The 56,235-nt window shown below is 70.9% G+C and carries 55 protein-coding genes and 1 pseudogene (2 of these 56 running past the window's edge); 26 read left to right on the top strand and 30 right to left on the bottom strand.

Annotated elements, in window-relative coordinates:
- The 5 genes in view from ACQPZW_RS35935 to ACQPZW_RS35955 are tightly spaced (at most 50 nt apart) and all read left to right on the top strand, a layout consistent with a single transcriptional unit that may run on beyond the window.
- Positions 1-576, top strand: the 3' end of a protein-coding gene (locus ACQPZW_RS35935; RefSeq protein WP_433790450.1) for an ABC transporter substrate-binding protein. Its footprint begins 723 nt before the window's first position; only the last 576 of its 1,299 coding nucleotides appear in the window; its start codon lies off the left edge, out of view; its stop codon occupies positions 574-576.
- A 5-nt stretch (positions 577-581) separates the two neighbouring features.
- The gene (locus tag ACQPZW_RS35940) at positions 582-1,559 is read left to right on the top strand and encodes a carbohydrate ABC transporter permease (RefSeq protein ID WP_433790451.1); all 978 of its coding nucleotides are present in this window, start codon (positions 582-584) and stop codon (positions 1,557-1,559) included.
- A complete protein-coding gene (locus ACQPZW_RS35945; RefSeq protein WP_433790452.1) occupies positions 1,559-2,395 on the top strand; it encodes a carbohydrate ABC transporter permease in 837 nt (278 codons plus the stop codon). Before ACQPZW_RS35940 ends, ACQPZW_RS35945 begins: the two co-directional genes overlap by 1 nt.
- Complete coding sequence (locus ACQPZW_RS35950) at positions 2,392-2,811, top strand: hypothetical protein (RefSeq protein WP_433790453.1); 420 nt, start codon at positions 2,392-2,394, stop codon at positions 2,809-2,811. Before ACQPZW_RS35945 ends, ACQPZW_RS35950 begins: the two co-directional genes overlap by 4 nt.
- Before the next feature lie 50 nt (positions 2,812-2,861).
- Positions 2,862-3,110 (top strand): hypothetical protein, encoded by a 249-nt coding sequence (locus tag ACQPZW_RS35955; protein WP_433790454.1) that lies wholly within the window; start codon positions 2,862-2,864, stop codon positions 3,108-3,110.
- A gap of 254 nt (positions 3,111-3,364) precedes the next feature.
- Here ACQPZW_RS35955 and ACQPZW_RS35960 read toward each other — a convergent pair whose 3' ends face one another.
- From ACQPZW_RS35960 to ACQPZW_RS35970, 3 genes are all read right to left on the bottom strand, one after another.
- On the bottom strand, positions 3,365-4,573 hold the full coding sequence (locus ACQPZW_RS35960; RefSeq protein ID WP_433790455.1) for a hypothetical protein: 1,209 nt from the start codon (positions 4,571-4,573) through the stop codon (positions 3,365-3,367).
- Positions 4,574-4,759: 186 nt separating this feature from the next.
- Positions 4,760-6,061 carry a hypothetical protein gene (locus ACQPZW_RS35965; protein ID WP_433790456.1) on the bottom strand — a complete coding sequence of 434 codons (1,302 nt, stop codon included), beginning with the start codon at positions 6,059-6,061 and terminating at the stop codon, positions 4,760-4,762.
- 98 nt (positions 6,062-6,159) lie between these two features.
- Positions 6,160-6,657, bottom strand: coding sequence for an Lrp/AsnC family transcriptional regulator (locus ACQPZW_RS35970; protein ID WP_433790457.1), 498 nt, complete (start codon positions 6,655-6,657; stop codon positions 6,160-6,162).
- Positions 6,658-6,784: 127 nt separating this feature from the next.
- Here ACQPZW_RS35970 and ald point away from each other — a divergent pair, with 127 nt between their 5' ends.
- A complete protein-coding gene (gene ald / locus ACQPZW_RS35975; RefSeq protein WP_433790458.1) occupies positions 6,785-7,900 on the top strand; it encodes an alanine dehydrogenase in 1,116 nt (371 codons plus the stop codon).
- Between the two features lie 151 nt (positions 7,901-8,051).
- The gene (locus tag ACQPZW_RS35980) at positions 8,052-8,744 is read left to right on the top strand and encodes a lytic polysaccharide monooxygenase (protein WP_433790459.1); all 693 of its coding nucleotides are present in this window, start codon (positions 8,052-8,054) and stop codon (positions 8,742-8,744) included.
- A gap of 45 nt (positions 8,745-8,789) precedes the next feature.
- Here the strand turns inward: ACQPZW_RS35980 and ACQPZW_RS35985 are convergent, their stop codons facing one another.
- From ACQPZW_RS35985 to ACQPZW_RS36015, 7 genes are all read right to left on the bottom strand, one after another.
- Positions 8,790-9,611 (bottom strand): MetQ/NlpA family ABC transporter substrate-binding protein, encoded by an 822-nt coding sequence (locus ACQPZW_RS35985; RefSeq protein WP_433790460.1) that lies wholly within the window; start codon positions 9,609-9,611, stop codon positions 8,790-8,792.
- Between the two features lie 71 nt (positions 9,612-9,682).
- Positions 9,683-10,330, bottom strand: coding sequence for a methionine ABC transporter permease (locus tag ACQPZW_RS35990; protein ID WP_433790461.1), 648 nt, complete (start codon positions 10,328-10,330; stop codon positions 9,683-9,685).
- The gene (locus tag ACQPZW_RS35995; protein WP_433790462.1) at positions 10,327-11,229 is read right to left on the bottom strand and encodes a methionine ABC transporter ATP-binding protein; all 903 of its coding nucleotides are present in this window, start codon (positions 11,227-11,229) and stop codon (positions 10,327-10,329) included. The genes ACQPZW_RS35990 and ACQPZW_RS35995 overlap by 4 nt, the downstream gene beginning before the upstream one ends.
- A gap of 603 nt (positions 11,230-11,832) precedes the next feature.
- On the bottom strand, positions 11,833-12,717 hold the full coding sequence (locus tag ACQPZW_RS36000) for a response regulator (RefSeq protein WP_433790463.1): 885 nt from the start codon (positions 12,715-12,717) through the stop codon (positions 11,833-11,835).
- The gene (locus ACQPZW_RS36005) at positions 12,693-13,964 is read right to left on the bottom strand and encodes a histidine kinase (RefSeq protein WP_433790464.1); all 1,272 of its coding nucleotides are present in this window, start codon (positions 13,962-13,964) and stop codon (positions 12,693-12,695) included. Before ACQPZW_RS36005 ends, ACQPZW_RS36000 begins: the two co-directional genes overlap by 25 nt.
- A gap of 359 nt (positions 13,965-14,323) precedes the next feature.
- The gene (locus tag ACQPZW_RS36010; protein ID WP_433790465.1) at positions 14,324-15,022 is read right to left on the bottom strand and encodes a YqeB family protein; all 699 of its coding nucleotides are present in this window, start codon (positions 15,020-15,022) and stop codon (positions 14,324-14,326) included.
- 107 nt (positions 15,023-15,129) lie between these two features.
- A complete protein-coding gene (locus ACQPZW_RS36015) occupies positions 15,130-16,332 on the bottom strand; it encodes a PucR family transcriptional regulator (RefSeq protein WP_433797724.1) in 1,203 nt (400 codons plus the stop codon).
- Between the two features lie 170 nt (positions 16,333-16,502).
- Here ACQPZW_RS36015 and ACQPZW_RS36020 point away from each other — a divergent pair, with 170 nt between their 5' ends.
- Complete coding sequence (locus ACQPZW_RS36020) at positions 16,503-17,579, top strand: ferredoxin reductase (RefSeq protein ID WP_433790466.1); 1,077 nt, start codon at positions 16,503-16,505, stop codon at positions 17,577-17,579.
- Between the two features lie 100 nt (positions 17,580-17,679).
- On the top strand, positions 17,680-18,858 hold the full coding sequence (locus tag ACQPZW_RS36025; protein WP_433790467.1) for a fatty acid desaturase family protein: 1,179 nt from the start codon (positions 17,680-17,682) through the stop codon (positions 18,856-18,858).
- 334 nt (positions 18,859-19,192) lie between these two features.
- On the opposite strand, the gene ACQPZW_RS36030 is transcribed toward ACQPZW_RS36025, so the two are convergent.
- From ACQPZW_RS36030 to ACQPZW_RS36050, 5 genes are all read right to left on the bottom strand, one after another.
- A complete protein-coding gene (locus ACQPZW_RS36030) occupies positions 19,193-19,501 on the bottom strand; it encodes a putative quinol monooxygenase (protein WP_433790468.1) in 309 nt (102 codons plus the stop codon).
- A 105-nt stretch (positions 19,502-19,606) separates the two neighbouring features.
- Entirely contained in the window at positions 19,607-21,163 is a 1,557-nt protein-coding gene (locus tag ACQPZW_RS36035; protein ID WP_433790469.1) for a 6-phospho-beta-glucosidase, read from the bottom strand.
- A gap of 307 nt (positions 21,164-21,470) precedes the next feature.
- Positions 21,471-22,514, bottom strand: coding sequence for a carbohydrate kinase family protein (locus ACQPZW_RS36040; protein WP_433790470.1), 1,044 nt, complete (start codon positions 22,512-22,514; stop codon positions 21,471-21,473).
- A 43-nt stretch (positions 22,515-22,557) separates the two neighbouring features.
- On the bottom strand, positions 22,558-23,106 hold the full coding sequence (locus ACQPZW_RS36045) for a hypothetical protein (protein WP_433790471.1): 549 nt from the start codon (positions 23,104-23,106) through the stop codon (positions 22,558-22,560).
- A gap of 745 nt (positions 23,107-23,851) precedes the next feature.
- Positions 23,852-24,361, bottom strand: coding sequence for a GAF domain-containing protein (locus ACQPZW_RS36050; RefSeq protein ID WP_433790472.1), 510 nt, complete (start codon positions 24,359-24,361; stop codon positions 23,852-23,854).
- A gap of 265 nt (positions 24,362-24,626) precedes the next feature.
- Here ACQPZW_RS36050 and ACQPZW_RS36055 point away from each other — a divergent pair, with 265 nt between their 5' ends.
- Complete coding sequence (locus ACQPZW_RS36055) at positions 24,627-25,193, top strand: hemerythrin domain-containing protein (RefSeq protein WP_433790473.1); 567 nt, start codon at positions 24,627-24,629, stop codon at positions 25,191-25,193.
- Positions 25,194-25,206: 13 nt separating this feature from the next.
- Here ACQPZW_RS36055 and ACQPZW_RS36060 read toward each other — a convergent pair whose 3' ends face one another.
- Both ACQPZW_RS36060 and ACQPZW_RS36065 read right to left on the bottom strand, forming a co-directional pair.
- Positions 25,207-25,692: a hypothetical protein gene (locus ACQPZW_RS36060; protein ID WP_433790474.1), complete on the bottom strand. Its 486-nt coding sequence runs from the start codon at positions 25,690-25,692 to the stop codon at positions 25,207-25,209.
- Positions 25,693-25,856: 164 nt separating this feature from the next.
- The gene (locus tag ACQPZW_RS36065; protein ID WP_433790475.1) at positions 25,857-26,660 is read right to left on the bottom strand and encodes a TIGR02452 family protein; all 804 of its coding nucleotides are present in this window, start codon (positions 26,658-26,660) and stop codon (positions 25,857-25,859) included.
- Positions 26,661-26,769: 109 nt separating this feature from the next.
- Here ACQPZW_RS36065 and ACQPZW_RS36070 point away from each other — a divergent pair, with 109 nt between their 5' ends.
- The 6 genes from ACQPZW_RS36070 (at position 26,770) to ACQPZW_RS36095 (ending at position 32,365) form a co-directional block, all read left to right on the top strand.
- Complete coding sequence (locus tag ACQPZW_RS36070; protein WP_433790476.1) at positions 26,770-27,501, top strand: hypothetical protein; 732 nt, start codon at positions 26,770-26,772, stop codon at positions 27,499-27,501.
- A 70-nt stretch (positions 27,502-27,571) separates the two neighbouring features.
- Positions 27,572-28,537, top strand: a complete 966-nt coding sequence (locus ACQPZW_RS36075; RefSeq protein ID WP_433790477.1) for an ABC transporter ATP-binding protein — start codon at positions 27,572-27,574, stop codon at positions 28,535-28,537.
- On the top strand, positions 28,534-29,538 hold the full coding sequence (locus ACQPZW_RS36080; protein ID WP_433790478.1) for an aliphatic sulfonate ABC transporter substrate-binding protein: 1,005 nt from the start codon (positions 28,534-28,536) through the stop codon (positions 29,536-29,538). The genes ACQPZW_RS36075 and ACQPZW_RS36080 overlap by 4 nt, the downstream gene beginning before the upstream one ends.
- Positions 29,535-30,293: an ABC transporter permease gene (locus ACQPZW_RS36085; protein WP_433790479.1), complete on the top strand. Its 759-nt coding sequence runs from the start codon at positions 29,535-29,537 to the stop codon at positions 30,291-30,293. Before ACQPZW_RS36080 ends, ACQPZW_RS36085 begins: the two co-directional genes overlap by 4 nt.
- Before the next feature lie 105 nt (positions 30,294-30,398).
- Positions 30,399-31,712 (top strand): sensor histidine kinase, encoded by a 1,314-nt coding sequence (locus ACQPZW_RS36090; RefSeq protein ID WP_433790480.1) that lies wholly within the window; start codon positions 30,399-30,401, stop codon positions 31,710-31,712.
- Positions 31,709-32,365, top strand: a complete 657-nt coding sequence (locus tag ACQPZW_RS36095) for a response regulator (protein WP_433790481.1) — start codon at positions 31,709-31,711, stop codon at positions 32,363-32,365. The genes ACQPZW_RS36090 and ACQPZW_RS36095 overlap by 4 nt, the downstream gene beginning before the upstream one ends.
- Before the next feature lie 72 nt (positions 32,366-32,437).
- Here the strand turns inward: ACQPZW_RS36095 and ACQPZW_RS36100 are convergent, their stop codons facing one another.
- The 7 genes from ACQPZW_RS36100 to ACQPZW_RS36130 form a co-directional block, all read right to left on the bottom strand.
- Positions 32,438-33,748, bottom strand: coding sequence for a ferredoxin reductase family protein (locus ACQPZW_RS36100; protein WP_433790482.1), 1,311 nt, complete (start codon positions 33,746-33,748; stop codon positions 32,438-32,440).
- Positions 33,749-33,869: 121 nt separating this feature from the next.
- Entirely contained in the window at positions 33,870-34,085 is a 216-nt protein-coding gene (locus ACQPZW_RS36105) for a hypothetical protein (protein WP_433790483.1), read from the bottom strand.
- Positions 34,082-34,723, bottom strand: coding sequence for a hypothetical protein (locus ACQPZW_RS36110; protein WP_433790484.1), 642 nt, complete (start codon positions 34,721-34,723; stop codon positions 34,082-34,084). The genes ACQPZW_RS36105 and ACQPZW_RS36110 overlap by 4 nt, the downstream gene beginning before the upstream one ends.
- A 12-nt stretch (positions 34,724-34,735) precedes the next feature.
- Positions 34,736-35,230, bottom strand: a complete 495-nt coding sequence (locus tag ACQPZW_RS36115) for a SigE family RNA polymerase sigma factor (protein ID WP_433790485.1) — start codon at positions 35,228-35,230, stop codon at positions 34,736-34,738.
- Between the two features lie 198 nt (positions 35,231-35,428).
- On the bottom strand, positions 35,429-36,427 hold the full coding sequence (locus ACQPZW_RS36120; protein ID WP_433790486.1) for a TAXI family TRAP transporter solute-binding subunit: 999 nt from the start codon (positions 36,425-36,427) through the stop codon (positions 35,429-35,431).
- A gap of 40 nt (positions 36,428-36,467) precedes the next feature.
- Positions 36,468-38,474 carry a TRAP transporter permease gene (locus ACQPZW_RS36125; protein WP_433790487.1) on the bottom strand — a complete coding sequence of 669 codons (2,007 nt, stop codon included), beginning with the start codon at positions 38,472-38,474 and terminating at the stop codon, positions 36,468-36,470.
- Between the two features lie 171 nt (positions 38,475-38,645).
- Entirely contained in the window at positions 38,646-40,904 is a 2,259-nt protein-coding gene (locus ACQPZW_RS36130; protein WP_433790488.1) for a beta-galactosidase, read from the bottom strand.
- A 210-nt stretch (positions 40,905-41,114) separates the two neighbouring features.
- On the opposite strand from ACQPZW_RS36130, the gene ACQPZW_RS36135 reads away from it, so the two are divergent.
- The 8 genes and pseudogenes from ACQPZW_RS36135 (at position 41,115) to ACQPZW_RS36170 (ending at position 48,509) form a co-directional block, all read left to right on the top strand.
- Positions 41,115-42,428 (top strand): ABC transporter substrate-binding protein, encoded by a 1,314-nt coding sequence (locus ACQPZW_RS36135; protein ID WP_433790489.1) that lies wholly within the window; start codon positions 41,115-41,117, stop codon positions 42,426-42,428.
- 60 nt (positions 42,429-42,488) lie between these two features.
- A complete protein-coding gene (locus tag ACQPZW_RS36140) occupies positions 42,489-43,457 on the top strand; it encodes a carbohydrate ABC transporter permease (protein ID WP_433790490.1) in 969 nt (322 codons plus the stop codon).
- A 1-nt stretch (position 43,458) separates the two neighbouring features.
- Entirely contained in the window at positions 43,459-44,298 is an 840-nt protein-coding gene (locus tag ACQPZW_RS36145; protein WP_433790491.1) for a carbohydrate ABC transporter permease, read from the top strand.
- A 14-nt stretch (positions 44,299-44,312) separates the two neighbouring features.
- Positions 44,313-45,329: a LacI family DNA-binding transcriptional regulator gene (locus ACQPZW_RS36150; RefSeq protein WP_433790492.1), complete on the top strand. Its 1,017-nt coding sequence runs from the start codon at positions 44,313-44,315 to the stop codon at positions 45,327-45,329.
- Between the two features lie 78 nt (positions 45,330-45,407).
- Positions 45,408-46,505 carry a glycoside hydrolase family 53 protein gene (locus ACQPZW_RS36155; protein WP_433790493.1) on the top strand — a complete coding sequence of 366 codons (1,098 nt, stop codon included), beginning with the start codon at positions 45,408-45,410 and terminating at the stop codon, positions 46,503-46,505.
- A 24-nt stretch (positions 46,506-46,529) separates the two neighbouring features.
- Positions 46,530-47,633, top strand: a pseudogene (locus ACQPZW_RS36160) (glycoside hydrolase family 53 protein).
- Positions 47,634-47,802: 169 nt separating this feature from the next.
- Positions 47,803-48,195 (top strand): type II toxin-antitoxin system RelE/ParE family toxin, encoded by a 393-nt coding sequence (locus ACQPZW_RS36165; protein WP_433790494.1) that lies wholly within the window; start codon positions 47,803-47,805, stop codon positions 48,193-48,195.
- On the top strand, positions 48,192-48,509 hold the full coding sequence (locus ACQPZW_RS36170) for a helix-turn-helix domain-containing protein (RefSeq protein WP_433790495.1): 318 nt from the start codon (positions 48,192-48,194) through the stop codon (positions 48,507-48,509). The genes ACQPZW_RS36165 and ACQPZW_RS36170 overlap by 4 nt, the downstream gene beginning before the upstream one ends.
- Before the next feature lie 81 nt (positions 48,510-48,590).
- Here the strand turns inward: ACQPZW_RS36170 and ACQPZW_RS36175 are convergent, their stop codons facing one another.
- The 3 genes from ACQPZW_RS36175 to ACQPZW_RS36185 all read right to left on the bottom strand — a co-directional run bounded on the left by ACQPZW_RS36175 (position 48,591) and on the right by ACQPZW_RS36185 (position 51,417).
- Positions 48,591-49,394, bottom strand: a complete 804-nt coding sequence (locus ACQPZW_RS36175; RefSeq protein ID WP_433797725.1) for an MMPL family transporter — start codon at positions 49,392-49,394, stop codon at positions 48,591-48,593.
- The gene (locus ACQPZW_RS36180; protein WP_433790496.1) at positions 49,391-50,800 is read right to left on the bottom strand and encodes an MMPL family transporter; all 1,410 of its coding nucleotides are present in this window, start codon (positions 50,798-50,800) and stop codon (positions 49,391-49,393) included. The genes ACQPZW_RS36175 and ACQPZW_RS36180 overlap by 4 nt, the downstream gene beginning before the upstream one ends.
- A 68-nt stretch (positions 50,801-50,868) precedes the next feature.
- Complete coding sequence (locus tag ACQPZW_RS36185; RefSeq protein ID WP_433790497.1) at positions 50,869-51,417, bottom strand: TetR/AcrR family transcriptional regulator; 549 nt, start codon at positions 51,415-51,417, stop codon at positions 50,869-50,871.
- A gap of 187 nt (positions 51,418-51,604) precedes the next feature.
- On the opposite strand from ACQPZW_RS36185, the gene ACQPZW_RS36190 reads away from it, so the two are divergent.
- Positions 51,605-53,233, top strand: coding sequence for an amidohydrolase (locus ACQPZW_RS36190; RefSeq protein WP_433790498.1), 1,629 nt, complete (start codon positions 51,605-51,607; stop codon positions 53,231-53,233).
- 28 nt (positions 53,234-53,261) lie between these two features.
- Here the strand turns inward: ACQPZW_RS36190 and ACQPZW_RS36195 are convergent, their stop codons facing one another.
- On the bottom strand, positions 53,262-53,957 hold the full coding sequence (locus tag ACQPZW_RS36195) for a hypothetical protein (RefSeq protein WP_433790499.1): 696 nt from the start codon (positions 53,955-53,957) through the stop codon (positions 53,262-53,264).
- Between the two features lie 211 nt (positions 53,958-54,168).
- On the opposite strand from ACQPZW_RS36195, the gene ACQPZW_RS36200 reads away from it, so the two are divergent.
- Complete coding sequence (locus tag ACQPZW_RS36200) at positions 54,169-54,873, top strand: laminin G domain-containing protein (RefSeq protein ID WP_433790500.1); 705 nt, start codon at positions 54,169-54,171, stop codon at positions 54,871-54,873.
- Here the strand turns inward: ACQPZW_RS36200 and ACQPZW_RS36205 are convergent, their stop codons facing one another.
- Positions 54,874-55,608, bottom strand: coding sequence for a ZIP family metal transporter (locus ACQPZW_RS36205; RefSeq protein ID WP_433790501.1), 735 nt, complete (start codon positions 55,606-55,608; stop codon positions 54,874-54,876).
- Between the two features lie 60 nt (positions 55,609-55,668).
- On the bottom strand, positions 55,669-56,235 hold the final stretch of the coding sequence (gene araA, locus ACQPZW_RS36210) for an L-arabinose isomerase (RefSeq protein WP_433790502.1). It continues 918 nt past the right edge of the window; 567 of the gene's 1,485 nt are visible here — the last part of the coding sequence; the start codon falls outside the window, past its right edge; the stop codon is at positions 55,669-55,671.

The following is a 56,235-nucleotide window of genomic DNA, read 5'->3' on the forward strand; positions in this document are numbered from 1 at the left end:
AAGGGCGCCCGTGACGGCCAGTCCACCCCGACCCCGGACGTGATCCACGAGGGCAACGCCACCGACGTCACCAAGCAGCTGGTCGTGACGAACAAGGCGCTGACCTCCTGGGTGTGGGCCAACCAGCTTCCCGAGCTGCAGAAGAACACCAAGGACGACCTCGCCGTGATCGCCTACCCCGGTGACGCGACCAAGCAGTGGGCCCGCGCCTCGATGTACTTCTCGGTCTACCGCGGCAGCAAGCACAAGGACGTCGCCGCCGACGTGCTGAACTTCCTGGTCAACGACCCGGAGGCCGGCAAGATCCTCGGCACCGACCGTGGCCTGCCGTCGAACCTCGACATCCGTACCCAGGTCGCCGGGTCGACGGACAACGCGGCGATGAAGGAGACCATCCAGGTCATGGACGAGCTCGGCAAGAACTTCGGCCCGGCGCCGACGGTTCCGCCGAAGGGCCACAGCACGGTGCGCTCCGAGCTGATCAAGGCCGCCGAGGAAGCCCAGTACGGTCGCGCCACCCCCGCCCAGGCCGCCGAGCAGTTCTTCGCCGCCAGCCAGGCCGCGATCAAGCGGTGAGTCCGATGGCAACAACAACGGCCCGGCCCTCGTCGACCCGGCCGCCGGCCGGCCCCGCCGCTGCCCAGCGGCGGGGTCGCCCCGCCAAGCACCGGACCGACGGCGTCGCCGGCTACCTCTTCCTCTCCCCCTGGCTGCTCGGGCTGCTGACCATCACGGCCGTCCCGATGCTGATGTCGCTGTACCTCAGCTTCACCAACTACGACGTCCTCTCCGACTGGGAGTCGATGGAGTGGGTGGGGCTGGACAACTACCGCACGATGTTCACCGAGGACCCGTCGTTCTGGCACGCGGTCCAGACCACCCTGGTGTTCGCGCTGGTGGCCACGCCGCTCAAACTGGCGGCGGCCCTCGGCGTGGCGATGCTGCTGAACCGCCCGTTCAAGGGCGCCGGCCTGTTCCGTGGCCTGTTCTACCTGCCGTCGCTGCTCGGCGGCAGCGTGGCGCTGGCCATCGTCTGGGTCAACATGTTCAACCGGGACGGCGCGTTCAACTCGTTCCTGAGCTGGTTCGGCATCGAGGGCAAGGCCTGGGTCAACGACCCCGACTTCGCGCTCGGCACACTGATCCTGCTGGCCGTCTGGCAGTTCGGCGCTCCGATGGTGATCTTCCTGGCCGGTCTGAAGCAGGTGCCGGTCGAGCTCTACGAGGCGGCGTCGGTGGACGGCGCGAGCCCGTGGCGGAAGTTCTTCAACATCACGCTGCCGATGCTGTCCCCGGTCATCTTCTTCAACCTGGTGCTCGAGACGATCAACGGCTTCCAGGGCTTCACCTCGGCGTTCGTGCTCTCCAACGGCACCGGCGGGCCGGTCGACTCGACCCTCATGTACACGCTGCACCTCTACATCAAGGGCTGGAACGAATACCAGATGGGCTACGCCTCGGCGATGGCCTGGGTGTTCCTTCTCTTCATCGGCCTGGTCACCGCCGTCGTCTTCCGGACCGGCAGGTTCTGGGTGCACTACTCGGACGGAGAAGACTGATGACCCTCCAGCGCCTGGCCCGGCCTCTCACGCTGGTCCTGCTCTCGGCGGTGGTGCTCTACCCGCTGGTGTGGATGCTCGGCAGCTCCTTCAAGAGCCAGGAGGAGGTCCTCAACAACATGGGGATCCTCCCGAGCCTCTGGACACCCGGCAACTACGGGGCCGGCTGGAGCAACTTCGACGTCAGCTTCGGGCGGTTCTTCGTCAACAGCGCGATGGTCGCCGGCCTCACCGTGATCGCCAACTGCGTCTCCTGCCTGCTGGCGGCGTACGCCTTCGCGCGTCTCAAGTTCAAGCTGCGCGGCTTCTGGTTCGCCATCATGATCGGGACGCTGCTGCTGCCCGGGCACGTGCTGATCGTCCCGCAGTTCGTGATGTTCAAGACGTTCGGCTGGGTGGGCGGCGACTGGCCGTACGCTCCGCTGATCGTCCCGCAGCTGCTGGCCACCGAGGCGTTCTTCGTCTTCCTGATGGTCCAGTTCATGCGGGGTGTGCCCCGCGAGCTCGACGAGGCCGCCATCATCGACGGCTGCACCCCGTTCGGGGTGTTCCGGCACGTCATCCTGCCGCTGTCGCGGCCGGCGCTGGTGTCGACGGCGATCTTCTCGTTCATCTGGACCTGGAACGACTTCTTCCGCCAGCTGGTCTACCTCTCCGACCTGGAGAAGTACACCGCCCCGGTGGCGCTGACGCTCTTCATCGACTCCAGCGGCCAGTCCTCGGTGGGCCCGATGTTCGCCATGTCGGTGCTCTCGCTGGCCCCGGTCTTCCTGTTCTTCGTGGCCTTCCAGCGCCTGCTGGTCGAGGGCATCAACACGTCAGGGCTCAAGGGATGACACGCTTCTTCAGCCGCCCGCTCGCCGCTTCGGCGGCGGGCGGGCCGCCCCTCACGGTCTCCTCCTCCGCGGGTACGGGTGGAGCTGCGCCGGACTGGCCACGCGAGGACGAGCCGCAGTCCCGCCCCGACTGGCGGGAACGGTTCGCCCTCGGCACCGACCTGGCCCTGATCGGGGTGGTGGTGACCGCCGCGGCCCTGCCGGTGCTGACCCTCACGGCCGCGCTGGCCGCCGGGTCCACCGCCGTGCACCATCGTTACCGGGAGGGCCGGCTGCCCGCGTTCCGGCCGCTGCTGCGCCAGTACGGTCGCTCGATCCTGCCCGGCATCCCGTTCGTGCTGGTGGCCGTACTGCTGCTGATCGACCTGATGGCGCTGAGCCGGGGCCTGGTCCCCGCGGCACACCGGTCCTGCTGATCACCGGTGGGGTCGCCTGTCTGCTGGCCGGAGTCGCCACGCTCGCCCTGGTGGCCGTCGGCCGGGACCCGGGCACCCCGTGGAAGGCGGCCCTCTCCTGGGCGTGGAGCCGGACGTCGGCCCGGCCGTGGGCCGCGATCGCGCCCGCTCTCGCCGGGGTGCTGGCGTTCTTCCTGGCGCTGTCGGTGCCGGCGACGATCCCGTTGGTGATCGGCTTCCACCTGTTCGCCGCGCACATGATCAGCGACCGCCTGGCCCCACCGTCCTCGATCCGGGGCGGACATCACCCGTCGGCGTGACACCGGTCACAGTGGAGCAACTCCGGGGGCCGGGTACGACACTACGGGCCGATCGGCCCGACCACCCCGCCCCCGAGGAACGCGTGCACCGGAACTCCGCCTTGCGCCTCAGCCGTCCCGGCCCGTCACGGCCCCGGCGGCCACCACCTCCCCCGCGCCGTCCGGCCTCCCCGCAGTGCCCCTCCGGCTACCGCTAGAGGCCCGCTTCTCGCAGGGCTCTCGCGAGCCGCCACTGGGGGCCTGGTCCGCCCGGCTCAGCTGAGCTTGGAACCGCTCGTCACCGGATCGCCGCTGCCCAGGTAGAAGATGCCGGGCAGCCCGTCGGTCTCGAAGCCCTCGCTCACGTTCTTGCGCAACGTCGAGTTGCGGATGGTCAGCGTGCCGGTGCGGTCGTTGCTGACGAAGAAGATCGCGCCGCCGCCCTCGTTGGCCCGGTTCTTCTCCACCACGGTCCCGTTCAGCGTCAGCTTGTAGGTGTCGCCGTCCTGGTAGATCGCCCCGCCGCTGCCGCCGCCGGGTGTGCCGTCGCGGGCCGGGTTCGCGCCGTTGCCGACGGCCGAGTTGCCGGAGAAGACACTGTTCAGAATGGTCCACGAGACGTGGATGCTGCTCAGCGCGCCACCGTTGGAGCAGACGCCACCGGAGAACGTGCTGCCCACGACGTACACCGGCTGGTTGCCACCCTGCAGCCGGACCCGGATCGCGCCGCCACCGATGTCGGGTCCCGTACCCGCGCACCGGTTGTCGGTGAACCGCGAGTTGATCACCCGCAGGCCGCCGCCGTTGACGAAGATCGCCCCGCCGCCGCCCAGCTCGTCGGTCGGGTCGGTGGCGTTGCCCTTGGTGAAGGCCATGTTCTGCACGGTCAGCCGCGGGGTCACCTTGTCGTGGCAGTGCCCGCTCGCCGAGCTGACGCCCTGGGCGGTGTCACAGACGTTCATGTAGAGGATGCGCCGCTTCCCGCCGCCGCTCAGGGTCACCCGGCCGCCGCCGTCGAGCACCACCTTCGCCACCGGGTTGCGCACCTTCGCGGTCGCGGCCATCGTGATCGTCACCGGGGACGGGCCACAGTCGAAGGTGATGACACCGCCGGCCGCGACCGCCTTCACCACCGCGGCGGAGGTGCAGCCGGCCGGGGTGCCGTCGCCGATCGTACGGTCGGGCCTGCTCGTGTCGACCGCCTTCGCCGCCGCCGGGACCGCGGCCGAGCCGGACGCATTGCCGGGTCTCGGAAGGGTCTTGACCGTCACCTTCGACGGTGACGGGGACGGCGATCCGGACACCGGCGGCGACACGGACACCGACGGCGCCGACGCCGACGCGCCCGGCGCCGACGCCACACCACCCTCGGTCACCGGCGCGGGCGCCGCGGCGACCGGCTCGGCCGGCGGCGTCTCACCGGACTGGCAGGCGGCCAGGCTGCCGGCGACGAGCAGGGTCAGAGCGATCCGTCGAAATACCACCGGCAGATGCTACGGCGGACGGTGACCGGCCGCTGCCCGCCGTCCGGCCACTTCAGCGCCGCCGCCTCGCCGGGGCACCGTCCGCCGGGACCATCGGTCAGCGCCGCCGCCTCGCCGACGCACCGTCCGCCGGGACCATCGGTCAGCGCCGTCGCCTCGCCGGGGCTCCGTCCGTCGGGACCGTCGTCAGCGCCGTCGCCTCAGTGCGGCCGCCACCCGCCACGCTCCCAGGGTGAGCAGGATCATCAGGGACAGGGCGACGATGCCGAGGACGGTGACGAGGATCCCGTCCACGTCGAGCAGCGGCGGCGAGCCGGGGCGGATCTCGCCGCGGGCCAGGACGCCGTCGGCCACGTCGATCGACTCGACGTCCCCGGTCATGCCCCACTGGTCGCCGTCCATCAGCGTCACACCCGTGCCGAGGGTGATCAGCCGGGCCGCCGCGATGCTGTCTTGGCTGCTCAGGTCGTACTGCGGGCCGGGTTTGTCGAAGACCGTCGCGGTGGCGCCCTCGACGGCCGTGTACTCGACCGCCACCGGCTGCCCGGACGGCCACCAGCCCAGCACCCGCAACGCGTAGCTCCCGTCGCGGGTGTACGCCGTACCGGTCGCCGTGCCGTCGGCCACGGAGATCGGCGTGACCGTCCAGCGGATCGGGTGGGTGCCGCAGTCGCACTCGGCGCCGGTCACCACCAGCAGACTCCGGCTGTCAGTGGTCCACGCGCCCCTGCCGGCGAGCCGCGCCCCGGCCGGAGTCGGCACGTCCACCGTCGTCCCGTCGGCGCGGGTGAGGACGCTGATCCTGTCGCCGCTCTGGTAGGCGAGGCGGGTGCCGTCCGGGGAGAACGCCGCCGTCCAGCCGCTCATCGCCACGACCCGGTTGAGCTCGGCGACCTGCCGCGGGGTTCCCGTGGCCACGTCGTAGAGGAACAGCCTCGTCGTGTCGTCGGCCAGCCCCGGATCGAGGAAGTCCCCGGCCAGCACCGCGACCGTGCCACCGTCGGGCGACCAGGCCTCCGGCTCCACCGCGACGCCGTCGCCCCACTGCGGGCCCCAGCCGGTCACCTTGCCGGTGGCGAGGTCGACGATGCCGCCCGCGGTGGCGAGCCGGGCGCCGTCGGGGGACAGCACCGATCCCATCCCGGCCGTACCGGACCGGGTCGCCACGCGGTAGGTGTCGTCGCTGCGGCCGACCAGGCCCGAGAGCCCCTGCGACCCGTCCGGGTACCAGGTGTTCGAGCTGTAGAGGACCGAGGCCGCGCCGATCGGGGCATCCTCGAGATCCGGGGTCCACGGCGTCGGCGCCCCGATCCGGGCCGGCAGCGTTCCCGCGCCCTGCGCCTCCGGTGTGGACGAGCCGCCGATCGGATGCCACTCGAAGGCGAGGGCGCCGAACCCGCAGACGAACGCCATCACCGAGAACGCCGCGGTCAACGCCGCGCCCTTCGCCAGCCGGCTGGTCCACTCCGGCAGCTGTGCCGACCGCATCGTGCCCTCCCCCACCGCCGTGCCCCGTACACGGCGCGCCGAGCATAGGGGATCTTGCCAAGCCGGACGAGGTATCGATCATCGCCGAGCGGTACGCGCTACCCGCCGGGCCGCGCCGCCTCTCCGGCGGTGCCGCCCCGGCGGTGCTCGAAGATCAGGTAGGTCTCGGTGCCGGCGATCAGGCGGGTGCCGCTCAGTCTCTCGGTGATCACGGCCCGCAGGTCGTCGACGTCGGCGCAGGCCACGTGCAGCAGGAAGTCGTAGGAGCCGGAGACGAAGTAGACGTCACGGACGGCCGGGATGCCGGCCAGCGACTCGGCGAACCGGCCGATCGCCTCGCGGGCGTCCGAGCGCACCCGGACGGCGATCATCGCCTGGATGGGGCGCCCGATCCAGGCCGGGTCGACATCGGCGTGGAAGCCCCGGACGGCGCCCAGCTCGCGGAGCCGGCGGATCCGGGTGAGACACGTCGACGGGGCGATGCCGACCCGGTCGGCGAGGGCGTTGTTGGGCATCCGCCCGTCCGCCTGCAGCAGGCTCAGCAGCTCCAGATCGATGTGGTCGAGGCCTCGAACATCCTTCGGAAGATCAGTCACTTTCGGCCGTCGCCGCGAAGAATCTGCACCGACGGCATTACGGTCAGAATCTTCTTCGCTCCACTTGCCGGTCTGCTGCACATCGTTCCACCCTATCGCCATCACTTGGTGACGGAAGGAAAGTCCCATGCACATCGGCGTGCCGGCAGAGGTCAAGAACCACGAGTACCGGGTGGCGATCACCCCGGCCGGCGTGGTCGAGGCGGTGCGACACGGGCACACCGTGTCGGTGCAGGCCGGCGCCGGAGTGGGATCCGCGGTCACCGACGAGGACTATACGGCCGCGGGCGCCACGATCCTGCCGGACGCCGACGCCGTCTGGGGCACGGCCGACATGATCCTCAAGGTCAAGGAGCCGATCTCCTCCGAGTACCACCGGCTGCGCGCCGGGCAGGTGCTCTTCACCTACCTTCACCTCGCGGCCGACGCCGAGGGGACCAAAGCACTGCTCAACAGCGGGACGACGGCCATCGCGTACGAGACCGTGCAGCTCGCCGACGGATCGCTGCCGCTACTCGCCCCGATGTCGGAGGTGGCCGGCCGGCTCGCTCCGCAGGTCGGCGCGTACAGCCTGATGCGCAACAGCGGCGGGCGCGGCGTGCTTCCCGGCGGCGTGCCGGGGGTCGCGCCGGCGCGGGTGACCGTCATCGGCGGCGGCGTCTCCGGGGTGAACGCGGCGACCATCGCGCTCGGCCTCGGCGCCGACGTCACCATCCTCGACCTGAGCCTCCCGAGGCTGCGGCAGATCGACGCGCAGTTCGGCGGGCGGGTCAAGACGCTGGTGTCGAACGCGTACACGATCGAGCAGTCGGTGCTCGCCGCCGACATGGTGATCGGCGCGGTGCTGGTGCCCGGCGCGAAGGCCCCGACCCTGGTCGGCAACGATCTGGTCAAGCGGATGAAGGCGGGCTCGGTGCTCGTCGACATCGCGATCGACCAGGGCGGCTGCTTCGAGGACTCGCGGCCCACGACCCACCAGGACCCGGTCTACCGGGTGCACGAGTCGGTCTTCTACTGCGTGGCCAACATGCCCGGCGCGGTGCCCAACACCTCGACGTACGCGCTGACCAACGCCACCCTGCCGTACGTGCTGCGACTGGCCGACCTGGGCTGGCGCGACGCGCTGCGGGCCGACCCGGCGCTGGCCCTCGGCCTCAACGTGCACGCCGGCGTCCTCACGAACGAGCTGGTCGGATCGGCCCTCGGCCTCCCCACCGAGTCCGTCAGCTCGGTTCTGGCCTGATCCGGCCGGCCCCACGCGCCCTCCGTCATGTGACTTCTGTTCACATGGCGGAGGGCGCACCCGTTTCGGGGCGAGTGCGCTTTTCTATTAGGAAACCTTGCTTTATATTTCTGTCACATCCATCCATCGATGTTCATCTTTGGGGAGTGACATGCGCAGACTCATCACCCTCCTCGCGGTAGCCCTCGTGGGCGCCGCCGGATCGCTCATGGTCGTGTCGCCGGCCTCGGCTCACGGCTACGTCTCGTCACCGCCCAGCCGGCAGGCGCTCTGCGCTCAGGGCCGGGTCGCGTGTGGCCAGATCAAGTACGAGCCGCAGAGCGTCGAAGGCGCCAAGAACCTGCGGACCTGCCACGGCAACAACTCGGTGTTCGCCGAGCTCAACGACGACAGCAAGGGCTGGCCGGCCACCAACGTCGGCACCTCGCAGACGTTCACGTGGATCAACACGGCCCGCCACGCGACCGCGAGCTGGGAGTACTTCATCGGCGGCACGCGGGTCGGCTACTTCGCCGGCAACAGCCAGCAGCCGCCGGCCACGCTCTCGCACACGGTCAACCTGAGCGGGTTCTCCGGCCGGCAGAAGGTCCTCGCCGTCTGGACCATCTCCGACACGGCGAACGCGTTCTACTCGTGCATCGACGTCAACATCGGCGGCACCGGTGGCGGCCCCACCACTCCCCCGCCGACCGGATCGTGCACGGCACCGGCGTGGAGCAGCGGCACCGTCTACGTCGGGGGCAACCTGGCGTCGCACAACAGCCGCACCTGGCGGGCCAAGTGGTGGACGCAGGGCGAGACGCCCGGTGCCGCCGACGTGTGGGCCGACCAGGGCGCCTGCTGAGAGTCCCGATGGCGAAGGGGAGCCTCACGGCTCCCCTTCAACGCGTCAGAACGCGGCGAGGACCGAACCCTGGTACTTGTCCTGGATGAACTTCTTCACCTCGGCCGAGTGCAGCAGCTTCTCCAGCTTCACCACGCGGGCGTCGGACTCGTCGCCGGTCCGGACCACGACCAGGTTCGCGTACGGGTTGTCGTCGCCCGTCTCCAGCGCGAGCGAGTCGGTGGCCGGCTTGAGACCGGTCTCGATCGCGTAGTTGCCGTTGATCACCGAGATCGCGGTGTCCTCCAGGCTCCGCGGGAGCTGGGCCGCCTCCAGAGCCTTGAACTGCAGGTTCTTCGGGTTCGCGGTGACGTCCTTCTCGGTCGCCTTCACACCGACGCCGTCCTTGAGCGTGATCAGGCCGTTCTTGGCGAGCAGGTTCAGCGCGCGGCCCGAGTTGGACGGGTCGTTCGGGATCCCGACGACCCCGCCGGCCGGCACGTCGGCGATCGCCTTGACGGTCTTGGAGTAGACGCCGAGCGGCTCGATGTGCACCGGCTCGAGCGCGGTGAACTTGTAGCCCTTCGCCGCGACCTCCTCCTCCAGGTACGGGATGTGCTGGAAGTAGTTGGCGTCCAGCTGCTTCTCGCTCAGCGCGACGTTCGGCTGGATGTAGTCGTTGAACTCGACGATCTCGATCTTCAGGCCCTCGGCGGCGGCGAAGTTCTCCGAGACGTACTTGAGGATCTCGCCGTGCGGGACGGGGCTGACGCCGACCTTCAGGGTGTCGGTCGACTTCGCCTCGCTGTCGTCCGACGAGCCGCAGGCGGCCAGGCCCAGGGTCAGGGTGGCGGCGGCCAGGACGGCGGCGAGAGAGCGGCGGCGCATTGTTTGGACCTTTCATTTCTATGGGCATTGCATGATTTCGGGCCGAGTCGACGACGACCCGGCCGTACCGCTCAGCGGTGCGACAGCCTGCGGACGAGCAGGTCACCGACCATCTGAACGAGCTGGACGAAAAGGACGAGCGCGATGACGGTCGCGATCATGACCTCGGTCTCGAAGCGCTGGTAGCCGTACCGGATCGCCAGGTCACCGAGACCGCCGCCACCGACCACACCGGCCATCGCCGAGTAGCCGACCAGAGCGATCACCGTGATCGTCAGGCCCGCGACCAGTCCCGGCAGCGCCTCCCGCAGCAGCACCTTCCCGACGATCTGCCGCCGGGTCGCGCCCATCGCGGTCGCCGCGGCCACCACGTCCGGCGGGACCTCGCGCAGCGCCGACTCGACGATCCGGGCGAAGAACGGGATCGCGCCGATGGTCAACGGCACGATGGCGGCGTCCGTGCCGATCGTGGTCCCGACGACGGCCCGGGTGAACGGGATCACCGCGACCAGCAGGATGATGAACGGCAGCGACCGTCCCACGTTCACGATCGCGCCGAGCACCACGTTGAGCGGCCGGAGCCGGCCCTTGTCGGTGAGCACCAGCAGCACCCCGACGAGCAGGCCGCCGACCGCGGTGAGCAGCGCGGACACCCCCACCATCCAGGCCGTCTCCCGCAGACCCCCGGCCAGCAGCTCGAAAACCTCGGACCAGGTCATGACACGACTCCGCGTTTGCGCAGGAACTCCAGGGCCTCACGGTTGTCCTCGGGGGCGCCCGGCAGAGCGATCCGCCACCGCCCGGCCCGCGTCGCGGCCAGCGTCTCCACAGACCCACCGAGGATGCGTACGTCCGAAGCGAACCGCCGGGCCAGCTCGGCGATGATCGGCTCCTCCGCCTCCGGACCGCTGACCGTGACGTCGACGACCGTCGCGCCGTCGACCTCGGCCGGCCCGTCCAGCGGGAACAGGCCGCGGGCCAGCTCCGACCCCGGCGCCCGCAGCAGATCGGTGATCGCGCCGGACTCGACGAACCGCCCGTCCCGCATCACCGCCGCCGACGTGCAGATCCGCTTCACCACGTTCATCTCGTGGGTGATCAGCAGGATGGTGAGGCCGAGCCGCCGGTTGAGGTCGTGCAGCAGCCGCAGGATCGACTCGGTGGTCTCCGGGTCCAGCGCCGAGGTGGCCTCGTCGGAGAGCAGCACCTTCGGCCGGGCGGCCAGCGCACGTGCGATACCGACCCGCTGCTTCTGGCCACCGGACAGCTGAGCGGGGTACGCGTCGGCGCGCCCGGTGAGCCCGACCAGCTCCAGCAACTCGGCGACCCGGGCCTTGCGCTCGGCCCGCGGGCTGCCGGTCACCTCCAGCGCGAACGCCACATTGCCGGCGACGGTCCGCGACGACAGGAGCGCGAAATGCTGGTGGATCATCCCGATCCCGTGCCGGGCCAGACGCAGCTGCTTACCGCGCAGCCTCGTCATCTCCAGGCCACCGACGCTCACCGTGCCGTCATCCGGCCGCTCCAGCATGTTGACGCAGCGCAGGAGGGTGCTCTTGCCGGCACCACTCTGCCCGAGAACCCCGAAGACCTCCCCGTCGCCGACACGGAGATCCACCCCGTCGACAGCGACGACAGACCCTCTCCTGGAGCGGTACGTCTTACGAAGACCGCTTATTTCAATCACGTAAACACCCTGGTCAGCAGTTGTGACGAGCGTCGCAATGCCTACTTGTTGAGTGGGCATTTGCGGCAGGGCCCACGCTAGCCCGTGTCACGCCTCCAGACCACTTCCTGTAACGACCCTCACGACTTCGGTCACTTTCACCGTCCCTTCCGGACTTCTGCCCCGACTGCTTCATGCCCGGCCCGCCCCCGGCACCGGCCCCACCTTCGACAGCTCTCCGGCTTGTTCATGACCGCGGCCGGTCCTGCTCGCCCGTGTCGCGGCCACAGGCATGTCGCGGGCCCACAGGCATGCCGACGCCGCCGCAGGCATGCCGACGCCGCCACAGCCATGCCGACGCCGCCACAGCCATGCCGACGCCGCCACAGCCATGCCGACGCCGCCACAGCCATGCCGACGCCGCCACAGCCATGCCGACGCCGCCACAGCCATGCCGACGCCGCGATAGGCAATTCGAGGCCACCATAGGCGTGCCGAACGCCGCCATTGGTCCACCTCTGCGCCCGGAGCGGGCGCTTCGCCCGGCGACGACTTTCAGCGGGCCTCGTGGATGAGGATCGCGATCTGAACCCGATTGGCGCAGCCCAGTTTGTCGAGGACCCGGGAGACGTAAGCCTTCACCGTCGGGACACTCATGTGCAGGTCGGCGCTGATCTCGGCGTTGGACCGGCCAGTGGCGACCGCCTCGGCGACGGTCCGCTCCCGCTCGGAGAGCCGCCGCAGTGTCGCCACAGCATGAGCGCGCCGAGCCGACTCGGCGATCGGCGCCCGGTTGCGACTGGAATCGGCTGCCGCGTCGTCACCGTGCCCCTCTCGCCCACCCCCGCCGCTACGGATGGCCCCGCCGGCCGGTGCGGCGCCGCCGTTACGGTCAGCCCCGTCGGCCGTTGCGGCGCCGCCGTTACGGTCGGCGCCGCCAGCCGGTGCGGCGCCGCCGTTATGGTCGGCGCCGCCGTTACGGTCGGCGCTGCCGGCCGGTGCGGCGCCGGTGCGGCCGACCGCGTAGTCGATCAGGCGGGGCACCACCGCGGGCGCCAGGATCGACTCGCCGGCCGCCGCGCGGCGCACCGCGCTGATGATCTCGGTCGGTGCGATGTCCTTGAGCAGGAAGCCGTTGGCGCCCAGCCGAAGCGCGCCGAGCAGATACTCGTCGGTGTCGAACGTGGTCAGCACGATGATCGCGGGCTGCGGCCCGTCACGGCGCAGCGCCTCGGTGGCGGCGAGGCCGTCCATCCGGGGCATCCGGACGTCCATCAGCACGACATCGGGCTTCAGGTCACGGGCCATCGCGATCGCCTCGGCGCCGTCACCGGCCTCACCGACGATCTCGACCTCCGCCGCGGCGCCCAGGACCAGTGACAACCCGACCCGGACCAGTGGGTCGTCGTCGGCGATCAGGACCCGGACGGAGTCGGCCATGGCACCCAGGCTTCCAGATCGAAGGTGAGCCCGGTTCGCGGGTCTCCGTGGACACCGTGCCGCAGACGGCCGTCCAGCAGCTCGACCCGCTCGGTCAGGCCCGGCAGCCCGCTACCCGCTCCGGGAATCGGCGTCCCGCCGCCCTCACCCGGGCCACCGTCGGCGGATGAAGCGGCCTGGCCGGCAGCAGCGTCACCGCCGAGTTCACCCGACACGGCGCCGCGAGCACCGCGGCGGAGTGGGCGGCCAGGCCCGGAGGGGAGGCGGTTGACGGGTGGGAGCGGATTGGAGACCTGGATGTACAGCTCGCCGTCGTCTGTGCGCTCCAGCAGAAGCGTCACGGGACTGCCGGGGGCGTGTTTGCCGGCATTGGTCAAGCCCTCCTGGACCAGGCGGTAGGCGGTGCGGCCCAGGGAGGGGCTGAGCGCAAGGTCGCCGAGACGGTTGGCCGCCGTCACCTCCATGCCCGCCGCCCGGGAATCGGCGATCAGACGATCCAGGTGGCGCACGTCGGGCTGGGGGCGCAGAGCGTCACCGGGGCCGGCCCGCAGGACGCCGAGGATCTCGCGCAGATCCTCGAGGGCGTGGTGGGCACTGTCCCGGATCGTCGCGGCCGCCACGGCCACCTCTTCCGGCGTCAGGTCGGGGCGGACCTGCAGCGCCCCGGCGTGCAGGCTGACCATGGAGATGCGGTGGGCGAGGGCGTCGTGCATCTCGCGGGCGATCCGCTCGCGTTCACGGGCGCGCGACTGCTCGGCTCGCAGTTGCGCCTCCGTCTCGGCGCGGACGGCCCGCTCGCGCAGCGACTCCACCAGCTCCCGTCTGGAGCGCGCGGCCAGCCCGAGCGCCACCGTGGCGGCGAGGACGGCGACGGTCAACATGAAGCCCACCACCGAGCCCACCGTGACCGGCATGGTCGGATCCGGGTAGACCAGCGTGTAGGCGATCCCGCCGGCCAGATTGAACAGGACCAGAGCGACGACCGATCGGCCGCGCCGCAACGACACCACGGTGTAGAGCCCGATCAACCCGGCGACCCCGGCGCCGTCGGCGAACACCGAGGCGGCCGTGAGGAAGACGGCCACCGGCATCGGATGGGTGCGCCGCCACCACAGTGCCGACGACAGGACGCACCCGGCCACGAAGTGCAGGAAGACGACGTTCTCGGAGAGCCCACGGGTGGTCTCGGCCTCGCCGACCAGCAGCAGGCCACCGAACCACGCGAACAGGATGGCCGCCACATCCATGGCACGCCCGCTCAGCCGCCGCCCCCGGCCGGACGCCGTGCCCGACGGTGCAGCGGACACGACTGGCCCGGCGGACACGACCGGCACAGCGACCGGCCTGGGGGACACGGCCGGCACGGCCGACACGGCGGACACGGCGGACACGGCCGGGGCGGCGGACACGAGCGGCGCGGCGGACGGAGAGGTGCGCCCGGCCGGGGCGGCAGGCGCGGGGAATGCGACGGCGGTCGGATCCGGCGGGCTCGCGGGCTCGGCGACGGACGCGGGCGGGAGCGTCTCCGAGGCACGCCTCGGCGACACCGTCTCGGATGCAGGCCCCAGCGAAAGCGCTTCGGGAACGGGGTGCCGGCCGGGTGTGCTCATGAGCGGACCAGCGGGCGCCAGAGCTGACGGTCCCCGTCGTCGCGGACCGCGTAGCCGAGCTTCTCCAGGGAGTCGCGAAGCTCGGCGGCCTCACGCGTGGCCTTCTTGCGCAGGGCCACGGCGCGGGCGGACAGGACCGCCTCGACGGCCACGGGGAGCTGCTCCCCGCCCGGGATCCACGGCTGGTAGAGGCCGGTGAAGGGGTCCTCGTCGTGCCAGGGGTAGCCGTACTCCATGAAGGTCTGCTCCAGCGGGCGACTCTCCGCCTGCGGCTCGCCGTGGAACAGCTGCCGGGACTCGCGGTCGAGGATGACCAGGAAGCTGCCGTCCATGAAGACGAAGTCGATCTGTGGGCGGGCGAAGGCGACCTCGCGGTCTCCGGTCTGCAGCCGCACCTCGCCCGGGCCGACGGTCACCCGGGTGCTGCGGCGCACGATCTCCACGCTGGCGAGCGCGCCGAGCACCGCCAGGATGACGGCCTGGACCGCCACTTTCCACCAGGTGTCGACGGACCCGACCAACCGCCACACGACGCCGAGCACCGGGAAGTGCGCGCTGACCAGCCAGCGCGCGAGGATCGGCGCCAGCACGGCCACGAGCACGCCGGCAGCGGCGGGGCCGAGCAGCACGAGCACCCGGCCGGCCGGGGAGAACGCGAGCACCGTCGGCTCCCGGCCCGATGTGTCGCCACCCATTCCCGCTCCCGTTCCGCCGTACCGATGCCCTCGACGCTATGCCCGGCGGCGGCGACCCGGCCAGTTGCCGAAAGTCGATCCTTCGAGACTTTGGTATATGTCTGCGCTCACGCCTCCGGGATGGCCAGGGCGATGGTCAGCGCGAGCACCCACTGCGGGTCGCGGAGCCGATCACCGTACAGCTCGCGCAGCCGCGCCATCCGGTAGCGGACCGTCTGCGGGTGCACGAACAGCTCGGCCGCGACGTCCTCGCGGCGGCCCTGATGCAGCAGCCAGCTGCGCAGCGTCTCGATCAGCTTGGCGGCGGCGGCCCCGCGCTCCCCGGCGAGTGGCGTCAGCGCCCACGCGCGCAGGTCCTCCAGGGCGCTCGGGTCGGCGGTCACCACCACGGCCGCGAGATGGTCCTCGGTGTCGGTCACCGCGCCGCCGTCCGGCGGGCTGAGCCGGTGCACCCGCACCGCCCGATCCAGCGAGCTGCGCGCCTCGGTCCACGGACGGGCCGGGCCGATCACCACATTGTGCCCGGTGAGCAGCCGGTTCAGCGTCGGGCGGGAGCAACCCTGCGGATCCGGCACGAACAGCACGGTCAACCCCGGCAGATCGGGTACGGCGTCCGCGAGCTGCAGCGTGCGCGGATCCAGCAGGTCGATCACCCAGCGTGCGGCGCGCTCCGGCAGCAGCAGCGCGGTGAGGGTCTGCGGCGGCGCCCACTCGGCCTGCTCCGCCAGACCCTGCAGGACGTGTGGGGGCTCCCCCGCTACCAGCGCCTGGGCCAGCTCCTGGAGCCGCCGCTGACGGATCCGGCCGGACGCCGCGAGCTCGTCGGCATGCCCGGCGACGCTCGCCGCGGACAACTCGTCGATGTACGCGAAGACCAGCTCGGCGAAGTCGGCGATGGTGGCTGCCGGCTGTCCCGCCTCGACGCTGATCGCCGCCAGTCCGCGCCACGCCACCCGGGCGCCCACCCGGTAGGCCGCGAGCAGCGCGTCCAGGCTACGGCCGGATCGCGCCTCGCCACGGCCCAGCGCGTACGCCGCCTCGATCGCCGACGACATCGGGGTGCCGGGGTCGGCGCCGGGCCGGGACACCAGGCTGAGGAAGGTGCCGAGGGCGGCCCGCACCGCGCGCGCGATCTTGTGCCCGAGCACGCCGGAGAACGGCTCCGCATATGCCGGCACCTCGCGGATGATGGCGGCTATGGTCTGGGAGGACACCTTCGGAAGGCCGTGCCGGAGCGGATCGATCACCTCAGTCGGCAGACGATACGACCGTACGTCACGTATCGGTTGTTTCACGCGGTCTGCCCGCATTTCGCCCGACATGCCTTCTCCTCTCCCGCAGGTTTGTTCACGATGCCCCGCAAACCCGCACTCTGGAAAGGTTTGAGCAGGCATCCTTGTCCCCGTCGAACAAGTATGCCGCCACGGATTCACTTCCCCTGGTCAGGACTTTGCTCTTGTCAGGCAGCAGGCTTGGTCATGTGGCAGTTACCCAGAAGTTGCGCGACGGCGCGTGGCGCGTAGTCGAGCTGATCACCACCCCGGTGGTGCCGGCCGACTACCTCGACGTGATCGCGCCCCTGCGCAACCCCACCGTCCTGCGCGCCCGGATCGACGCGGTGCGCCCCGAGACCGCCAAGGCGGTCACGCTGGTGCTGCGCCCCGGCCGTGGATGGCAGCCACACCGCCCCGGGCAGTATGTTCGGCTCGGCGTGGACGTCGACGGCGTGCGGCTGTGGCGCGCCTACTCGGTGAGCAGCGCGGCCGGCCGCGGCGACGGCAGGTTCACCGTCACGGTGAACGCCGTCGAGAACGGTGTGGTCAGCTCCTACCTGCTGAAGAACGCCCGCAAGGGCATGATCGTCCACCTGGACCTGCCGGACGGCGAGTTCCAGTTGCCCGAGCAGCGGCCCGCGAAGGCGCTCTTCGTGACGGCCGGCAGCGGCATCACCCCGGTGATGGGCATGCTGCGCAGCGCCCTGCACGAGCTGAGCGACGTCGTCGTGGTCCACTCGGCGCGGACCGCCGAGGACGTCGTCTTCGGCGCCGAGCTGCGTGACCTCGCCGCCCAGGGCCGGATCCGGCTGATCGAACGGCACACCCGCGCCGACGGACGACTCAAGCCGGACGCGCTCGCCGACCTGGTCCCCGACCTCTTCGAGCGGGAGACCTGGGCGTGCGGCCCCGGTGACCTCCTCGACGATCTGCAGGAGCACTGGGCCGACGCGGGCGCCGCCGACCGCCTGCACATCGAGCGCTTCCGGACGGTGGTGCTCGTCGCCGGAGACGGCGGGACGGTCACCTTCGAGAAGTCCGGTCTGGTCGTCGAGGCCTCCGGCGGCACCTCGATCCTGGAGGCCGGCGAGGCCGCCGGGCAGCTGATGAAGTCCGGCTGCCGGATGGGCATCTGCTACAAGTGCGTGCTCCCGATGCGCGAGGGCATCGTCCGTGACCTGCGTGACGGCACCATCACCACCGCCTCCGAGGTGGACGGCGACAAGCCCTTGATCCAGACCTGCATCTCGGCTGCCGCCGGCCCGTGCCGGATCGACGCCTGACCCTCCCTGACCTGATCCCCTCCGAGGCCGCAACCCTCTCCAGCCCCACCCGAGAGCCGCTCCCCGGCGAGCCGGCTCCCACGAAAGACGAGGAAGTTCCGTGACGACGCTGCAGCGCAAGGAAGTCAACCCGATCGCCCACCTGTCCCCCGAGGACATCGAGCAGATCGGCCGCGAACTCGACGCCATCCGGGACGAGGTGCTCGCCGTCCGCGGCGAGAAGGACGCGAAATACATCCGGCGGATGATCGCCATTCAGCGGCGCCTGGAGGTCGGCAGCCGGGCCGTGCTCCTCTTCTCCGTGCTCCCGCCGGCCTGGATCCTCGGCACCATCGGCCTCTCCATCTCCAAGATCCTGGAGAACATGGAGATCGGCCACAACATCCTGCACGGCCAGTACGACTTCATGCGCGACCCGAAGATCCACTCGACCACGTGGGAGTGGGACTTCGCAGCGCCCGCCGAGCAGTGGAAGCACTCGCACAACGAGCTGCATCACAAGTACACCAACGTGATCGGCCGCGACAACGACCTCGGCTACGGCATCATGCGCGTCGACGAGCAGCAGAAGTGGGCGCCCGCGCACCTCGGCCAGCCGCTCTACAACTTCATCAACGCCTGCCTCTTCGAGTACGGCATCGCCGCCTACGACCTGGAGCTCGGCCGCAACCTGTCGAGCAAGCGCCGCCGCAACAACCCCGACTTCCGGGCCCGGCTGCGTCAGGTCGGCCGCAAGATCCGCAACCAGGCGTTGAAGGACTACGTCGCCCACCCGGCCCTGGCCGTGCCGGTCGGCCTGGCCTTCGGCAACCCGTTCGGCGCGTTCTTCGGCACCTTGGCCGCCAACGTGGTCGCCAACGTGGCCCGCAACCTGTGGAGCCACTCGGTGATCATGTGCGGTCACTTCCCGAAGGGTGTGGAGACCTTCGAGCGGACCTCGATCACCGGCGAGACCCGCGGTGAGTGGTACCTGCGGCAGATGCTCGGGTCGGCCAACATCTCCGGCAGCAAGCTCATGCACATCATGACCGGCAACCTGTCCCACCAGATCGAACACCACCTCTTCCCCGACCTGCCGGCCAGCCGCTACGCGGAGATCGCGCCGAAGGTACGGGCCCTGTTCGAGAAGTACGAGCTCAAGTACGTCACCGGGCCGTTCGTCGTGCAGGTGGCCTCGGCGTGGGCCAAGGTCTTCCGCCTCGCCCTGCCGAACCGCAAGCCGGCCCGCGAGATCGACCACGCGGTCCCGCCGCGCCACCCGGCCGAAGCCACCGTCTGATCCACTCCGGCACGCTCCGCCGCTGCCCGGCCGCTCACCCGCGGCCGGGCAGCGGCGTTTCCGGCCCGGCCTGCCGCGCTCCACAACGGCGGCGCCCCACCACAGCGGCCATCACGGCAGCAACACCCGACAGCAGCTACGCCTCCCAACAGCGGCGTCCCCCAACAGCGGCGGGGAAACCCGCCGGAAACAGAGGCGCGGGTGGCGGAAGGGCCTCCGGAACGGAACCGCAGTGTGCCAACGGCTGCTGGATAGGGGCCACTTCCGAGGATCGGCCGCCGGAACGACCGTTGGAACAACAGCTGTGGAAGATCGACCGCTCGGGAGGGCGGCCCTACTCGGCTGGGAGGCCCAAGCCGCCGAGCACGGTGAACTCGCGGCTGGTGAACTCGCCGGTCAGCATGGGCATGGCCTCGGCGATGGCGGCACGGGTCTCCGGGAGCTGCAGCGAGGCGTCGTGATGCTCCTTGCTGTCCCACACCTCATGGACCCAGATCGTCTGATCATCATCGTCGGCGACACCGACCACGTAGAGATGACAACCGGCGGCACGCACACCGTCGGAGGCGCGCAGCAGGATCTTCGCCACCTGGTCACGGTGGCCGGGCTTCACCTTCATCGAACCGAAGTAGCCGTATTTCACGATCGTCTCCTCCTCGGTCGTCCCCGTCCTGCCTCACACCCTGCCAGCCGGGTACGACACTTTTCGCCCGACAGGTCTCCACCCGGCCCCCGGGCGTAAGCGGCGTCACACCCGGCTCGGCGCCTGGTCAGGACGCAGGTAGGCCAGTTCCGGGAACTCGGAGCGGTAGGCGTCGATCAGGCGGGCCGCCACCTCGGGCCCGACCAGCGGGTGTGCGGCCATCGCCCGTACCGCTGAGGTCCTCGAACCGGAAGCGACCGCCTCCAGAATGTGGCGCTCGGACGTCTTGACCGCTCTCACCAGCTCCGTGCCATGCTCCGGAAGCGGAGCGACGCGCTGGGGAACGGCTCCGGCCGCGGTGACCGTGCAGGGCACCTCGACCACCGCATCGCCGTCGAGAACGTCCAGCGTGCCTCTGTTGCGCACGTTGAGGATCAGGGTGGCCGGCTCGTCGTGGGCCAGGGCGCGCATGACCGCGAGAGCCACCCCCTCGTAGCCGGCCGGACGGGACTCGTCGTGCTCACGGTCACCGGCCCCGGTCAGCTCCCGGTTCTCGGCCATGTAGGTGGCCTCGCGCTCACGCCACGCCGCCAGCCAGGCGTCGAGGGGATCCCCGGCGGCGATCTCGGCGTAGCAGCGGTGCTGCTGGCCGAGCAGGAACTCACCACGCGTGCGTGCCGCACCCCGCACCGCGGCCAGGGTCCCGGCAGCGTCGTAATAATAGTGCAGATATTCATTGGGTACGGCGCGCAGCTCCCGTAGTAGGCCGGCGCCGAAGAGCCGCCCCTCCTCGATCGACTCGAGCCGTTTCGGATCGTCGAGCAGCACACCCAGCAGCCCTTCGCTGCTCTCGGCACCAGACGCCCCCGCCCGACCCGACCCGGACGCAGAGCCCAGCGGGCCAGCCCAACCGGGCCCGGACGGGAATAGGTCAGCCGAACCCGATGCGGACGTGGAAGCGAGCGGGTCGGCCTGACCTGATCCGGACGGGGAGGCGGACGGGTCGGCCCGACCTGATCCTGGCGTGGGGGTGGACGGCGGTTCGCCGAGGGGGTGGATGCCGTAGAGCCAGCCGAGATGGTTGAGCCCGGCGTAGTCGACGCGGACCGTGGCCGGATCAGCGCCGATCGCACGGACCACCCGGTCGGCCAGGCCGGACGGAGAGTCGCAGATGCCGATGACCCGGTCGCCGAGGTGGGTGGCCATCGCCTCGGTGACCAGGCCGGCCGGGTTGGTGAAGTTGATCGTCCAGGCGTCGGGGGCCAGGCGGGCGATGCGGGCGGCGATACGGTGGGCCTCGGGGACGGTGCGCAGACCGTAGGAGATGCCGCCCGCGCCCACGGTCTCCTGGCCCAGCACTCCCACATCCAGGGCGACCCGCTCGTCGACGACCCGGCCGCGGAGGCCACCGAGCCGGATCGCGCAGAACACGAACGCGGCGCCGGTCACGGCCTCGTCCAGGTCGGTCGTGGTGACGAGGGTGGGCGCGTCCGGCACGTCACGGGCCTGGGCGGCGAGCACCCGGCCAATCGCGTCGAGGCGCTCGCGGTCGACATCGTGCAGGACCAGCTCGGTGATGCCGGTCCGGCGGCGGTCGGCGAGCAGCGCCCGGTGCACCAGCGGCACCCGGAAACCGCCGCCGCCGAGAATCGTCAGTCGCATCTCATCACCGTAGTTCTCGTCTGCGGCACGGCTCTCGGACGGTCTGGCCTCACCGGGTATCGGTCCGGAACGTGTTTCCACCCTCCCCCATCTCGAGCGATCGACCCCCCGGAACCGTGGTGGACCGAACATCGACCAGATGCGGCTGGCAAGCCGCTTCCAGCGAGAGACGGCAGAGGCGGCCAGGGTGGGCCGGTAGGCAATGGCGTCGACATTGGGGCAGGCCGGTAAGCGAAGACGCCAACATTGAGGCAGGCCGGTGAGCGATGGGTGTCGAAGACGGCGGCAGGGCCGGGCCGGGCAGCGGTCAGTGGTCGGGCTGGGCGTCGGAGAGGCGGGCGATCGTGGCGGTCGCCCGGTGGACGGCGTTGCGGCTGCCCGGGGGGATCACGTCGTCGAGGAAGCCGAAACGGGTGGCCAGCTCCGCACTGGTGTCTCGGTGGCGGGTGGCCTGCCACCAGTCGGCGATGTCGCCCCAGCCGGGCGCCGAAAGGGAACCGCCGAAATGCTGGACCGACAGCGCGCCGACCAGAGTGGCGAAGGCGACCCGGTCAGGCAGCGGCCAGCCGCCCAGGGTGCCGGTGATGAACCCGGCGGTGAAGACGTCGCCGGCGCCCGTCGGGTCGAGGGCCTCCACCGGCACGCCCGGGACGGTCGCCACCTCACCGGTCGTGCCGTCGACCGCCAGCGCGCCGTCGCCGCCGCACGTCACGACCACCACCGGGACCAGGCCGGACAGCTTCTCCAACGCCTGACGCGGGTCGTCGGTGCGGGTGTAGCGCATGGCCTCGACCTGGTTCGGCAGGAAGGCGTGACAGTCGGACAGGTCGTCCAGCACGTCGAACGACCACTGCTCGGTCTCGTCCCACCCGACGTCGGCGAACACCATCGTGCCTGCGGCCCGGGCCCGCCGCACCCAGCCGGTCCCCTCCGGTGCCAGGCTCACCGCCGCGCTGCGGGCCGCCGGGAGACCATTGACCAGGCCGTCCTCGTCGGTCGGGAGCGGATGGCCGTGGGTGATCATGCTGCGGTCGCGGTCATAAGCCAGAGAGACGGTCACCGGCGAGTGCCAGTCGTCGACCCGGCGCGACGCGGACAGGTCGATGCCCTCCTGGCGACTGAGCACCCGATGGCAGAACTCACCATAGGCATCCGAGCTGAGCGCGGTGCCCAGGCCGGTGTGCAGGCCGAGCCGGCTCGCGGCGACCGCCAGGTTGGCCACCCCGCCGGGGCACGAGCCCATGCCGCTCGCCCGGACCTCCTCGCCGGGTGCGGGCAGGTCACGTAGCCCGGTGAAGATGACGTCGAGATAGACGACTCCCGGAACGAAGAGGTCGAGCGGTCGCGCCATCGTCCGATCTTAGCCCCGCTCCTATCGGCCAAGTCGTGATTGATCAGCCTGCCTTTCGTAGATCGGCGTGGGCGGCACGCAGTGTGTCGACGACCCGATCGGTGCCCCCCGGCCGGATGTCGTCGAGCAGGCGCCACGCCTCGTCCAACGCTTGGGACAACTCGCCTATCCGGTGGGCGTGCTGACGGCGAACGTCCTCCCGAACCTTCTCGATCCGCCGCATCCAGCCCTCGGCACCGGCGCTGGACGGGGTGCCGGACCGGCCCTCGGCACGGGTCTCCGGCCCGGACGGCGAGCGCGGCACGGAGGTGGACGGCGAACGCGGCGCGGAGGTGGACGGCGAACGCGGCGCGGAGGTGGACGGCGAGGCAGAGGGATCGACGGCCGGTGGGAAGGCGCCGCTCGGCGGGGCCGGCCCGTTGCCGAGGGCCTCGGACACCGGGACGATCGCGGCGATCGGCCGGCCCCCGTCGACCACGACGGTGACCTGGCCGGTCAGCCCGGTGACCCGGACGAGTTGCTGGAACCGCAGGCGAGCCTCAGCGACCGTGAGCTCGATCTGGCGGCGAATCGGCGTTGCTGGTTCTCCCATACCGCGATGATGCGCCGGGGGTATGACAAAAATGCGTGGGCGGCCGGTTACCCGTACGGATAGATTCCGCCCCATGACCACCGCCGATGATGTGCGCGCCGCCGTCTCTCTCGCCGCAGCCACCTTGCGGACAGCCGTCGGGCGGGACTGGCATGTGCCGGCCGCGGGCCTGACCTGGTCCTGCTGGGAGACTGTGGAGCATGTCGCTGACGACCTCTTCGCGTACGCCGGGCAGGTGGCCTCGGAGAACACGCCGCCGGAGTCGTATGTCCCGTTCGGATGGCGGCGCAGCCGTCCCGACGGGCCGGCTCTGACGATCTTCAGCGAGGACCCGAAGAACCAGGAGGGGCTGGTACAGGTCCTGGAGTCGTCGGGTGGGCTGCTCGCTGCCGTGGTCACGGTCGCGCCGCCGGAGCGCCGGGCGTTCCATCCCTACGGTGTTTCGGATCCGGCCGGGTTCGCGGCGATGGGCGTGGTGGAGACGCTGGTGCACCTGCACGACGTCGCGGTGGCTCTCGACCTGCCGTGGGCGCCGCCGGAAGACCTTTGCGACCGGGCGCTGCGCCGTCTCTTCCGAGAGGCCCGGAAACGGCCGACCGAAGGGAGACCCCGGAAACGGCCGGCCGAGGGGAGACCCCGGAAACGGCCGGCCGGTGGGAGACGCTGCTGTGGGCGACCGGCCGGGCCGAGTTGCCGGGCCGCCCCCGCCGTACCGAATGGAAGTGGGACGGCACACCGGCGACCGCTATCTGAGCCGGTAGGCGCAGAGCAGCTTCATCGCCTTCTCGGCGCCGTCGTTGAGCACGGCCAGGTCCACGTCGCTGAAGATCCGGGGCCGGGCGTCGATCACGCAGTGCGCCCCGAGCGAATGCCCGCCGCTGCCGGTGAGCGGCACCCCGAGGTAGCTGCGCAGCCCGGTCAGCTGCAGGAACGGGTTGCCGGCGTGTCGTGGGTCGGTCATGCCGTCGACCACGCAGTACGGTTCGCCGGCGAGCACGGTGTGGGCGCAGATGGCCCACTCCGCGGGGACGCCCCGGGTCTCGGCGACCCATCCGGCGATGCCGTGGGAGCCGATGATGAACTGGGACGTGTCGAGCACGACCGAGACCAGGGCGACGGGGGCTTCGAGGAGGCCGGCGCTGCGCTGGGCGAGAGCGTCGAGGCTGGTTCGCAGGTCGGGGTCGAAGAGGTCGTAGCCGGCGATCTCCCGGATGCGCTCCGGGAGACCGAGCCGGTCGAACAGGTCGGTCCTCACGACAGCTCCTTCGTCAGAAGTGACAGCCGGGTGTGCGCGGCTCGCGGGTCGTTGAACGTGGGCCGGGCTCAGGTCGGCCCAGATCCTTCGGCCTCAGCCGTACATCTCGCTCATCCTGTTCTCCCGATACGGATGGCCCTCGTTGCCCGCACCATTCAGGTCGGCAACCCGCGGCAACCTCTGAGCAACCATCCGGACCAGGCAAAACGTCAGTCCGGCACCGAGGGGCCGTTACGGGTGAGGCGGCGCGGGTAGTCGCCAGGACATGACCACGGTGCAGAAGGAACAGGATGTCATCGAGCTGCTGCTCAGCCAGCATCAGCAGATCAAGGCCCTCTTCACCCGGGTGAACCAGTCCACCGGGGAGACGAAGCGGGATGCCTTCCAGGAGCTGACCCGGCTGCTCGCGGTGCATGAGAGCGCCGAGGAGCAGGTGGTCCACCCGGCTGCCCGGGCCGACGCCGGCGACGCGGTCGTGGAGGCCCGCCTCGAAGAGGAGAACATGGCCAAGCGCGATCTGGCCGACCTCTACGAGCTGGGTGTCGAGTCGCCGGACTTCGACGCTCGGTTCGCCGAGTTCGAGGCCGCGGTGCTCAGCCACGCGCTGCACGAGGAGCAGGAGGAGTTCCCGCAGCTGCGGACGAAGACCGACCCGGACCGGCTGCTGCGGATGGCCGGGGCGGTCCGCGCCGCCGAGGCCGTCTCGCCGACCCGCCCGCACCCGGAGGCCGGTGAGAGCCCGGTGGCCAACCTGATCGCCGGTCCGCCGCTGGCGATCTTCGACAGGACGCGGGACGCCGTCCGGGACTGGCACCAGTCGCAGAAGGACTGAACGCGGTGGCCGGTCACGCCGCCCGGCGCGCCGGCGAGGGGCGGTGTGACCGCTTCTGATCAGGCTGGGCCGGTCGTCGGCCCGGGGTGATGTGCCGGACGGCGGGGGTGATCCGCAGCCGGCGCAGCAGCGGGGCGAACGGGTCGCCGAAGGTGCGGGCCGCCGTGTTGAGCAGCAGCGCGGCGGCCACCATGCCGACCGCGGGCATCCCGACGAGCAGGGCGATCACCGAGATGACCAGGCCACCCCAGACCATCACCCGCAGCCCGACGTCGGCGACCGGGATGCCGCTGGGCCGCTGCCTGGTCCAGACCGGCAGGAACGACGAGGCCAGGGCCAGCGTCACGGCGCCGAGCACGGCTGCCGCGGTCAGGAGCACCTGCGGCCAGTCGTAGTGGCGGCCGAGTGCGTAACCACCGGAGAGGACCACCCCGAACCACACCTTGGCCAGCGCCCAGCGCCCGAAACGGATCAACGGGTCCTCGGTAGGCGTCGTCATGCGGGCTCCAGCCTTAGGTGAGCAACACCCTACCTTCCGTGACCTCGGCGTGGACGGCTGCGCGCTCAGCTCCGGCCGAAGGCGGCACGGGACCCCGGTGTGGACGGCTGCGCGCTCAGCTCAGGCCGAAGGCGGCACGGACCCCGGCGTGGACGACTCAGCGCTCAGCTCAGGCCGAAGGCGGCGCGGAACTCGTCGCGGACGGTCTCGCGCCGGTCCAGGATCGCGAAGACCGCCCGGTCGAACCACGGCGCGCGGGCCAGCGCCGCGGCGAAGACGGCGGCCACCTGCGCCGGGTCGTTGCCGAACACCCCGCAGCCCCAGGCGCCCAGCACCAGCTCACGACAGCCGTGCGCGGCGGCCACCCGCAGCACCCGATCCGCCCTCCGGGCGAGGGCGCCGGGCACTTCCGGCAGGAGTCCGGGCTGGTCGCGGGCGATCATGGCACGGTTCGGGGCGGCCGCGGTCAGGAAGGAGACATGGTACGGCCGGGCGAGAAACCGCCCACGGTCGTCGCGGAACACCGGAACCCCGGGTGACCAGATGACCCGGTCGGTGTAGAGCAGCCCCCGATCCGCCCGATGGAAGGCGTAGAAGTCTCCGGCCGCCCGCAGCGACGGGTAGATCGCCGAGGCACGGGCGATGCTCTCCTCCTGCGCCTGGGCCCCGTTGAGGAACCCGCCTCCGGGGTTGCGTGCCGACGCGAAGTTGAGGCAGGCCACCCCGTCGCGCTCGGTGGCCACCCGGCGTGCGGCGTCGAGGCTGCTCTCCGCGGTGACCTCCACGGCGAGCGGACCGGCCGCGGCCGGCGGCGGGGCGAGCACGTCGTCGGGCAGGTGGAGCCGGGTGCCCCGGACCGCGCGGGCCACGGCATCGGCGATGTCGACGACACCGTCCGGGCCCTCGTAGGTCCCGCGCTCCACGATGGAGACCGTCTCCTGGGCGATCGCCCGCAGTCTGCCGCTCACACCCCTGATCATGACGCACCGGGCGGCCGCCCGTACGCCCCCGGTCGTATCCGGGGCTACGCCCGGGACATGACGACGCCGATCGTCCGTACGGCGCATGCTCGCCCTCATGAGAAAGCCGGTGGAGACCGCGGCGTACGCCATAGGCCTGGTCCTGATCGTGTCCGGGATCGTGCACCTCGGTGTGTTCGTCGCGGACGACGTGCCGTGGGCCGGGCCGGTGTCGTGGCGCAAGCCGGCCACCTTCGGGTTGTCCTTCGGCCTGACGCTGATCACGGTCGCCTGGGTGACGCGGTGGCTGGCCCTCGGGGACCGGGCGCGAGCCTGGCTGCTGGGTGTCTTCGCGGCCGATTGCGTGGTCGAGGTCGCCGGGATCACCGTGCAGGCGTGGCGTGGGGCGCCGTCGCACTTCAACACCGAGACGACGTTCGACCGCGGGGTGGCGATGATCCTCGCGGCGGGTGGGGCGGTGCTGGTGGCGACTCTCGGGGCGTACGCGGTGACGGCTCTGCGCGGGCGGATGCGCGGGCCCGCGGACATGCGGCTCGCGGTGCGGGCCGGGTTCGCGCTGATGCTGGTCAGTCTGGCGAGCGGGGTGGCCATGGTGGCGCGCGGGACGGTCCTCTTCCGGACGGTGAGCCCGCGGGCGGCGTACGAGATGGGCGGTTTCCTGAAGCCGGTGCACGGTGTCGCGCTGCACGCCGTGCTGGTGCTGCCGTTGCTGGCGGCCGTTCTGCTCCGGTTGGGCCGGGATGATCGGGAGCGGCTGTGGGTGGTCGGGGCCGCGGTCGTCGCCTATGTCGTGGCTGCCGTCGTGGCTCTCGCGCTGTCCTTCGGATGATCTCTGTTACACTCCCGGAACGCCCACACGCTCTAGTAATTCAATAGGAATAGTGGGTAGGCTGCGCGGCATGAGTGCTGTGCCCCTGGAGATCTCCGGTGTCGGTAAGGAGTTCACCGCGAGCGGGCGGCGGCGGGCCGTCCTGTCCGGGGTGGACCTCGCCGTCGCGGCCGGCGAGGTCGTCGCGCTCCTCGGCCCGTCCGGGTGCGGCAAGTCGACGCTGCTGCGCCTCGCCGGCGGGCTCGACACCCCCACGTCCGGTCGCGTCCTCGTCGACGGGCAGCCGGTGCGCGGCTTCGAGCCCCGGTGCGCCGTCGTCTTCCAGGAGCCGCGTCTGCTGCCGTGGCGCACCCTCGAACGCAACGTCGCCTACGGCCTGCCCCGAGGCTACGACCGGGCACGCGGCCGCGCGGAGGTCGCGCACTGGCTCGACGTCGTCGGGCTCGCCGACTTCGCCGGCCACCGGCCGCGGCAGGTCTCCGGCGGGATGGCCCAGCGGGCGGCGCTCGCCCGGGCGCTGGCCCGGCGGCCCGGCGTGCTGCTGCTCGACGAGCCGTTCGCGGCGCTGGACGCGCTGACCCGGCTGCGGATGCAGGACCTGCTGGCCGAGGTGCAGCGTGCGGCCGGGACCACGGTGCTGCTGGTCACCCATGACGTCGATGAGGCTCTGCACCTGGCCGATCGGATCGTGCTGCTCGGAAGCGGGCCGTCGGCGAGCGAGACAGCCGCGAGCGAGACAGCCGCAACCGCCGCAACCGCCAGCCCGCCCTCCCAGGGGGAGCCCCACAGGCCAGTGTGGTCGAGAACGGGGCCCCGCGTCGGGCGGCCTGTGGACAACCCGGCGATGTGGACGACGCCGCCTCGATCCGGCTCGTGCTCGACGTGCCCCACGCCCGGCCGCGGGACCGTGCCGACACCGGGCTCGCCGCACTCCGCTCCCTGTTGCTCAGCGAGCTCGGCGTCCGTACCCCCACTGCCGTCGCCTCCTGAACCACCACCCAACCGCAACAGATCCCCCTGGAAGGACCCCATATGAAGATCTTGCGCGCCGTTTTCGCGACGGCCGCCGCGACCGCTCTGCTGGCCGGCTGCGTGCAGGGCGAGGACGCGCCCGCCGCGAACGCCGACGGCACGAAGTCCGTCACGCTGCGGCTCGACTACGCCTACTACAACCCGGCGAGCCTGGTGCTGCGTGAGCAGAAGTGGCTGGAGACGGAGCTGGCGGGCAAGGGCGTGACGGTCAGCTGGCAGCTGTCGGCCGGCAGCAACAAGGCGAACGAGGCGCTGCGCGCGGACGCCGTCGACGTCGGTTCGACCGCGGGCGCGGCGGCCCTGGTGGCGCGGGCCAACGGGTCGCCGATCAAGACGATCGACGTGTTCAGCCAGCCCGAGTGGGCGGCGATCGTCGTGCCGAAGACCTCCACGGTCACGTCGGTGGCGCAGCTCAAGGGCAAGAAGATCGCGGCGACCAAGGGTACGGACCCCTACTTCTTCCTCCTGCAGGCGCTGGAGGAGGCCGGACTGAAGCCCGCCGACGTGACGGTGACGAACCTGCAGCACGCCGACGGCAAGACGGCGCTGGAGCGTGGTGACGTCGACGCGTGGGCCGGGCTGGACCCGCTGATGGCGACGTCCGAGGTGGACGCCGGGTCGAAGCTGATCTACCGGAACGTGGCGTTCAACTCCTACGGCGTGCTCAACGCGCGGGAGGCGTTCCTGGCCGAGCACCCCGACCTGGCGCAGTCGGTGGTGAACGCGTACGAGAAGGCCCGTCAGTGGATCACCGCGAACCCGGACCAGGCGGTCGCGTTGTACGCCAAGGAGGCGAAGATCTCCGAGCCGGTGGCGAAGGCGGTCCTCACCCAGCGGACGGTGCTCGACATCGACCCGGTTCCCGGCGCCGCGCAGAAGGCCGTCTTCGAGAAGATCCTGCCGGTCCTCGTGGCCGACGCCAACGTGAAGAGCGAGGCCGACGCGCGGACCGCGATCGACACGCTGTTCGAGCCGAAGTACGCCGCCGCCCGGACCGTTTCGTGACGCTGCCGCGTATCGGCCGGATCGCCGCCGGGGCCCTGCTCCCGGCGGCGATCCTGCTCACGTGGCACCTCGTCGCCTCGGCCGGGGTCTACTCGGCGGCACAGCTGCCGCCGCCCGGCGAGGTCCTGGCCGCCCTCGGTGAGCTGCTCCGGCGCGGCGAGCTCTGGCATCACGTGGCGATCAGCACACAACGGGTGCTGATCGGTTTCGCCGTCGGCTCGGCGCTCGGGCTCACGCTCGGCGGCCTGGTCGGGCTGTCCCGTGCGGCGAACGCCGTCCTCTCCCCCACGGTGCAGGCGATCCGGGCCGTACCGTCGCTGGCCTGGGTGCCGTTGCTGCTGCTCTGGCTGGGTATCGGGGAGACGCCGAAGATCGTGCTGGTGGCGATCGGCGCGTTCTTCCCGGTCTACACCACCGTGTCGGCGGCGCTGTCACACATCGACCCGCACCTGGTCGAGGTCGGGCGGGCGTACGGGCGGTCCGGGCTGCCACTGCTCGGCACCGTGCTGTTCCCGGCCGCGACCCCGGCGATCCTGTCGGGGTTGCGGCTCGGGCTGGCACAGGGCTGGCTGTTCCTGGTCGCGGCGGAGCTGATCGCCTCGTCGATGGGGCTCGGCTTCCTGCTGATCGACAGCCAGAACACCGGGCGTACCGATGTGATGCTGCTGGCCATCATCCTGCTGGCCCTGATCGGGAAGCTCAGCGACACGCTGCTCGGCCTGGCCGCCGTCACGCCGTCCGCAGCGCCCCGGTAGGGGCCGGTCCGGGCCGGGTGACCGGGCCGCGTCTGGCCACGGTATGACGGGAAGGTCGGACCGCGGGCTGACGGCAGCCGCGCCCGGCGGCTCTAAACTGGACGGATGTCCTGGAGGAAGGGCCTGTGGTGGCTGGCGGTCGACCTCACGGTGGCGCTCGTACTGACCGCCGCGTCGGTGGAGGAGCCGCGTGACGACGTCGACCGGTGGTCCACGTTCACCGTCGTCATGGTGGTCGGTCTGGTGCTGTGCCGGCATCGGCCGTCGGCCGCCGTCGTCCTCACCACGGTCGGCACGCTCGGCCATCACCTGCCCGAGCCGTCCGGGGTGGAGGCGCTCGACCTCACCGTGCTGATCGCGATCTTCGCGATGGCCGCCGCCGACGATCGGCCGCGCCGGATCGGGGCGATCACGTGCGGGGCGCTGATGGCGGGGGTCGCCGTGCTGAGCCTGACGCTGCCGTGGCCGGCCGGTGACGACGCCCGGATCCCGGTCGACACCCGGGTGATCGCGGTCCACGACCCGCGCGCCATGGTCCCGGTGCCGCAGCCTGAGGTGCCGGGCATCGGCGACCGGCTCCTGCAGAGCAGCGGCCTGATGCTCGCGATCGCCGCCGCCTTCCTGCTCGGCGACAACCTGCGCGGCCGCCGCATCCACCTGCGCACCCTCGAGCGGCGAGCCACCGATCTCGAACGGGAGGGGCGGCAGCGGGTCGCGCTGGCCACCGCCGCCGAGCGGGCCCGGATCACCCGCGAGTTGCACGACGTCGTCGCCCACGGGCTGTCCGTCATGGTGGTCCAGGCTCAGGGGGCGGCGGCGGCTTTGAAAAGACATCCCGAGCGTACGGAGACCGCGCTCCGTGACATCGTCACCACCGGCCGGTCGTCGCTGGCGGAGATGAGGCGCCTGCTGGCCATCGTCCGTGAGGAGCCGGACCTGGCGCCGCAGCCCGGCGTCGACGCCCTGCCCGCGTTGATCGACCGTGTCCGGGCCGCCGGCACCACCGTCACGTTCACCGTCGACGGTGATCCGGCCCCGCTGCCGGCCGGTGTCGACCTGTCCGCGTACCGGATCGCGCAGGAGGCGCTGACCAACACGCTGAAACACGCCGGTGAGGGCGCGACGGCCCGGGTCCGGCTCGGGTTCCACGCTGATCTGCTGGAGATCGAGGTGTCCGACGACGGCCGCCGCCCGTCGGCGCGTCTGCGCGACGCCCACGGCAACGGCCTGCGGGGCATCGCCGAGCGGGTGCGTCTCCTCGACGGCACCCTGGAGACCGGCCCGCTGGGCACGGGTGGGTTCCGGGTCCTGGCCCGCCTGCCGCTCGTGCCGGGCGCTCTGCCGCCGCCCGTCGCCGGCCCCGCGCCGGGGGGTGGCGCCGGGGAGGAGCTGCGGGTGCGGACGGTGGGGGACTCATGAGCATCCGGGTGGTGCTGGTGGATGATCAGGTGCTGGTGCGTACCGGGTTCCGGATGATCCTGGACGAGACCGGGGACATCGAGGTCGTCGGTGAGGCCGGCGACGGGGCCGCGGCTCTGGAGGTGACCGCCCGGACCCGGCCGGACGTGGTTCTCATGGACGTCCGGATGCCCGGGGTCGACGGGATCACCGCGACCGGGCGGATCCGGGCGCTGTCGCCGGCGCCGAAGGTGATCATCCTGACCACGTTCGACCTGGACGACTACCTGTTCGCCGGGCTGCGGGCGGGGGCCAGTGGCTTCCTGCTCAAGGACACCCTCGCCGACGATCTGATCGCCGCGGTCCGGGTGGTGGTCTCCGGGGAGGCGGTCACCGCGCCGAGCGCCACCCGGCGGCTGATCGCCCACTTCGTCGACGCTCCGGCCGTTCTGCCGTCCCGGCCGGACAGCCGTCTCACCTCACTGACCGCCCGCGAACGGGAGGTGCTCGTCCTGATCGCCCGCGGACTGTCCAATGCGGAGATCGCCGGCGACCTGACCGTCTCCGAGGGCACGGTGAAGACCCACATCAGCCGCATCCTGGCGAAACTTGGTCTCCGCGACCGGGTCCAGGCCGTGATCCTGGGTTACGAGTGCGGCCTGGTCCGGCCGTGATCCCGGGTTACGAGTGCGGCCTGGTCCGGCCGTGATCCCGGGTCATGAGTGCGGCCTGGTCCGGCCCTGCGGTCAGGGGGCCAGACGGAACAGCTCGGCGTGGATCTGCCCGGCCGGGACCTTCAGCCGGCGCAGGGTGGCCAGGACGGCGTTCGTGAGGGCGGCCGGGCCGCACACGTAGACGTCGCGGGACGTGATGTCGGGGACGAGGGCGTGCAGGCTCTGCGGGGCGAAGGGCTGGTTCGTGGCGGAGCTGCGGCCGGACAGCACGTGCAGACGGGCGCCCTTCTCGCGGGCCAGGTTACGGAGCTCACCGAGCAGGACGGCGTCAGCACCGGACCGGACCCGGTAGAGGACTGTCACGTCGCCGCTCAGGCCGGGATCCTCGAGTAGCGAGCGGATCGGGGTGATGCCTATTCCGCCGGCGATGAGCAGGGTGGCCGTACCCCGCCGGTTGTCGATCGTGAAGGAGCCGTAAGGGCCCTCGGCGAAGACCCGCGCGCCGATCGGGAGGTCCCGCAGGCCCGCGCTGGTCGTGCCGACGCCTTTGGCGGTGAGCCGCAGCGAGCGGCCGTTCGGGGCCGCCGAGAGGGAGAACGGGTTGACCTGCCACCAGCGGTTGTGGCCGGGGAACCGCCACAGGAAGAACTGGCCGGCCTTCGCGCCGAGCAGATGCAGGTCACGGCCGGTGACGTGGACCGAGACGACGTCGTCGGACTCGGGAACGACCGCGGCGACCCGCATCCGGTGGCGGTTGTTGCGGACCAGCGGGACGATCAGGCGGTACGTGATCAGCGCGCCGAGTGCGAACGCCCACAGCCCCCACCAGTAGATCTGCGTCAGCACGTTGAGGGTGAACGCGGTGCCCTCGTAGGCCTGGTGGACGATGCCGAGTACCAGCACCGCGTAGAGCAGCAGGTGCACGGTGTGCCACGCCTCGTAGGAGAGCCGGCGCCGGGCGATCCGGACGGACAGGGCCACGACCAGCACGATCAGCGCCACCGCGATCAGGCCGAGCAGCACCGGGAGCTGCCGGGACAGGGTGAGCGCGGTCTGCGGGAACGACACCCGGTCGTAGCGGGCGAAGCCGAGGATCACGAAGGTGGGGTGCAGGACGGCCAGCCAGAAGACGGCGAAGCCGGTCCAGCGGTGCCAGCCGGTCAGGCGGTCCATGCCGATCGCCCGGTCCAGCAGCGGCAGCCGGGCCACGAGCAGCGCCTGCACGGTCATCGCGAACGCCAGGTAGAGGCCGAGCAGCCGGCCCAGCTGGCCGAACAGGTTGTGGGCGGGCGGTCCGGCGATCAGGAACATCGCATGGATCACCGCGAGGTTGACGACGAGGAACGTCCCGATCGCGGCACGCGCGATGAACGGCTGAGTCACGGCGGTCTCTCCCCTGCTGATCCCCTATCTTCAGCGGTGTACCGCGATCATCGCCATCCGGTTCACGACAGAGACCGCCGCCTGCTCCCAGGTTCATTCCCCGGAAGCAGGCGGCGGGGGGTCAGCGGAAGCTCGCGTCGGTGGCGAGCGCGGCCAGTTCGGCGTCGGTCAGCGGCAGCGCGGCCAGCGGGGCGAGCCCGTTGGTGGCGGGGTCGGCGTAGCTCGGCGACTTCGACTGCATCACGTAGACGACCGTGCCGTCGGAGTGCCGGTATCCGGCCCAGGCGGTCCCGTCACCCTCGTGCACCACGCCGACCTGGGAGTCTCCGACGGTCACCTTCGTGCAGTCGCCGCCACGCCCCAGAACTGCTTCGCCACGGCGCAGGCGTCCGTGGGCAGGTCGTTGCCCGGCTCGCTGACCTCGACGAGAAGCTCGCCGACGCCGTCGCCCCTACCGATGGCGACCCCGGCCATGTTGCGCCAGAACTCACCCTCGATCGTGGACTGGTGGGAGCGGAACGGGATCCCGTCGGTGGTGTTGCCGGACTTGGCGTCGTACCCGTCCGGAACCGCCGCCAGCACCGCGGTGAGCAGTCTCTTCCCGTTCTGGTAGTGCGGTCCGCTGTCGGCGGTGGCGTCGCCGCCGTTCTCGGCCGGCCACGACGGCTTGCTCTCGGTGAGCCCGGACGGGGTCGCTTCGGCCGAGCTCGGCGTCTCGGTCGGGAACGGCTGGACCGCACCCGACGGCTCGGCGGCCACCTGCAGCCCCGGTCCCCCGCCGGGCTGACCCTGCCCCGGGATGACGGCGAGGGTGATGCCGAGGATCGCCGCGGCCGATCCGATGCCGGCCAGCAGGTTACGCCGGGTCTGTGTCCGGCGGGCCACGGCGATCGTGGTCTTCGACTCCATCGGCGGTGGCTCGGGGTGGAGCGTGATCGTCTCCCGGAGCGCGTCGCGCAGTTCGTTCTCGTTCATTCTCGGTTCCCCTCAGTCGGCCGTGACGGGATGGGCGACCAGGGTGCGCAGCGTCTCCAGACCCCGCGCCGCCTGGCTCTTGACGGTTCCCGCGGAGCAGCCGAGGGCTGCCGCGGTGTCCTCCACCGAGAGGTCCTGCCAGTAGCGCAGCACCAGCACGGCCCGCTGTCGGGGTGGCACCTGGGCGAGCGCCCGCATCAGCGTCACCCGGTCCTCGGTCGGCTCCGGGTCGGCCACCCGCTCGATCCGGGTGTCGTGCGGCCGCTCCCGCTTCCACCAGCCCCATCTGCCCTCGTCGATGAAGGACGAGATCAGGACCCTACGGAGGTACGGGTCGAGCGACTCGTGCCTCTGCACCCTGCTCCAGCGCAGGTAGAGCTTCGTGAAAGCGTTCTGTGTCAGGTCCTCGGCGCGATGCCAGTCCCCGCACAGAAGGAAAGCGGTCGCCCGCATAGCGGATGACCGTGCCGCGAAATACTCGGCGAACGCAATATCCCGCTCGCTCATGCCGCCGCCTCCGCTGCGCTCCGGCGTCGCCATGAGTTATGAACGTTGCCCGATGATTCGCTCGCGAGCTCGCTCATGCCGGTCCCCCATCCTGTCGGTCCGCGTAAACACGAGGTGACCATCCCGCAGGGTTGCACGGCCCGGACAGAAAAAAGCGGGGAGGCCGCCGGACCGGCCTCCCCGCTCGTGATCAGCGTGTCACTTCGGGGCGCCCAGGTCGTCGAGCGCCTTGGCCGCGCCGCGGTGGACGACGACCGGGCTGGTCTTACGGGCGGTGTCGACGCTGATCTCCTTGGCCGCCGCGTTGGCCTGCTCCAGCTTCGCCTTGCTGCCGAAGAGCGTCTTGGTCAGCACGCACGCCACGTTCGGGTCCAGGTTCTCCCGGACGAGCAGCACGTTCGGGACGATGATCGTCTTCACGTCGGCCGGGGTCTTGTAGGTGGCGGCCGGGATGACCCCCTCCTGGTAGACCTCGTTGATCTTCTGCATCTCCGGCAGCACCGACGTGATGTCCAGGAACTCGACCTTGTCCGCGCTGGTGGTGAACAGGTCGGTGATGCCCGGCGTGGGCAGGCCGCCGGAGAAGAACAGGGCGTCGATCGTGCCCTCCTTCATCCCGTCGACGGTCTTCGTCAGGTCCAGTTTCTGCGCCTGCACGTCGGTCTCGGCGAGGCCGGCGGCCTTCAGCACCCGGGTGGCGATGACCTCGGTGCCGGACTTCGGTGAGCCGGTCGAGACCCGCTTGCCCTTCATTCCGGCCACGTCCTTGATGCCCGCCTCCTTGCGGACGATCACCTGCGTGTAGTTGGTGTGGATACGGCTCAGCGCCTGCACCGGCTGCTTCGTGGTGAAGCTGCCGGTGCCGTTGACCGCGTCGGCGGCGGTGTCGGCCAGCGAGAACGCCACGTCGTAGGTGCCGGCGACCAACTGCTGGATGTTCTGCACCGAAGCGCCCGTCTCGGCCGCGGTGGCCTGGACGTTCTTGCCGGACGCGTTCACCTGTTCGGCGAACGCGTTGCCGACCGCGAAGTAGACGCCGATGGCGTTACCGGTGGCGATGCCGACACGGGTGGCCTGGGCCACCTCGCAGGTGACGGCGCCGCCGGTGTCGGTGCTGGCGGTGTCCTGCCGGCCGCCGCACGCCGCGGTGGCGGCCGCGAGCGTGCTGACCAGCGCGATTCCCACTATTCGTCTCATGCTTCTCCTTCAGGAGGGGTGATGCGGCAAGGGGCGAACTTCAAAGGGGGGTCTGTGTGCCGGCGCCTTCGGCTCGTCTTCGGTCGAAGACGCTCAGGAGTACGGCCACCAGCAGCGCGATCAGGCCGGCGACGATGCCGGCCGGCTCGAGGTAGAGCAGGAGGAGCCCGGCGAGCCCCGCCGCCATCCGGCTCACCCGTCCCGCCGGGCCCACACCCAGGACCCAGCCGCCGGTCGCGATCGCCAGCCCGAGCACGGCGAGCGCCGCGACCACGGTCGTCCACACGATGCCGGGCAACGAGCCGCGGGCCAGCAGATGCTCCCCGTTGGAGGTGAGGACGAAGGCGAGCGGCGCCAGGAACGCGGGCAGCGCGTACTTGAGGGCCTGCCACATGGTCGGGATGGTCCGGCCGCCGGTGATCGCGCTCGCGCCCACGGCGGCCAGTGCCGTCGGCGGGGTGACCTCGGACAGCACCGAGTAGTAGAAGACGAACATGGCCGCGGCCGGCGCCGGCACCCCGAGTGTCAGCAGCGCCGGCCCGATGATCACCCAGCCGATGATGAAACTCGCCGTGACCGGCACCGCCAGCCCGAGCAGGGCCAGCGCGAACGCCGCGAGCACCGCGGTCAGCGCCAGCACCACGGCCGGCTCGTCGGTGACCGCCTTCGCCCCGTTCACCAGCAGCGAGGCCAACTGGGCGCCGAGCCCGGTCTTCGTGGTGGTCGCGGTGATCACGCCGGCGGCGGCGCACACGGCCACGACCGGCAGCACCCCGCGGACCCCGGCCGCCAGCGCCGCGAAGATCCGTGGCGGGGTGAGGCGGGCACTGCGGTCGAGGAAGGACAGCACGCCGGCCAGGATCGTCGCGTACACCACCGAGCGGGTGGCGCTCTGCCCCAGCGCCAGCAGCACCACGATGACGATCAGCGACGAGAAGTGGTAGCCGAACCGGGTCAGCAGCCGCCACGCGCTGGTCTCCGGCGCGTCGACGGCCCGGACCGCGAACCGCCGTACGTCGATCTCCACGGCCAGCAGGATGCCCAGGTAGTAGAGGACCGTCGGGATCATCGCCCAGCCCAGGACGGTCAGGTAGGAGACGTTGAGGTACTCGGCGACGATGAACGCGGCGGCTCCCAGCGTCGGCGGCGAGAGGATCGCCCCGACCCCGGCCGCGGCCAGCATGCCACCGGCCTGCTCGGGCGGGTATCCGGCCCGGCGGAGCATCGGCCAGGTGACCGCGCCGACGCTGACGGCGGTGGCCGTACCCGATCCGGAGACCGTGCCCAGAAGGAACCCGGCGGCGACCGCGGTGCGTCCCGCCGCGCTGCGTGATCGCCGGAAGGCGGCGACCGAGAGGTCGACGAAGAACCGGCTCGCGCCGGACAGGTCGAGCACCGCGCCGTAGATGGTGAACAGCACGATGTAGGTGGCCGCGACATCGAGGGGGGTGCCGTAGAAACCGCTGCCGGAATTGTAGAGAGCGTCGATGATCTGCCCGAAATCGAGCCCGGCATGCGCGATCGGCCAGGTCTGCGGCAGCAGGCCCCCGTAGTAGGCGTAGGCGAGGAAGAGCAGGCAGACCACGGGCAGCGCCCAGCCGGTGGTGCGCCGGCACGCCTCGATCAGCAGGATCAGCAGAATCGCGCCGAGGACGACGTCGACCGGTTCGAGCAGCCCCTGCCGCGACAGGAAGCCGTTGTAGCCGCCGTCGAACGGATTCAGCGGATGCAGACAGACGAGCGAGGCGCCGGCGGCGAGGATCCAGTCGATCACCGAGGGCGATCGCCGGCCCTCACCCCATCCCGATTTGTACGCCAGGAAGACGAGCGGAAGAGTGCCGGCCAGAAAGATGATCAGGTAATACTGGCTGCCCTGGGCCAGCGGCCGGAACACCTGCCACAGCACGAGGCCCGCGACCACGAACGCCGCGATCGAGACGGCCGCCCCGACCCGCCCGCCGAGCTCCCGGGCGGGCCGCTCCTCGTCGTCGTAGTGCACCGCGGGCGCCCCGGCCTCCGCTTCGGCGAGCCGCTGCGCAGCCCCCATCGAAGATCGATCATCACCCATGAATCGGACAGTACTATGTGGCATCCCGTCCGGTGTGTGCCGCGCCCTCACGCCCCCTCAACGAGCGACGCCCGCCACCCGCCACCCACCGGGGCCGGCCGGGCGCGGGCAGCACCGCTTCCCGCGACCGCGCGCCGTGTCCGTGCCCTCTCAGGGGAGCTCGACGGTGTGGGTCGAGCGGGTGACCACCTCGACCGAGTCCAGGGCCAGCAGCTGGGTGTCGGTCGCGGCGAGCCGGGCCCGGGCCTCGACCGGAACCGACACCGGGGAGCCGGCGGCGAGCGGCAGCAGGTGCAGGGTCACCTGGGCGCCCGGGCGGTAGCCGGCGTCGGTCAGGTTGACCGCCCAGACGGCTCCGTCCCAGTAGCGGTCGGTGACCGGGCGGCCGTCGATGCGCAGCTCACCGATGTCGCCGGCCCAGGTGATGCGCAGCAGCGGGTCACCGGCCGGGTCGGCGGCGAGGTCCGGCAGGTGCAGGCGGTAGACGGCGGCCAGCTCGTCGAAGGCCTCCGGCGCGGGGGCGGACGGGCGGCCGTCGTGTTTGCCGTGGCTGACCGGGACCGTGGGGGCGGCGGGGCGCAGCTGCTCGACGGTCACCGGCTGGAGCGTCGGCGCGGGGGACCGGGGAACGGCCACCTCGGTGAACGCTCCGATCGTGGAGTCGTAAACGCGTACGTCCGCGGGTCGTGACGCCTTGACCGTGAGCGTTCCGGCGGCGTCCCACTGCAGCTCGTCGTCGGTGAGCAGGAGGCGGCGGCCGCCGTCCTCGGCGACCCATAGCGAACCGGCCGTCTCGGCCGGGAGCACGAGCACGTCGAGGCCGCCGAGCCGCACCGGGGTGAGCCCCGGCGTCACCGTCTGGACCCTGTCGGACACGGCGATCTCGACGTCGATGCCGGGCTCGGCCACGAGGACCAGCGTGGGGATGTCGCCGGGCAGCAGGGTGAGCGCCGACGCGGTGGCGTAGGTGACCGTGACGCCGCCGGCCGTGAGGTTGAGCGGCCAGCGGGCGAGGGTGCCCGGCGGCACGTCGATGGGCTTCGACGGGAACGCGAGGACCTCGTTCTCCAGGGACACCGTGAAACGGGCGCCGCGGTGGACCGGCAGCGGGAAGTGCGGCTGGTGCCAGGAGACGAACAGGAAGCCGCTCTTCCCGTCGCTGCGCAGCGCCCACCGCAGTGTCGTGGTGTCCTCGACGTCGGAGGGCCGGATGTCGGGCAGGCTGGACGGCATCTCCGCCAGGCGATGACCGAAAGCGGACAGGAAGGCGTGCTGGCGGCGTAGTTCGGCGTGGCTGGGGGCCAGGGTCCCGGCCTCACCGATCGGGGCGTGGAAGTCGTAGCCGAGCGGGGCGATGTCGTTGGGGTAGCCGGTGGCGTGCGATTCGTGCAGGTCGGGGCCGGGGTTGGTGCCGCCGGCATACATGTAGTAGCCCTGCCACGCCGACCCGTTGCCGATCTTGCAGTGTGCGATGGCGGCGACGTCGAGGGCCGCGGGACGGGGACGGCGGTGGTATGCGGTGGCCATGCCGCCGCCGAGCTCGCAGGTCGCGGGCGGGAACTCCTCGGACGGGGTGCGCGGGCCGCCGGAGGCCGCCTCGATCGCCTGCGCGCGCCGCACGTCGGCGCCGATGCCCGCGTCGTCCCAGACGTGCGAGAAGAAGTAGTGGTCGCGGAAGGTCGGGTCCCACGGGGCGTCGGCGTCGACCCAGAACCCGTCGCCGTAGCCGCCGTAGAGGGGCAGGACCTCGCCCTCGGGCAGGTCGGCGCCGCCCCACGCGGTGGCGGTCCAGAGCGGCGCGGACATCCCGGCCTCGCGGGCCAGGCGCTTGAGCGTCACCAGGTGCCGGGGCTGGTCGTAGAGCTCGTTCTCCAGCTGGATGCCGAGCACCTTGCCGAAGCGGTCACCGACGGCGGCGCTGATCTGCGCGAACCACTCGGTGACCAGCTCCAGGTAGGCCGGGTCGTCGGTGCGGTGCCGGACCGGCGCGTGCTGCACCCAGTCGGGGAAGCCGCCGTTGCGGCTCTCGCCGTGGCACCACGGGCCGATCCGCAGCACCACGTCCAAGCCGGTCTCGACGGCCAGGTCGACGAAGGCGCCGACGTCGAGGCCGCCGCCGAAACGCGCCTCTCCCCGCTGCGGCGAGTGGTGCAGCCAGAAGACGTAGGTGGCCACCACGGTGACGCCGCCGGCCTTCATCTGCCGTAGCCGCTCGGCCCAGCGCTCGCGGGGCACCCGGCTGTAGTGCAGCTCGCCGGAGACCGGGATGACCGGAACACCGTCGCGGGACAGATAGCGGTTGGTCAGCGAGACGCCGGGCCGCGCGTCCTCGTCGTTGCTCATCCGCGGCCGGCGCAGCGGAGTCGCCCAGGCTTGGTGGCGAACGGAGAGCGGCTCGAGCCACGACATGGGATCAGCTCCTTGCGATGTTGACTGTAACCGGTCACAGGCCGGCGAGCCCGAACGATACACAGGCGTAACGGGTGGGACGCAAGGGCTTGACACATGGCCGTAACACCAGCACTGTAACCGGTCACAGGGGCCGACCGGAGCACTCGCTTCCCGGCCGGTCCCCGTCACCGGCTTCCCTCTCCCGGCCAAGCCGATCAAGGAGGATCAATGAAGATTAAAATCGCCCCGCTCATGGCGGCTCTGACCGCAGCGGCCCTTTTCACCACCACAGCGTGCAGCAGCTCCGACTCCGGCGCGGAGAACCAGAGCGACCCGAACGAGAAGGTCGCGCTGACCTACTGGACCTGGGCGCCGAACATGGACAAGGTCGCCGCCGCCTGGAACGCCAAGAACCCGAACATCCAGGTGACCGTCAACAAGCAGGACGGCGGCGACCCGGCCGTCACCAAGCTGCTGACCGCGATCAAGGCCGGCTCCGGCGCGCCGGACATCATGCAGGCCGAGTACCAGAAGATCCCCACCCTGGTCTCCTCGGACGCGATCGCCGACATCTCAGCCGAGGTCGGCCCGGTCAAGGACAAGTTCCCGGCCGGCATCTGGAACGGGGTGACCCTGGGCTCCGAGGCCGTCTACGGCGTACCGCAGGACTCCGGCCCGCTGATGTTCTTCTACCGCTCCGACGTCTTCGAGAAGAACGGCCTCGCGGCCCCGAAGACCTGGGACGACTACGCCGCCGCCGCTGAGAAGATCCACAAGGCGGACCCGAAGCAGTACCTGGGCACCTTCTCGGCCAGCGACGCGGGCCTGTTCACCGGTCTCGCCCAGCAGGCCGGCGCCTCCTGGTGGGGTGTCAACGGCGACTCCTGGACCGTCAACATCAACGACGCCGCCACGCAGAAGGTCGCGGCGTACTGGGGTGGGCTGGTCGAGAAGGGCGTCGTCGACAACAAGCCGATGTACACCCCCGAATGGAACGCCGCCCTCAACGACGGCACCCAGGTCGGCTGGGTCAGCGCGGTCTGGGCGCCCGGCGTGCTCGACGGCTCGGCCAAGGACACCAAGGGCAAGTGGAAGGCCGCCCAGATGCCGCAGTGGGACGCCGCGGCTCCGGCGACCGGCGCCTGGGGCGGCTCGGCCACCAGCGTCACCACCCAGACCAAGCACAAGAAGCAGGCCGCCCAGTTCGTGTCGTGGCTCAACAGCGACCCCGAGGCCCTGAAGCTGCTGGCCACCGAGGCTTTCGTCTACCCGGCCGCGAACGACGCGACGAGCGTCCTGACCAGCCCGCCGGCCTTCTTCGCCGACCAGGCCGACTTCTACACCATCGCCGCCGACGCCTCGAAGGCGATGAAGCCGTTCACCTACGGCCCGAACGTGAACGTGGCCTACAGCGCGTTCAACGACGCCTTCGCCAAGGCCGCCGAGGCGAAGAAGGCCACCGCCTTCACCGAGTCGCTGGTGACCATGCAGAAGACGACCGTCGACGACATGAAGAACGCCGGGTTCACCGTCGCCGGATGAGCACGACTCCGGGCGGGCGGCCCCCTGGCCCGCCCGGAGCGTTCGGAAAGGAAAGCGGCGATGGCCCTGACCACCCTCCCGAGAAAGACCGCGGCGCCCACGCCCGCGGCACCCCGGCCGCGCGCCGGAAGGAAGGCCGGCACCCCCTACGCCTTCCTCGCTCCCGCGCTGTTCCTGTTCGCCGCGTTCCTGGCCGCGCCGATCGTCTACGCCGGTTACCTGAGCCTGCGCAAGGTCAAGGTCAGCGGCCTGGGCCTCGGCGCGAAGTCCCGGACCGAGATCTGGGCCGGCCTCGACAACTACGTCCGGTCGCTGACCGACCCGGACTTCCTGCCCAGCGTCTATCGGGTCGGGGCGTACGGCCTGATCGTCGTCCCCACCATGCTCGGCCTCGCCCTGCTGTTCGCGCTGCTGCTGGACGCGAACCGGACCAGGGAGACGATCGGCAAGTTCGCCCGGATCTCGATCTTCCTGCCGTACGCGGTGCCGGCCGTGGTCGCGTCGCTGCTCTGGGGCTTCCTGTACCTGCCCCGGGTCAGCCCGATCAACGACGCCATCGAGGCGCTCGGGATCGCCGCGCCGAACCTGCTCTCCAACGACCTGACCCTGTGGGCGGTCGCCAACATCGCGGTCTGGGGCGGCACCGGCTTCAACATGATCGTCATCTACACGGCGCTGCGGGCGGTGCCGACCAGCCTGTACGAGTCGGCGCGCATCGACGGCGCCTCGGAGCTGGCCATCGCCTGGCGCATCAAGATCCCGATCGTGATGCCGTCGCTGGTGATGACCTTCGTGTTCTCACTGATCGCGACGCTGCAGGTGTTCGCCGAGCCGATGACGCTGCGGCCACTGGCCAACACGATCTCGACGACCTGGACGCCGCTGATGAAGGTGTACCGGGACGCGTTCACCCGCAACGACCTCTACGCGGCCGCCGCCACCTCGGTGATCATCGCGCTCGCCACGTTCATCCTGTCCTTCGGCTTCCTCAAGCTCGTCGGGCGCCGGGCCTTCAACCAGGAGGACTGAGTTGACCACCACGTTGAAGCGCAGCCCGATCGCCACAACGCTGCTGCTCCTGGGCGCCGCGTACTGCCTGCTGCCGGTGCTGTGGGTGCTGATCGCGTCGTCGAAGAGCGCCGGCGAGCTGTTCTCCACCTTCACCCTGGCGCCGAGCACCCACCTGTGGGACAACCTGGTCGACCTGGCCGGCTACCGGGAGGGCCTGTACTGGCGCTGGATGGGCAACACGGTCGTCTACGCCGGCATCGGCGCGGCCGTCTCCACGCTGATCTCGGCGATGGCCGGGTACGCGCTGGCCAAGTTCGACTTCCGGGGCAAGGCCACGGTCTTCAACATCATCCTGGGCGGTGTCCTGGTGCCCGGCGTCATCCTGGCCATCCCGCAGTACCTCCTGCTGGCCAAGCTCGGGATGACCAACACCTACTGGGCGGTGCTGCTGCCCAGTTTCATCAGCCCGTACGGCATCTACCTGGCCCGGATCTTCGCGGCCGCGGCGGTGCCGACCGAGATCCTGGAGGCGTCGCGCATCGACGGCTCCGGGGAGTGGCGCACCTTCGGCACGGTGGTGCTGCCGATGATGCGGACCGGCCTCGTGACGGTGTTCCTCTTCCAGTTCGTGGCGATCTGGAACAACTTCATGCTGCCGTACATCATGCTGGGCGACGACCGGCTCTACCCGATCACGGTCGGTCTGAACGGGCTGCTCAACCAGGGCGCCAACCAGCCGTCCATGTACACCTCGGTGGTGACCGGCGCACTGGTGTCGATCATCCCGCTGATCGCCCTGTTCCTCACGTTGCAGCGCTACTGGCAGGTCGACCTGGCCGCCGGCGGTGTCAAGGCGTGACTATGATCCCGAACGTGTCGCGTAAACGGCCCACCATCCGCGACGTCGCACGAGAGGCCGGCGTGTCCTACGCGACGGTCTCCCGCGTGCTCAACGGCCGTGACTGGGTCAGCCCGGAAGCGGTCCGGGCCGTCCGTGACGCCATCTCCCGGACCGGCTACACGGCGAACCCGCACGCCCGCTCGCTGGCCACCGGCAAATCGGGGTCGATCGCGTTCCTGCTGACCGAGCCGCAGCACCTGCTCTTCGAGGACCCGAACTTCTCGGTGCTGCTGCGCGGGGTGGCGCAGGCCCTCTCCGACCGGGAGCTGACGCTGATCCTGATGATCGCGTCGACCCCGGACGAGCGGAGCCGGGCCATCGCGTACCTCTCCGGCGGGCACGTCGACGGGGTGCTGCTGGTGTCGCCGCACTCCGGTGACCCGCTGCTCCGGCAGCTGGTCGAGGCCGAGGTGCCGATCGTGGCGTGCGGTCAGGTGCTCGGCTTCGAGGACCGGATCAGCTCGGTGTCGGCCGACGACTGGGGTGGCGGCCGGTCCGCGGTCGAGCACCTGCTCGCCCAGGGTTGCCGGCGGATCGCCACGATCACCGGGCCGCAGGACACGTTCGGCGGGGTGTTCCGGCTGCGCGGCTACACCGACGCGCTGACGGCGGCCGGGATCACGGTCGACCCGGCCTACGTGGTGCACGGCGACTGGAGCCGGGCCAGCGGCGCGGCCGGGATGCGCACCCTGCTCGATCGGGTGCCGGACGTCGACGGCGTGTTCGCCGCGTCCGACGCGATGGCGGCGGCGGCCCTCCCGGTGCTGCGCGAGGCCGGGCGCGAGGTGCCCGGCGACGTGCGGGTGGTCGGCTTCGACGACTCGGGGCTGGCGGCCACCACCGAACCGCCGCTCACCACGGTCCGTCATCCGCTGGAACGGATCAGCGAAGAGATGGTCCGGCTGCTCACGGATGTGATCGCTGGGCGTACCCCACTCTCCATCACCGTGCCCACCAGCCTGGTGGTCCGGGCCTCGTCGCCCGCCTGAAGCCGGTCCTGACCGGGCCGAAGGCCGGCTCCATCGAATGAAACACCCCTTTTGTCACGGAAGATCATGAGGAGTGTCATGAGGAAGCTCCCCCTCGTCGTCGCCGCCGTCCTCGCGGCGACCCTTACCCCCGCCCCCGCCCAGGCCCATTCCCCAGGCCTGACCATGCGTGGCGCCGACGTCTCCACCCTCCAGCGCTCGATCGAGCTCGGGCAGAGGTTCTACGACGCCCGCGGCCGCCGCGGCAACCCGTACGAGATCCTCGAGGACGCCGGGGTCAACTACGTCCGGCTGCGCATCTGGAACGACCCGACCAGCGGCTACTCCAACAAGGCGAAGGTGCTCAAGCAGGCCCGTGCCGCCAAGGCCGCCGGGCACAAGCTGCTGATCGACTTCCACTACTCCGACACGTGGGCCGACCCGGGCAAGCAGTTCATCCCGGCGGCGTGGGAGGGCCACGACCTCGCTCAGCTGCAGCAGGACGTCTACGACTACACGTACGACATCTGCACCAGCCTGAAGCGGCAGGGCACCACCCCGGACAGCGTGCAGATCGGCAACGAGATCAACGTCGGCATGCTGTGGCCCACCGGCTACGTCAGCAACAGCGACTTCGCGCCGCTGGCCGGTCTGCTCAACGCCGGCCACGACGCCACCAAGGCGTGCAACCGGAAGACCCAGGTGCTGGTGCACACCGCGCTGGCCGGGAACATCGAAGCCGCGCACTGGTTCTACGACGGCATCACCGCGGCCGGCGCGAAGTGGGACATCACCGCGCTCTCCTACTACTGCATGTGGCACGGGTCCCTGGCGAACCTGTCGACGGTCATCGGTGACGTCAAGTCCCGCTACGGCAAGCCCGTGGTGATCGCGGAGACCGCCTACCCGTACACCACCGAGAACTTCGACCACCTCGAGAACATCATCCTGTCCCCCGCCCCCTGCGACGGAATCCCCGCCACCCCGCAGGGCCAGGCCCAGGAGTTCGCCGCCGTGCAGACCACCGCACGCGACGCCGGGGCGATCGGCGTCTTCTACTGGGAGCCCACCTGGACCGGCATCGCCGGCAACGGCTGGGACACCGAGGACATCGAACACTCCGGCAACGCCTGGGAGAACATGGCGACCTTCGACGACAGCGGGCGCATCAACCCCTATGTCCGCTGGCTCCGGTAAATCCCCGTTTAAAGGAGCAGCACCATGAAACCGTCCCTCCGAGCCGCCTTCTCGGCCGCGGTCCTCGCGGTCGCGCTGGTGGTGTCACCCGCCCCCGCATAAGCAGCATCCCTCACCATGCTCGGCGCCGACGTGTCGTCGCTGCAGCGCACGCTCGACCTCGGCGGCAAGTACTACAACGCCTCGGGTGCCCAGGCCAACCCCTACGACATCCTGAAGACGGCCGGCGTCAACTACGCCCGGCTGCGTGTCTGGAACAACCCGGCCAGCGGCTACAACAACAAGGCCAAGGTGCTCCAGCAGGCCGCGGCGATCAAGGCCAAGGGCCTGAAGCTGATGGTCGACTTCCACTACTCCGACACGTGGGCCGACCCGGGCAAGCAGTATCCCCCTGCCGCCTGGGCGTCCTACTCGCTCACCCAGTTGCAGACGGCCGTCTACAACTACACCTACGACGTCTGCACCAGCCTCAAGGCGGCCGGGCTCACCCCCGACAGCGTGCAGATCGGCAACGAGATCAACGTCGGCATGCTGTGGCCCAAGGGCCAGGTCGTCAACAGCAACTTCACCCCGCTGGCGTCGCTGCTGAAGCAGGGCTACAACGCGACGAAGGCCTGCAACAGCGGCACCCAGGTGATCGTCCACGTCGCTGACGCGGACAGCATGAGCAACATGCGCTGGTTCTACGACGGCATCAAGGCGGCCGGCGTGACCTGGGACATCACCGGCCTGTCGTACTACTGCATGTGGCACGGCACGCTCGCCAACCTGTACAACGTGATCGTCGACGCCCGGACCCGGTACGGCAAGCCGGTCGTGATCGTCGAGACGGCGTACCAGTTCACCAGCGCCGATGCCGACAGCGAGAAGAACTCCATCCCCGGCACCGTGCTCTGCGACAACATCCCGGCCACCTCGGCCGGCCAGGCCCAGCAGTTCACCTGGGTCCAGAACACGGCCCGCAACGCCGGCGCCGTCGGCGTCTTCTACTGGGAACCCACCTGGTACGCCATCAAGGGCAACGGCTGGGACCCGGCGAACATCAACGGCACCGGCGACGGCTGGGACAACATGGCCACCTTCGACTGGGGTGGCAAGGTCAACCCGTACATCAAATGGACCGCATGACCCACCGTTAGCGGCCCGGCCCGGGTCTTCCCGGGCCGGGCTTCCTTATCTCGTACGGGCCACGAGGAGTCCCGGGCCTACACCGCTACGCAGGCGGCCCGACACGGCCCGGCCGCGACCGCCGGCTTGCCGGCCCCTCACCGCCACGCCAGATACGTCAAGGCAGCCCATGTTTACCGATCGCTATACTAATCGAGGGGCTGCCGATGAGTGGGACATCTACATCGTCGATGAGGTTCGGGACTGGATCGACAACCTCGACCCAGCTGCCCATACCCGTGTCGTGCAAGCCCTTGATCTCCTGGCTGAGGTCGGGCCAGGACTTGGCCGACCCCTCGTCGATACGATTCACGGATCGTCGGTCGCCAACCTCAAAGAACTACGCCCGGGAACCGTACGGATTCTGTTCGCCTTCGACCCGTGGCGCAACAGCATTCTGCTCGTCGCCGGCGATAAGGCCGGGCGCTGGACCGAGTGGTACACCGAAGCCATCCCCCTGGCCGAGAAACGGTATGACGACTACCTCAAGGAACGCGGCGCGGAAGGGAGCGGCACGTCATGACCAGCTACTCGCGGTGGAGCGACATCCGCGGTGAATACGTCGAACGAGCCGGCGGCGAACAGGCGGTCGAGGCCGGCAAACAGGAACTGCTGGCCACCATGGTCGGGCACCGCCTCGCCGAGGTGCGCCGCGCTCGCGGGTTGACCCAGCAGCAGGTAGCCGATCACATGGGTGTCACCAAGGGCCGCGTCTCCCAGATCGAGCAGGGAAAGATCTCCGGGCAGGACGTACTGGCCCGCTACGCCGTGGCCCTCGGCGGGCGCCTGCACCAGGCGATCTACTTCGACGACGGGGACATCGCCGCGATCGCGTGACCGTTCACCACCTCGGCCCACCGGGCGCAGGCCGCCGCTGGAGAAAGGTCACTGAGCGACGGCCTGCGGGCTGGGGTGGGGTCAAACGTGGGCCGGGGCCTGGTCGGACGGGGTGGTGTTGTCGTCGACCACCGGCGGGTGGCGTTCGAGGGCCGCGCCCTCCACGTCGAGCTCCGGGAGCCGGCGCAGCCAGGACGGCAGCCACCACGCCGAGCCGCCGAGCAGGGCAAGCGCCGCCGGGACGGCGATCATCCGGACGATGAAGGCGTCGAAGGCGATGCCCACGGCCAGGGCGAAGGCGATCGGCTTGATGGTGTCGTTGCCCTCCGGGACGAACGCGGCGAAGACGGCGAACATGATGGTCGCGGCGGCGATGACCACCGGGGCGGCCTGCCGGAAACCGGTCACGATCGCGTTCCTCGGTGCGGCGCCGTGGGCGTGCGCCTCGTGCATGCGCGAGACCAGGAAGACCTGGTAGTCCATGGCCAGGCCGAACAGGATGCCGACGATGATGATCGGGGCGAGGCTCAGGATCGGTCCGGTGGAGCCCGCGTTCACGGCGTCGGCGGCCCAGCCCCACTGGAAGACGGCCACCGTGGCGCCGAACGCCGCGCCGATCGTCAGCAGGAAGCCGAGGACGCCGATCACCGGGACCAGCAGCGAGCGGAAGACCAGCACCAGGAGCACGAACGCCAGGCCGACGACCAGGGCGAGGTAGACGGGCAGCGCGTCGTTCAGCTTCTGGGAGACGTCGATGCTGACCGCGGTGCTGCCGGTGACGTAGAGGCGGGTGCCCTCCGCGGGGTTGATCGAGTCACGGATGCGGTGGACGACGTCGAGGGTGCGCTCGTCCTCGGGGCCGGTCGTCGGGATGACGGTGATCAGCGCGGCCGTGCCCGCACGGTCGGGCCGCGGGGCAGGACCAGGGTGCCCTCCGGCAGGACCGAGGTGAGGTGTTTCTGCACGGTCGGGGCGAAGTTCACCGCGTCCGGGCCGTCGATCAGGACGATCAGGGGGCTGGTGATGCCGGGGCCGAAGCGGCTGTCGATGATCGCCTGGGCGCGGGCCTGCGTGGTGCCCTCGGCGGCGCGCTGGGCGAGGGTCGTCTTCATCGAGAAGAACGGGACGGCGATGACGGCGAGGAGCGCGACCGCGGCGATCAGGCTCAGCCAGCTATGTTCGGTGACCAGTCGGGCCCAGCCGCGGATGAAACCACGCCCGGCCGGCAGCTCGTCGTCAGCGCCGGTGCCTGCGGCCGGGGCGAGGTCGCGCTGCTTGCGGGGCAGGGCCCGCTTGCCGATGTAACCGAGGATGGCCGGGACCAGGGTGATCGCGATCAGGACGGCGATCACGATGGTGGCCGCGGCGGCGATGCCCATCTCCGACAGGAAGGGGATGCCGACGACGAACAGGCCGGCCAGGGCGATCACCACGGTCAGTCCGGCGGTGACCACGGCAGAGCCGGCGGTGCCGACGCTCATCGCGGCGGCCCCCTCGACGGACAGGCCGCGGCGCAGCTCGTGCCGGAACCGGGTGACGATGAACAGGGCGTAGTCGATGCCGACGGCCAGGCCCAGCATGACGGCCAGGATCGGCGTGGTCGACTGCAGCTCGGTGAAGCCGGTGAGGGTGACGATGCCGGCCGCGCCGATGCCGACGCCGACGATCGCGGTCAGCAGGTTCATGCCGGCGGCGATCAGGGAGCCGTAGGTGAGGGCCAGGACGAGGAGGGCCACCACGACGCCGAGGATCTCGGAGGCGCCACCGATGTCGGCCGGGTTGCTCAGGGCCTCGCCGCGGGCCTCGACGGTCAGGCCCGTCGCGCGGGCCCCGGTGACGGCGGCGGTGATGGCCTCACGCTGCTCGTCGGTGACCTCGGACGGCTGGACCGGGTAGGTGACCGAGCTGTAGGCGGCCACCTGGTCGCGGGAGACGGTCGGCGCCTTCGGGTCGAGCGGGTTGCTGACGGCGGCCGCGCCGGGAAGCCTGCCGAGGGTGGCGACGATCTCGGCGACCTTCGCGGCGTTCGCCGGATCGGTGATCCTCTGACCGGCCGGTGCTTCGAGGACGACCTGGACGGTGGCGCCGGCCGACGTGTCGCCGAACCTCTCCTTCATCAGCGACAGGGCCGTGGTCGACTCCTGGCCGGGGATGCTGAAGCTGTTCGCGGTGGCGCCGGAGAGCGTCCCCGCGCCGACACCGACCGCGACGAGGGCGACGAGCCAGGCGAGGGTGACGAGTAACCGGTGCCGTACTGACGCCAGCCCGAGCCGGTGCAGCAGCGTTGCCATGAGAGGTCCTTTTCTAGCGATGAAACGGAGACGTCGGGCGAACGGGATCGCCGGATGAAAAGGCGGGGTCAGTGACCCAGGGCGTCGTAGCCGATCTCGGCCAGCCGGGCCGGGGCGTCGGAGGTGAGGTGGTCGCAGAGGGCCAGGCTGGCCACCGCGACGGCGCCGAGCGCGCCGGTGACGCGCAGCGCGCGGGTGGTGTCGGCGTGCAGGTCGTCACCGAAGGCGGCGGCCAGGGTCTGACCGATCACGGCCAGGGCCTGCCCGATCTCGCTCTCCGGCTCGGCCAGCATCGAGGAGAGCAGGAGGGCGACCATGCCGGGCTGGGCCACGGCCAGATGGGCCAGGCCGGTCAGCACCACCCGGTCGCGCTCGGGGCCGGCCGGGAGCGCCGCGACATCCGTGCCGGTGTCGCGGATCTGCTCGACGCAGCGGTCGATGACGGCTGTCTGCAGTGCCTCCTTGGTGGGGAAGCGGTGCAGCAGGCCGGTCTTGGAGTAGCCGACCGTGTCCGCGATCCGCTGGACCGAGGTCTCCTTGAACCCGTGCCGGGCGAACAGGTGCGCCGCGGCCTCGAGGATCTCGTCGTCGATCTGCTGCTTCGTGGGACGAGGCATGTGGACCACCGTAGACCGTTATGGACCGGACTGGTCCGTCAGGGACCGTGTTGGTCCCCACACTGCGTGACGTCACGAGCTGATTACCCCGCGCTATCCCGATAAACCGGGTCGTGCCCGTTGCCGTCCATCGAACGATGCGCGGTTGAATGGGTCGACGCCCCTGACGTACAGATCGGATGCGCTGATGCCCCACCCCTACGCCGACCTGCTCTTCACCGGAGGGCCGGTGTTCACCGCGGGCGGCGGGCCGGCCACCGCGGTGGCGGTCCGTGACGGCCGGATCATCGCCACCGGCCACGACCTGAGCGCCCTGACCGGCCCGTCCACCGAGGTGGTGGACCTGGCGGGCCGGCTGCTGCTGCCAGGTTTCCAGGACGCCCATGTGCACGCGGTGATGGGCGGTGTCGAGCTCAACCAGTGCGACCTGACCGAGACCACCGACCTCGACGAGTACCTGCGACGGGTCGCCGCCTACGCCGGGGATCATCCGGACGCGGCGTGGATCGTCGGCGGCGGCTGGTCGATGGAGACGTTCCCGGGCGGGGTGCCCTCCAGGGAGCTGCTGGACCGGGTGGTGCCGGACCGGCCGGTGTTCCTGGCCAACCGTGACCATCACGGCGCCTGGGTGAACAGCCGGGCTCTGGAGTTGGCCGGGATCACCGCGGACACCCCGGACCCGGCGCACGGGCGGATCGACCGCAATCCGGACGGCAGTCCGGCCGGCGGCCTGCAGGAGGGCGCCATGGAGCTGATCACCCCGTTGCTGCCGGAGGTGACCACGGCCGACCGGATCGCCGGACTGAAGCGGGCCCAGCGGCTGCTGCACTCGCTCGGCGTGACCGCCTGGCAGGACGCCATGGTGTGCGCGACGAACGGCTACCCGGAGGTGTCCGACGCCTATCTGGCCGCCGCGTCCGAGGGCTGGCTGACCGCGACCGTGGTCGGCGCGCTGTGGTGGGACCGGGATCGCGGACCCGAGCAGATCCCGGAGATCGTGGCCAACCGGGAACGGCTGACCGTGGGCCGGCTGCGCTGCGACAGCGTCAAGCTGATGCTGGACGGGGTGGCGGAGAACTTCACGGCGGCGATGACCGAGCCGTACCGGGACGGGTGCGGGTGCGCCACCGGCAACACGGGACTGTCGTTCATCGATCCGGCGGCGCTGCGCTCCTACGTCACCGAGCTGGACGCGCTCGGCTTACAGGTGCACTTCCACGCGCTCGGCGACCGGGCAGTGCGCGACGGGCTGGACGCGGTGGAGGCGGCGCGGGCCACGAACGGCTTCACCGACACCCGGCCGCATCTGGCGCACCTGCAGGTGGTGCATCCGGACGACGTGCCGCGGTTCCGGCGGCTGGGCGCGACGGCCAACCTTCAGGCCTACTGGGCGTCGCACGAACCGCAGATGGACGATCTGACGATCCCGTTCCTGGACCCGGCGCTGGCGCGGCGGCAGTATCCGTTCGGCGACCTGTGGCGCTCGGGGGCACATCTGGCGGCCGGCAGTGACTGGCCGGTCAGCACACCCGACCCGCTGCAGGCCATCCACGTCGCGGTGAACCGGGTGCACCGGGGCGAGGAGTACGAGCCGTTCCTGCCGGAGCAGCGGCTCGACCTGGCGACGGCGCTGGCGGCGTACACGGCCGGGTCGGCGTATGTGAACCGCCTCGACGACACCGGCACGATCCGCCCCGGCAACCGCGCCGACCTGGTGGTGCTCGACCGCGACCCGTTCGCCGCGCCGGCCTCGGAGATCGGCGCCGCTTCCGTGGCCGGCACGTGGGTCGACGGCCGGCAGGTCCACGCCGCATGAGAAAGGGGGCCCGTGGGCCCCCTTTCGCTCAGTCCTTCTCGTCCTCGTCAGCCTGCTCGTCGTCGTCGCTGTGCTCGGCGTCGTGGGCCGCCTGCGCGTGCCGCGCCGGGGCCGCCTCGATCACCTCGGGGACCGGCTCCTCCTCGACGTACTCGTTCATCTGCGGGGCGTCGACCCAGAGGGCGCGCAGCTGGCTCTGCATGAAGCCGGTGAGGCGTCCCCGGTACTCCCGGTCGAACTGCTCGAGCGCCTCGATCTGCTGCTGCAGGGCCTCGCGCTTGACGCCGAGGCTGCCCACCACGTCGTCGTAGCGCTGCTGCGCCTGGTGCTTGAGCTGCTCGGCGCCGGCGATCGCGTCGGCGCCGATGGTCTCGGCCCGGGAGCGGGCGTCGGCCACGATCTTCTCCGCGCTGCGCCGGGCCTCCTCGGCGCGCGACTGCGCGTCCCGGGCCATCTGCTCGGCGCCGGCGCGGGCCTCGGCCAGCACCCGGTCCGCCTCGCGGCGCACGTTGTTGGCATGGGCCTGCGCGTCGCGCGCGATCTGCTCGGCCGCGGCGAGCGCATCCGTACGGATCTTGTCCGCGTGGTGCTGCGCGCTCGCCACGTGCTCCTCGGCCGTGCGCTGCGCGAGCGCGAGAACCTGCAGCGCCTGGTTCGGCAGGCCGGGGTTGGGGGCGATCACCGCGTGCTCCGAGGTCTGACTGTCCGTCCCATTGAGCAGCACTTCCACACGATCCTTACTCGAGGGGTGGGGTCCGGCGACCGGCAGACTGGGGTGGGCCGGCGCATGGCCATGATCGGCGGATGCTACCAAGCTGAGCTGCCGATTTGCGAGGGTCCGCTGACGATCACATTTGTGCCACTAAAGCCCGTTTCCGACAAATCACGTATTACCCTGAATTGGATCTTGTGTCCGACCCACCGGAGGACGATCCATGCGAACCGCCCTTTTGACCTGCCTCTTCCTCGTCGCCGCCGGTTCGGAAGCGGGTGCCGCGACCGCCGCGAGCGCCGACGACGTCCGGATGGCGGTCTGGACGATGGACGAGTCGCCCGGCAGCGCATGGATGACCGACGTGAGCGGCCACGGGCATCACGGCCAGATCGGACCGGAGGTCGGCACAGGTCTGTCCACCGGGTACGGCCGGGGCTACCGGTTCGACCGACTGGAACCGGACACCCCGCCCGCCCGCCCCGGCCACCTGGTCGTCGTCGCCGACCACTCGGACCTCGACCCGGGCGACCGGAGCTTCGCCGTGACGGTCCGGCTCCGGACCACCCACAAGTTCGGCAACATCGTCCAGAAGGGCCAGGCCACGGTCGCCGGCGGGAGCTGGAAGATGCAGATCCCGAACGGGCGGCCCACCTGCACCTACCGTGGCGGCCGGGGCACGATCGAGCTGATCTCGCCGTACCGGATCAATGACGGCGACTGGCACGTGGTCCGCTGCGTCCGCCTGCGGGACGGGGTCGTCCTCGCCATCGACGGCCTCCGGGCGGCGTCACGGGAGGGCTGGACCGGCACGATCCGCAACGACTGGCCGGTCACGGTCGGTGGCAAGATCGACTGCGACCAGGTCGACGTCGGCTGTGACTACTACGCGGGCGACCTCGACTGGGTGAAGGTCGAGGCGGCGTGATCAGAGGTGTGACAGCCCGAACGAGAGCAGGAAGCCGGTCACCGTGATCAGGCCGATCAGCAGGTGGGCGTCGTCGAACGCCTCCGGGATCATGGTGTCGGCGACCATGGTGAGGATCGCCCCGCCGGCCAGCGCGGTGATCCAGCCGAGCAGGGTGGCCGGCGCGTCCGCGAGGATCGTGTAGCCGGCGATCGCGGAGAGCCCGCTGATCAGCGCGATCCCGGACCAGAGGCTGAAGACGTACGCCCGGCTGCGACCCGCCGCCCGCAGCCCGGCCGCGCTGGACAGCCCCTCCGGGACGTTGCTGACGAAGACCGCCGCCACGGTCGCCACGCTGACCCCGCCGCCGGCGAGCAGACCGGTGCCGATGACGATCGACTCGGGAATGCCGTCGAGGAGGGCGCCGAGCGCGAGCGCCAGCCCGGACCCGTCGTCCTTGCGGTCCTCCGACCGCTTCCGGTTGCGGGCTCCACGCCGGGCCAGCAGCACGTTGCAGCCGGTGTAGATCAGGGCGCCGGCGATCGCCCCGGAGGCGGCCCACTCCATGCCGGCCTGCTCGTACGCCTCGCCGACCAGCTCGAACGCGACCGCCGAGAGCAGCACTCCGGCACCGAACGCCATGATCGACGCGATGATCCGCCGCGGGATGTCGGCGAGGTAGCCGACCGCCGCGCCGAGCAGCAGCGCGGAACCGGCCAGCAGACCCCAGCCACCCGCCTCCAACCAACCGGGCATGCGGGTGAGCATGCCCGGTCACCCCGCCCGGTACACCACCCGGGCGGGGTGAGCGGCGGGCTAGCGGCCGAAACCGCGGGCGAGCCGGTGGTACGCCTGGTTCCAGCGCACCTCCTTGACGAACGACCGGGTGGTGGTCGCCTCGTCGATGACCAGCAGCTCGGTGCCGACCATCTCGGCCAGGTCGGCCAGCTCCTCCGCGCCGACGGCCGAGGACAGCACGGTGTGGTGCGGGCCGCCCGCGGTCAGCCAGCACTCGGCCGACGTGGACAGCGACGGCGCCGGCTTCCAGACCGCGCGGGCGACCGGCAGCTTCGGCAGCGGCGCGGTCGGCGGTACCACCTCGATCTCGTTGGCGACCAGGCGGAACCGCTCGCCCAGGTCGGCCAGGCCGAGCACGATCGCCTTGCCGGGGGCGGCGTCGAAGACCAGGCGGACCGGGTCCTCACGGCCGCCGATGCCGAGCGGGTGGATCTCCAGCTTCGGCTTGCCGGCGGCGATCGTCGGGCACACCTCGAGCATGTGGGCGCCGAGGATGACCTCGTTGCCCGGGGTCAGGTCGTAGGTGTAGTCCTCCATGAAGGAGGTGCCGCCGCCCGGGGCCATCGCCTTGAGAGTGTGCACCAG

This window comes from Actinoplanes sp. CA-252034, from assembly GCF_050956125.1.
Lineage (GTDB): Bacteria > Actinomycetota > Actinomycetes > Mycobacteriales > Micromonosporaceae > Actinoplanes.

Excerpts from the sequence above, each read along its gene's own strand:
- ACQPZW_RS36140 (WP_433790490.1), top strand. The coding sequence starts at position 42,489 with ATGGCCCTGACCACCCTCCCGAGAAAGACCGCGGCGCCCACGCCCGCG.
- ACQPZW_RS36200 (WP_433790500.1), top strand. The coding sequence starts at position 54,169 with ATGCGAACCGCCCTTTTGACCTGCCTCTTCCTCGTCGCCGCCGGTTCG.
- ACQPZW_RS36075 (WP_433790477.1), top strand. The coding sequence starts at position 27,572 with ATGAGTGCTGTGCCCCTGGAGATCTCCGGTGTCGGTAAGGAGTTCACC.
- ACQPZW_RS36205 (WP_433790501.1), bottom strand. The coding sequence starts at position 55,608 with ATGCCCGGTTGGTTGGAGGCGGGTGGCTGGGGTCTGCTGGCCGGTTCC.
- ACQPZW_RS36190 (WP_433790498.1), top strand. The coding sequence starts at position 51,605 with ATGCCCCACCCCTACGCCGACCTGCTCTTCACCGGAGGGCCGGTGTTC.
- ACQPZW_RS36010 (WP_433790465.1), bottom strand. The coding sequence starts at position 15,022 with ATGGGTGGCGACACATCGGGCCGGGAGCCGACGGTGCTCGCGTTCTCC.
- ACQPZW_RS35985 (WP_433790460.1), bottom strand. The coding sequence starts at position 9,611 with ATGCGCCGCCGCTCTCTCGCCGCCGTCCTGGCCGCCGCCACCCTGACC.
- ACQPZW_RS36115 (WP_433790485.1), bottom strand. The coding sequence starts at position 35,230 with ATGAGCGAGCGGGATATTGCGTTCGCCGAGTATTTCGCGGCACGGTCA.
- ACQPZW_RS36005 (WP_433790464.1), bottom strand. The coding sequence starts at position 13,964 with ATGGATGTGGCGGCCATCCTGTTCGCGTGGTTCGGTGGCCTGCTGCTG.
- ACQPZW_RS36045 (WP_433790471.1), bottom strand. The coding sequence starts at position 23,106 with ATGGGAGAACCAGCAACGCCGATTCGCCGCCAGATCGAGCTCACGGTC.
- ACQPZW_RS36120 (WP_433790486.1), bottom strand. The coding sequence starts at position 36,427 with ATGAGACGAATAGTGGGAATCGCGCTGGTCAGCACGCTCGCGGCCGCC.
- ACQPZW_RS35950 (WP_433790453.1), top strand. The coding sequence starts at position 2,392 with ATGACACGCTTCTTCAGCCGCCCGCTCGCCGCTTCGGCGGCGGGCGGG.
- ACQPZW_RS36040 (WP_433790470.1), bottom strand. The coding sequence starts at position 22,514 with ATGGCGCGACCGCTCGACCTCTTCGTTCCGGGAGTCGTCTATCTCGAC.
- ACQPZW_RS36155 (WP_433790493.1), top strand. The coding sequence starts at position 45,408 with ATGAGGAAGCTCCCCCTCGTCGTCGCCGCCGTCCTCGCGGCGACCCTT.
- ACQPZW_RS36185 (WP_433790497.1), bottom strand. The coding sequence starts at position 51,417 with ATGCCTCGTCCCACGAAGCAGCAGATCGACGACGAGATCCTCGAGGCC.
- ACQPZW_RS35990 (WP_433790461.1), bottom strand. The coding sequence starts at position 10,330 with ATGACCTGGTCCGAGGTTTTCGAGCTGCTGGCCGGGGGTCTGCGGGAG.
- ACQPZW_RS35980 (WP_433790459.1), top strand. The coding sequence starts at position 8,052 with ATGCGCAGACTCATCACCCTCCTCGCGGTAGCCCTCGTGGGCGCCGCC.
- ACQPZW_RS36135 (WP_433790489.1), top strand. The coding sequence starts at position 41,115 with ATGAAGATTAAAATCGCCCCGCTCATGGCGGCTCTGACCGCAGCGGCC.
- ACQPZW_RS36180 (WP_433790496.1), bottom strand. The coding sequence starts at position 50,800 with ATGGCAACGCTGCTGCACCGGCTCGGGCTGGCGTCAGTACGGCACCGG.
- ACQPZW_RS36090 (WP_433790480.1), top strand. The coding sequence starts at position 30,399 with ATGTCCTGGAGGAAGGGCCTGTGGTGGCTGGCGGTCGACCTCACGGTG.
- ACQPZW_RS36125 (WP_433790487.1), bottom strand. The coding sequence starts at position 38,474 with ATGGGGGCTGCGCAGCGGCTCGCCGAAGCGGAGGCCGGGGCGCCCGCG.
- ACQPZW_RS35945 (WP_433790452.1), top strand. The coding sequence starts at position 1,559 with ATGACCCTCCAGCGCCTGGCCCGGCCTCTCACGCTGGTCCTGCTCTCG.
- ACQPZW_RS36035 (WP_433790469.1), bottom strand. The coding sequence starts at position 21,163 with ATGCGACTGACGATTCTCGGCGGCGGCGGTTTCCGGGTGCCGCTGGTG.
- ACQPZW_RS36095 (WP_433790481.1), top strand. The coding sequence starts at position 31,709 with ATGAGCATCCGGGTGGTGCTGGTGGATGATCAGGTGCTGGTGCGTACC.
- ACQPZW_RS36130 (WP_433790488.1), bottom strand. The coding sequence starts at position 40,904 with ATGTCGTGGCTCGAGCCGCTCTCCGTTCGCCACCAAGCCTGGGCGACT.
- ACQPZW_RS36170 (WP_433790495.1), top strand. The coding sequence starts at position 48,192 with ATGACCAGCTACTCGCGGTGGAGCGACATCCGCGGTGAATACGTCGAA.
- ACQPZW_RS36070 (WP_433790476.1), top strand. The coding sequence starts at position 26,770 with ATGAGAAAGCCGGTGGAGACCGCGGCGTACGCCATAGGCCTGGTCCTG.
- ald (WP_433790458.1), top strand. The coding sequence starts at position 6,785 with ATGCACATCGGCGTGCCGGCAGAGGTCAAGAACCACGAGTACCGGGTG.
- ACQPZW_RS35965 (WP_433790456.1), bottom strand. The coding sequence starts at position 6,061 with ATGCGGTCGGCACAGCTGCCGGAGTGGACCAGCCGGCTGGCGAAGGGC.
- ACQPZW_RS36110 (WP_433790484.1), bottom strand. The coding sequence starts at position 34,723 with ATGAACGAGAACGAACTGCGCGACGCGCTCCGGGAGACGATCACGCTC.
- ACQPZW_RS36015 (WP_433797724.1), bottom strand. The coding sequence starts at position 16,332 with ATGCGGGCAGACCGCGTGAAACAACCGATACGTGACGTACGGTCGTAT.
- ACQPZW_RS36060 (WP_433790474.1), bottom strand. The coding sequence starts at position 25,692 with ATGACGACGCCTACCGAGGACCCGTTGATCCGTTTCGGGCGCTGGGCG.
- ACQPZW_RS36080 (WP_433790478.1), top strand. The coding sequence starts at position 28,534 with ATGAAGATCTTGCGCGCCGTTTTCGCGACGGCCGCCGCGACCGCTCTG.
- ACQPZW_RS36000 (WP_433790463.1), bottom strand. The coding sequence starts at position 12,717 with ATGGCCGACTCCGTCCGGGTCCTGATCGCCGACGACGACCCACTGGTC.
- ACQPZW_RS36165 (WP_433790494.1), top strand. The coding sequence starts at position 47,803 with ATGTTTACCGATCGCTATACTAATCGAGGGGCTGCCGATGAGTGGGAC.
- ACQPZW_RS36055 (WP_433790473.1), top strand. The coding sequence starts at position 24,627 with ATGACCACGGTGCAGAAGGAACAGGATGTCATCGAGCTGCTGCTCAGC.
- ACQPZW_RS35940 (WP_433790451.1), top strand. The coding sequence starts at position 582 with ATGGCAACAACAACGGCCCGGCCCTCGTCGACCCGGCCGCCGGCCGGC.